At 40.3% G+C, this 56,336-nt stretch carries 54 protein-coding genes and 4 pseudogenes; 40 read left to right on the top strand and 18 right to left on the bottom strand.

What is annotated here, in order from left to right:
- The 12 genes and pseudogenes from SCSH_RS07450 to SCSH_RS07500 all read left to right on the top strand — a co-directional run.
- On the top strand, positions 1 to 618 hold a 618-nt coding region (locus SCSH_RS07450; protein ID WP_152972540.1), incomplete at its 5' end, for a M20/M25/M40 family metallo-hydrolase.
- 117 nt (positions 619 to 735) lie between these two features.
- Positions 736 to 1,548 carry an amino acid ABC transporter substrate-binding protein gene (locus SCSH_RS07455; RefSeq protein WP_057491259.1) on the top strand — a complete coding sequence of 271 codons (813 nt, stop codon included), beginning with the start codon at positions 736 to 738 and terminating at the stop codon, positions 1,546 to 1,548.
- A gap of 184 nt (positions 1,549 to 1,732) precedes the next feature.
- The gene (locus SCSH_RS07460) at positions 1,733 to 2,575 is read left to right on the top strand and encodes a MetQ/NlpA family ABC transporter substrate-binding protein (RefSeq protein ID WP_057491260.1); all 843 of its coding nucleotides are present in this window, start codon (positions 1,733 to 1,735) and stop codon (positions 2,573 to 2,575) included.
- A gap of 250 nt (positions 2,576 to 2,825) precedes the next feature.
- Positions 2,826 to 4,199 (top strand): M20/M25/M40 family metallo-hydrolase, encoded by a 1,374-nt coding sequence (locus SCSH_RS07465; protein ID WP_057491261.1) that lies wholly within the window; start codon positions 2,826 to 2,828, stop codon positions 4,197 to 4,199.
- On the top strand, positions 4,192 to 5,256 hold the full coding sequence (locus SCSH_RS07470) for a methionine ABC transporter ATP-binding protein (protein ID WP_057491262.1): 1,065 nt from the start codon (positions 4,192 to 4,194) through the stop codon (positions 5,254 to 5,256). The genes SCSH_RS07465 and SCSH_RS07470 overlap by 8 nt, the downstream gene beginning before the upstream one ends.
- A gap of 3 nt (positions 5,257 to 5,259) precedes the next feature.
- Positions 5,260 to 5,949, top strand: coding sequence for a methionine ABC transporter permease (locus SCSH_RS07475; protein WP_057491263.1), 690 nt, complete (start codon positions 5,260 to 5,262; stop codon positions 5,947 to 5,949).
- A 55-nt stretch (positions 5,950 to 6,004) separates the two neighbouring features.
- Complete coding sequence (locus tag SCSH_RS07480) at positions 6,005 to 6,781, top strand: carbon-nitrogen family hydrolase (RefSeq protein ID WP_057491264.1); 777 nt, start codon at positions 6,005 to 6,007, stop codon at positions 6,779 to 6,781.
- A gap of 233 nt (positions 6,782 to 7,014) precedes the next feature.
- Positions 7,015 to 7,860 (top strand): SAM hydrolase/SAM-dependent halogenase family protein, encoded by an 846-nt coding sequence (locus SCSH_RS07485; RefSeq protein ID WP_057491265.1) that lies wholly within the window; start codon positions 7,015 to 7,017, stop codon positions 7,858 to 7,860.
- 9 nt (positions 7,861 to 7,869) lie between these two features.
- Entirely contained in the window at positions 7,870 to 8,412 is a 543-nt protein-coding gene (locus tag SCSH_RS07490; RefSeq protein WP_057491266.1) for an ECF-type riboflavin transporter substrate-binding protein, read from the top strand.
- Positions 8,413 to 8,441: 29 nt separating this feature from the next.
- Positions 8,442 to 9,287, top strand: a pseudogene (locus SCSH_RS11465) (ATP-binding cassette domain-containing protein); the annotation flags it as partial.
- A gap of 33 nt (positions 9,288 to 9,320) precedes the next feature.
- Positions 9,321 to 10,118: pseudogene (locus SCSH_RS11470) on the top strand (energy-coupling factor ABC transporter ATP-binding protein); the annotation flags it as partial.
- Complete coding sequence (locus SCSH_RS07500) at positions 10,111 to 10,944, top strand: energy-coupling factor transporter transmembrane component T family protein (RefSeq protein WP_057491268.1); 834 nt, start codon at positions 10,111 to 10,113, stop codon at positions 10,942 to 10,944. The pseudogene SCSH_RS11470 and the gene SCSH_RS07500, both read left to right, overlap by 8 nt.
- Positions 10,945 to 11,005: 61 nt before the next feature.
- Here SCSH_RS07500 and rsmG read toward each other — a convergent pair whose 3' ends face one another.
- On the bottom strand, positions 11,006 to 11,719 hold the full coding sequence (gene rsmG / locus SCSH_RS07505) for a 16S rRNA (guanine(527)-N(7))-methyltransferase RsmG (protein WP_057491269.1): 714 nt from the start codon (positions 11,717 to 11,719) through the stop codon (positions 11,006 to 11,008).
- 88 nt (positions 11,720 to 11,807) lie between these two features.
- Between rsmG and SCSH_RS07510 the strand changes: the two genes are divergently transcribed.
- From SCSH_RS07510 to glpK, 11 genes and pseudogenes are all read left to right on the top strand, one after another.
- Positions 11,808 to 12,368, top strand: coding sequence for a LemA family protein (locus SCSH_RS07510; protein ID WP_057491270.1), 561 nt, complete (start codon positions 11,808 to 11,810; stop codon positions 12,366 to 12,368).
- A 12-nt stretch (positions 12,369 to 12,380) separates the two neighbouring features.
- Positions 12,381 to 13,280 carry a zinc metalloprotease HtpX gene (gene htpX, locus SCSH_RS07515; RefSeq protein ID WP_057491271.1) on the top strand — a complete coding sequence of 300 codons (900 nt, stop codon included), beginning with the start codon at positions 12,381 to 12,383 and terminating at the stop codon, positions 13,278 to 13,280.
- Positions 13,281 to 13,571: 291 nt separating this feature from the next.
- Positions 13,572 to 14,108, top strand: a complete 537-nt coding sequence (locus tag SCSH_RS07520; protein WP_057491272.1) for a DUF177 domain-containing protein — start codon at positions 13,572 to 13,574, stop codon at positions 14,106 to 14,108.
- Between the two features lie 353 nt (positions 14,109 to 14,461).
- A complete protein-coding gene (locus SCSH_RS07525) occupies positions 14,462 to 15,151 on the top strand; it encodes a response regulator transcription factor (RefSeq protein WP_057491273.1) in 690 nt (229 codons plus the stop codon).
- Between the two features lie 174 nt (positions 15,152 to 15,325).
- Complete coding sequence (gene nrdR / locus SCSH_RS07530; RefSeq protein ID WP_057491274.1) at positions 15,326 to 15,817, top strand: transcriptional regulator NrdR; 492 nt, start codon at positions 15,326 to 15,328, stop codon at positions 15,815 to 15,817.
- Positions 15,804 to 16,970 (top strand): DnaD domain protein, encoded by a 1,167-nt coding sequence (locus SCSH_RS07535; protein ID WP_057491275.1) that lies wholly within the window; start codon positions 15,804 to 15,806, stop codon positions 16,968 to 16,970. The genes nrdR and SCSH_RS07535 overlap by 14 nt, the downstream gene beginning before the upstream one ends.
- Positions 16,971 to 17,873: a primosomal protein DnaI gene (gene dnaI / locus SCSH_RS07540; RefSeq protein WP_057491276.1), complete on the top strand. Its 903-nt coding sequence runs from the start codon at positions 16,971 to 16,973 to the stop codon at positions 17,871 to 17,873.
- A 9-nt stretch (positions 17,874 to 17,882) separates the two neighbouring features.
- A complete protein-coding gene (gene der, locus SCSH_RS07545) occupies positions 17,883 to 19,193 on the top strand; it encodes a ribosome biogenesis GTPase Der (RefSeq protein WP_057491277.1) in 1,311 nt (436 codons plus the stop codon).
- Positions 19,194 to 19,363: 170 nt separating this feature from the next.
- The gene (locus SCSH_RS07550; protein WP_057491278.1) at positions 19,364 to 19,987 is read left to right on the top strand and encodes a hypothetical protein; all 624 of its coding nucleotides are present in this window, start codon (positions 19,364 to 19,366) and stop codon (positions 19,985 to 19,987) included.
- Between the two features lie 93 nt (positions 19,988 to 20,080).
- Positions 20,081 to 20,220 (top strand): annotated as a pseudogene (locus tag SCSH_RS10935) (ComC/BlpC family peptide pheromone/bacteriocin).
- Positions 20,221 to 20,517: 297 nt separating this feature from the next.
- Positions 20,518 to 22,035 (top strand): glycerol kinase GlpK, encoded by a 1,518-nt coding sequence (glpK, locus tag SCSH_RS07555; RefSeq protein ID WP_057491279.1) that lies wholly within the window; start codon positions 20,518 to 20,520, stop codon positions 22,033 to 22,035.
- A 166-nt stretch (positions 22,036 to 22,201) separates the two neighbouring features.
- Here the strand turns inward: glpK and SCSH_RS07560 are convergent, their stop codons facing one another.
- The 3 genes from SCSH_RS07560 to serS all read right to left on the bottom strand — a co-directional run bounded on the left by SCSH_RS07560 (position 22,202) and on the right by serS (position 24,452).
- Positions 22,202 to 22,558 carry a hypothetical protein gene (locus tag SCSH_RS07560; protein WP_057491280.1) on the bottom strand — a complete coding sequence of 119 codons (357 nt, stop codon included), beginning with the start codon at positions 22,556 to 22,558 and terminating at the stop codon, positions 22,202 to 22,204.
- Positions 22,559 to 22,601: 43 nt separating this feature from the next.
- A complete protein-coding gene (locus SCSH_RS07565; protein ID WP_057491281.1) occupies positions 22,602 to 22,829 on the bottom strand; it encodes a bacteriocin in 228 nt (75 codons plus the stop codon).
- Positions 22,830 to 23,168: 339 nt separating this feature from the next.
- Positions 23,169 to 24,452 carry a serine--tRNA ligase gene (serS, locus tag SCSH_RS07570; RefSeq protein ID WP_057491282.1) on the bottom strand — a complete coding sequence of 428 codons (1,284 nt, stop codon included), beginning with the start codon at positions 24,450 to 24,452 and terminating at the stop codon, positions 23,169 to 23,171.
- A 799-nt stretch (positions 24,453 to 25,251) separates the two neighbouring features.
- On the opposite strand from serS, the gene SCSH_RS11110 reads away from it, so the two are divergent.
- Positions 25,252 to 25,419, top strand: coding sequence for a class IIb bacteriocin, lactobin A/cerein 7B family (locus tag SCSH_RS11110; protein WP_152972541.1), 168 nt, complete (start codon positions 25,252 to 25,254; stop codon positions 25,417 to 25,419).
- A gap of 325 nt (positions 25,420 to 25,744) precedes the next feature.
- Positions 25,745 to 26,827 (top strand): acyltransferase, encoded by a 1,083-nt coding sequence (locus tag SCSH_RS07575; RefSeq protein ID WP_057491283.1) that lies wholly within the window; start codon positions 25,745 to 25,747, stop codon positions 26,825 to 26,827.
- 73 nt (positions 26,828 to 26,900) lie between these two features.
- Here the strand turns inward: SCSH_RS07575 and SCSH_RS07580 are convergent, their stop codons facing one another.
- The 8 genes and pseudogenes from SCSH_RS07580 to rnhC all read right to left on the bottom strand — a co-directional run bounded on the left by SCSH_RS07580 (position 26,901) and on the right by rnhC (position 35,369).
- The gene (locus tag SCSH_RS07580; protein ID WP_057491284.1) at positions 26,901 to 27,278 is read right to left on the bottom strand and encodes a DUF956 family protein; all 378 of its coding nucleotides are present in this window, start codon (positions 27,276 to 27,278) and stop codon (positions 26,901 to 26,903) included.
- Positions 27,279 to 27,425: 147 nt separating this feature from the next.
- Positions 27,426 to 28,337: a PTS system mannose/fructose/sorbose family transporter subunit IID gene (locus tag SCSH_RS07585; protein WP_057491285.1), complete on the bottom strand. Its 912-nt coding sequence runs from the start codon at positions 28,335 to 28,337 to the stop codon at positions 27,426 to 27,428.
- A 15-nt stretch (positions 28,338 to 28,352) separates the two neighbouring features.
- Positions 28,353 to 29,168, bottom strand: a complete 816-nt coding sequence (locus SCSH_RS07590; protein ID WP_057491286.1) for a PTS mannose/fructose/sorbose transporter subunit IIC — start codon at positions 29,166 to 29,168, stop codon at positions 28,353 to 28,355.
- Positions 29,169 to 29,266: 98 nt separating this feature from the next.
- Positions 29,267 to 30,259, bottom strand: coding sequence for a PTS sugar transporter subunit IIB (locus tag SCSH_RS07595; protein ID WP_057491287.1), 993 nt, complete (start codon positions 30,257 to 30,259; stop codon positions 29,267 to 29,269).
- A 377-nt stretch (positions 30,260 to 30,636) separates the two neighbouring features.
- Positions 30,637 to 31,104: a hypothetical protein gene (locus SCSH_RS07600; RefSeq protein WP_057491288.1), complete on the bottom strand. Its 468-nt coding sequence runs from the start codon at positions 31,102 to 31,104 to the stop codon at positions 30,637 to 30,639.
- A gap of 483 nt (positions 31,105 to 31,587) precedes the next feature.
- Positions 31,588 to 33,787, bottom strand: a pseudogene (recD2, locus tag SCSH_RS07605) (SF1B family DNA helicase RecD2); the annotation flags it as partial.
- 84 nt (positions 33,788 to 33,871) lie between these two features.
- Positions 33,872 to 34,459 carry a signal peptidase I gene (gene lepB, locus SCSH_RS07610; RefSeq protein ID WP_057491290.1) on the bottom strand — a complete coding sequence of 196 codons (588 nt, stop codon included), beginning with the start codon at positions 34,457 to 34,459 and terminating at the stop codon, positions 33,872 to 33,874.
- 13 nt (positions 34,460 to 34,472) lie between these two features.
- Positions 34,473 to 35,369 carry a ribonuclease HIII gene (gene rnhC / locus SCSH_RS07615; RefSeq protein ID WP_057491291.1) on the bottom strand — a complete coding sequence of 299 codons (897 nt, stop codon included), beginning with the start codon at positions 35,367 to 35,369 and terminating at the stop codon, positions 34,473 to 34,475.
- A gap of 424 nt (positions 35,370 to 35,793) precedes the next feature.
- Here rnhC and SCSH_RS07620 point away from each other — a divergent pair, with 424 nt between their 5' ends.
- The 4 genes from SCSH_RS07620 (at position 35,794) to trxA (ending at position 39,429) form a co-directional block, all read left to right on the top strand.
- Positions 35,794 to 36,099 carry a cell division protein ZapA gene (locus SCSH_RS07620; RefSeq protein ID WP_057491292.1) on the top strand — a complete coding sequence of 102 codons (306 nt, stop codon included), beginning with the start codon at positions 35,794 to 35,796 and terminating at the stop codon, positions 36,097 to 36,099.
- On the top strand, positions 36,096 to 36,641 hold the full coding sequence (locus tag SCSH_RS07625; RefSeq protein WP_057491293.1) for a CvpA family protein: 546 nt from the start codon (positions 36,096 to 36,098) through the stop codon (positions 36,639 to 36,641). Before SCSH_RS07620 ends, SCSH_RS07625 begins: the two co-directional genes overlap by 4 nt.
- A gap of 72 nt (positions 36,642 to 36,713) precedes the next feature.
- Complete coding sequence (locus tag SCSH_RS07630; protein WP_057491294.1) at positions 36,714 to 39,044, top strand: endonuclease MutS2; 2,331 nt, start codon at positions 36,714 to 36,716, stop codon at positions 39,042 to 39,044.
- A 55-nt stretch (positions 39,045 to 39,099) separates the two neighbouring features.
- Positions 39,100 to 39,429 carry a thioredoxin gene (gene trxA / locus SCSH_RS07635; RefSeq protein WP_305851980.1) on the top strand — a complete coding sequence of 110 codons (330 nt, stop codon included), beginning with the start codon at positions 39,100 to 39,102 and terminating at the stop codon, positions 39,427 to 39,429.
- 396 nt (positions 39,430 to 39,825) lie between these two features.
- On the opposite strand, the gene mutY is transcribed toward trxA, so the two are convergent.
- Entirely contained in the window at positions 39,826 to 40,977 is a 1,152-nt protein-coding gene (mutY, locus tag SCSH_RS07640) for an A/G-specific adenine glycosylase (protein WP_057491296.1), read from the bottom strand.
- Positions 40,978 to 41,785: 808 nt separating this feature from the next.
- Between mutY and SCSH_RS07645 the strand changes: the two genes are divergently transcribed.
- The 4 genes from SCSH_RS07645 (at position 41,786) to rpsR (ending at position 43,780) form a co-directional block, all read left to right on the top strand.
- Complete coding sequence (locus SCSH_RS07645; RefSeq protein ID WP_057491297.1) at positions 41,786 to 42,436, top strand: nitroreductase family protein; 651 nt, start codon at positions 41,786 to 41,788, stop codon at positions 42,434 to 42,436.
- A 169-nt stretch (positions 42,437 to 42,605) separates the two neighbouring features.
- Positions 42,606 to 42,896, top strand: coding sequence for a 30S ribosomal protein S6 (rpsF, locus tag SCSH_RS07650; protein WP_057491298.1), 291 nt, complete (start codon positions 42,606 to 42,608; stop codon positions 42,894 to 42,896).
- Positions 42,897 to 42,913: 17 nt separating this feature from the next.
- Positions 42,914 to 43,405, top strand: a complete 492-nt coding sequence (locus SCSH_RS07655; RefSeq protein ID WP_057491299.1) for a single-stranded DNA-binding protein — start codon at positions 42,914 to 42,916, stop codon at positions 43,403 to 43,405.
- 135 nt (positions 43,406 to 43,540) lie between these two features.
- On the top strand, positions 43,541 to 43,780 hold the full coding sequence (rpsR, locus tag SCSH_RS07660) for a 30S ribosomal protein S18 (protein ID WP_057491300.1): 240 nt from the start codon (positions 43,541 to 43,543) through the stop codon (positions 43,778 to 43,780).
- A gap of 197 nt (positions 43,781 to 43,977) precedes the next feature.
- Here rpsR and SCSH_RS07665 read toward each other — a convergent pair whose 3' ends face one another.
- The 4 genes from SCSH_RS07665 to SCSH_RS07680 all read right to left on the bottom strand — a co-directional run bounded on the left by SCSH_RS07665 (position 43,978) and on the right by SCSH_RS07680 (position 47,238).
- Positions 43,978 to 44,670 (bottom strand): LiaF domain-containing protein, encoded by a 693-nt coding sequence (locus SCSH_RS07665; RefSeq protein ID WP_057491301.1) that lies wholly within the window; start codon positions 44,668 to 44,670, stop codon positions 43,978 to 43,980.
- On the bottom strand, positions 44,667 to 45,023 hold the full coding sequence (locus SCSH_RS07670) for a LytTR family DNA-binding domain-containing protein (protein WP_057491310.1): 357 nt from the start codon (positions 45,021 to 45,023) through the stop codon (positions 44,667 to 44,669). Before SCSH_RS07670 ends, SCSH_RS07665 begins: the two co-directional genes overlap by 4 nt.
- 139 nt (positions 45,024 to 45,162) lie before the next feature.
- Positions 45,163 to 45,828, bottom strand: a complete 666-nt coding sequence (locus tag SCSH_RS07675) for a DUF1129 domain-containing protein (RefSeq protein ID WP_057491302.1) — start codon at positions 45,826 to 45,828, stop codon at positions 45,163 to 45,165.
- Between the two features lie 465 nt (positions 45,829 to 46,293).
- Positions 46,294 to 47,238 carry a magnesium transporter CorA family protein gene (locus SCSH_RS07680; RefSeq protein WP_057491303.1) on the bottom strand — a complete coding sequence of 315 codons (945 nt, stop codon included), beginning with the start codon at positions 47,236 to 47,238 and terminating at the stop codon, positions 46,294 to 46,296.
- A gap of 131 nt (positions 47,239 to 47,369) precedes the next feature.
- Between SCSH_RS07680 and uvrA the strand changes: the two genes are divergently transcribed.
- Positions 47,370 to 50,195 carry an excinuclease ABC subunit UvrA gene (gene uvrA / locus SCSH_RS07685; protein WP_057491304.1) on the top strand — a complete coding sequence of 942 codons (2,826 nt, stop codon included), beginning with the start codon at positions 47,370 to 47,372 and terminating at the stop codon, positions 50,193 to 50,195.
- Positions 50,196 to 50,374: 179 nt separating this feature from the next.
- On the opposite strand, the gene SCSH_RS07690 is transcribed toward uvrA, so the two are convergent.
- A complete protein-coding gene (locus SCSH_RS07690) occupies positions 50,375 to 50,914 on the bottom strand; it encodes a hypothetical protein (RefSeq protein ID WP_082581961.1) in 540 nt (179 codons plus the stop codon).
- A gap of 36 nt (positions 50,915 to 50,950) precedes the next feature.
- On the opposite strand from SCSH_RS07690, the gene SCSH_RS07695 reads away from it, so the two are divergent.
- The 6 genes from SCSH_RS07695 to SCSH_RS07720 all read left to right on the top strand — a co-directional run bounded on the left by SCSH_RS07695 (position 50,951) and on the right by SCSH_RS07720 (position 56,019).
- Positions 50,951 to 52,015 carry a M24 family metallopeptidase gene (locus SCSH_RS07695; protein WP_057491305.1) on the top strand — a complete coding sequence of 355 codons (1,065 nt, stop codon included), beginning with the start codon at positions 50,951 to 50,953 and terminating at the stop codon, positions 52,013 to 52,015.
- 90 nt (positions 52,016 to 52,105) lie between these two features.
- Positions 52,106 to 52,573, top strand: a complete 468-nt coding sequence (locus SCSH_RS07700; RefSeq protein WP_057491306.1) for a deoxycytidylate deaminase — start codon at positions 52,106 to 52,108, stop codon at positions 52,571 to 52,573.
- Between the two features lie 363 nt (positions 52,574 to 52,936).
- Positions 52,937 to 53,497, top strand: a complete 561-nt coding sequence (efp, locus tag SCSH_RS07705; protein WP_057491307.1) for an elongation factor P — start codon at positions 52,937 to 52,939, stop codon at positions 53,495 to 53,497.
- A 42-nt stretch (positions 53,498 to 53,539) separates the two neighbouring features.
- Positions 53,540 to 53,929, top strand: a complete 390-nt coding sequence (locus tag SCSH_RS07710; RefSeq protein ID WP_057491312.1) for an Asp23/Gls24 family envelope stress response protein — start codon at positions 53,540 to 53,542, stop codon at positions 53,927 to 53,929.
- The gene (gene nusB, locus SCSH_RS07715) at positions 53,922 to 54,356 is read left to right on the top strand and encodes a transcription antitermination factor NusB (RefSeq protein ID WP_057491308.1); all 435 of its coding nucleotides are present in this window, start codon (positions 53,922 to 53,924) and stop codon (positions 54,354 to 54,356) included. The genes SCSH_RS07710 and nusB overlap by 8 nt, the downstream gene beginning before the upstream one ends.
- A gap of 202 nt (positions 54,357 to 54,558) precedes the next feature.
- Positions 54,559 to 56,019 carry a glycoside hydrolase family 32 protein gene (locus SCSH_RS07720; protein WP_057491309.1) on the top strand — a complete coding sequence of 487 codons (1,461 nt, stop codon included), beginning with the start codon at positions 54,559 to 54,561 and terminating at the stop codon, positions 56,017 to 56,019.
- The last annotated feature ends 317 nt before the right edge of the window (positions 56,020 to 56,336 follow it).

Here is a 56,336-nt window from a genome sequence, read left to right on the forward strand (position 1 = left end):
GAGCAATTTGAAGTGAGAGTAAAGGGCAGCAGTGCTCATGCGGCCAGACCAGATTTGGGCATAGATACTGTTTTGACGATTACAACCATGGTGAACAGTCTGCAGTCTATCATTGCTAGGACAGTGTCGCCTTTTGATTCGGCAGTTTTGTCGGTTACCCACATTGATGCAGGCACAACCTGGAATGTACTGCCTGACAGCGGCTTTTTTGAAGGAACCATCCGTACCTTTAATCCTGAAATCAGACAGCAGGTGCTTGAACGCTTTAATACGATTGTGAAAAACACAGCAGATCAGTTCGGTGCGCAGGCCGAAATTAAATGGGGAAATTCACCTAGGGTTACCTACAATGATGAACAGTTAACACCTTTGATTTTTGAAAATTCCAAGAAATTTGCGGAAGTTCTGGAAGTGGAGCCTTCAACAGGCGGTGAGGATTTTGCGGCTTATCAGGAAAAGATCCCTGGTGTCTTTGCTTTTGTGGGTTCAAATGGCGATGAGCATGCGGCTGACTGGCACCATGATGATTTTATTGTGAAAGATGAAGCACTGCCGGTTGCTGTCAATTACTATGTTGAAAATGCTCTCTTTTTGCTGGATTATTATCAGAAAAGCTAAACTTCTTTGGTTTGACTTGTGATAGAAAATTCTTATCACCGTGATAGAAATTATCTAATAGGCAAGGTTCTTAATTAGTGATAAGATAGACGTAATCATTATTCTTGGAGGAAACTTATGAAACTGAAAACAATTTTTAAGGCGGGCGCTCTTGCTGCTGCCTCAGTTTTTTTGCTGGCAGCCTGCAGCTCTGGCTCTAAATCATCAAAAGAAAGCGTAACGCTTGCAACTGTTGGAACTACTAATCCCTTTTCTTATGAGAAAGATGGCAAACTGACGGGTTACGATATCGAAGTCGCAAAGGCTGTCTTCAAGGGAACAGACAAATACAAGGTCAAATACCAAAAGACCGAATGGACCAGTATTTTCTCGGGACTTGACAGTGACAAGTATCAAATTGGGGCTAACAACATCAGCTATACCAAAGAACGGGCCAACAAATACTTGTATTCTAACCCGACAGCGTCCAATCCTTTAGTGCTCGTTGTACCTAAGGACAGCGACATTAAGTCTTATGATGATATTGCTGGACACAGCACCCAAGTTGTTCAGGGAAATACAACGGTAGCTATGCTGCAAAAATTCAACAAAAAACAAGACAAGGCTAACCAAGTAGAACTGAATTTCACCAGTGAAGACATTGCCCATCAAATCCGCAATGTCAGCGATGGTAAATATGATTTCAAGATCTTTGAAAAAATTTCCGCTGAAACAATCATCAAAGATCAAGGGCTCGATAACCTGAAAGTCATTGAACTTCCATCAGAACAAAAACCTTATGTTTACTTTATCTTTGCTCAGGGACAGGAAGATTTGCAAAAATTTGTCAATAAGCGAATCAAAAAACTGTATAATGATGGAACACTGGAGAAAATTTCTCAAAAATATCTGGGCGGAAGCTACCTTCCAAACAAAAAAGATATAAAATAAGCTTACAAGGAGCGGACTGACCAGATGGGTACTTGGAAAAGTCCAGCTCTTTTTTAGCAGCCAGACCGAAATGAAAAACAGAGTTATAGTTTAAAACTATAGGAAAACTATCAAAATAACAATTTGATAGCTATAAGCAATTATGAGAAAATAAATTTACTTTAGTAGAAAAGGTGGATGATTAATGAAAATAAAGAAAATATTAGGTATATTAGGTTTGAGTTTGGCGGCGGTATTTTTCCTTGCAGCCTGCGGTCAAAAAAACGATAAGAATACTTTAACTGTCGGTGTGATGACTATGACCGATTCTGATAAGGCTCGCTGGGATAAAATTGAAGAGCTGCTTAAGAAGGATGATATCAAGCTCAAGTTTAAAGAGTTTACAGATTACTCTCAGCCAAATAAGGCTTTGAAAAACGGAGAAGTCGATATCAATGCTTTCCAGCATTATAATTTCCTCAACAACTGGAATAAAGAAAATAAGGGCGACTTGGTGACTGTTGCTGAAACTTACATCAGCCCGGTTAATCTTTTCTCAGGAACTGAAAAGGGCAAGGCTAAATACACTAGCGTCAAACAGCTGCCAGATAAAGGTCAAATTGCTGTTCCTAACGATGCTACCAATGAAAGCCGCGCCTTGTACGTTCTTCAGGATGCTGGTCTTATTAAATTAGATGTATCAGGCGATACGCTGGCTACTATTAAGAATATCAAATCCAATCCGAAAGATCTTGATATCAAGGAAGTAGATGCCAGTCAGACAGCTCGTAATCTGACATCTGTAGATGCTGCGGTTGTCAATAACAGCTATGCTGTTCCAGCTAAAATTGATTTTAAAACATCTCTTTATAAAGAAAAGGTCAATGCTGGTTCTAAGCAGTGGATTAACATCATTGCAGCGCAAAAAAACTGGAAAAAATCAGATAAGGCAGCTGCTATTAAGAAATTAGTCAAGGTCTACCATACTGATGCTGTTAAGAAAGTTATCGAAAAAACGTCCAAAAATGTTGACCAGCCTGTTTGGTAACAGACAGCAGCTGAAAATGAGCAGACGATAGGGCTCAAAACTGCCTGCAAAAAGGATTTTAGAGTTTTTAGCCTGATGTAAAAGGCTGATAGCTCCAGCAGGTTTTAGAGTGATTGTTTGGCTGCATGATAATTTCTAAAGAATTGACACAGCTGCAGGCAGCCGCTGCTTAACATATTTATAGAGTAGGATGACTAAAAATGAGAGGCTGAGACTGGGTTTCAGCCTCTTATCATATAAGAGGAGAATAATGGTAGTTTCAAGCGAAAAAGAACAAATTGCTAAGTTTTGGCAGGATGAAGTGGCTCAGCATTATTTTGAAGTTTTGCGAACCTTGATTTCTAAAAAGTCTATTTTTGCTCAGCAGGTAGGGCTTCAGGATGTCGCTGCCTATCTGGGAGAAATTTTTGCCAATGTTGGCGCGGAGGTGACTATTGATGAGACCTATACGGCTCCTTTTGTCATTGCTAAATTTAAGAGTTCCAATCCTCAGGCCAAGACAATTATTTTTTACAATCATTATGACACAGTCCCAGCAGATGACGACCAGATTTGGACAGACGATCCTTTTAAACTGACTGTCAGAAAAGGTTATATGTACGGCCGCGGCGTCGATGATGATAAGGGACACATTACAGCTCGCCTGACAGCCGTTCGAAAGTATATACGCGAGGTTGGTGATCTTCCTGTTAACATTACCTTTATTATGGAAGGAGCAGAGGAGTCTGCTTCAACAGAACTTGATAAGTATTTGGCTAAGTATGCAGACAGCTTACTGCCGGCAGATGTTTTAATCTGGGAACAGGGGGTTAAAAACAGTCTGGGACAGTTAGAGCTGACAGGTGGAAATAAAGGAATTATTACCTTTAATCTGTCAGTTTCCAGTGCTGAGGTTGATATTCATTCTAAATACGGTGCCGTTGTTGAATCAGCAACCTGGTATCTTTTGAATGCTATCTCCAGTATGAGGGCTGATGATGGCCGGATTTTGATTGATGGCATTTATGATCATGTCTTAGAGCCCAATGAGCGCGAACTGGATTTGGTAGAGCGCTTTGCCCTTGAAAACAGCGAAGGGCTGCGCAGAGTTTACGGTTTAAAACTTCCGACTTTGAAAAAAGAACGCAAGGATTTTCTTAAAACCTACTTTTTTGAACCGGCTCTGTCTATAGAAGGGCTTTCCTCAGGCTATCAGGGGCAGGGTGTCAAGACCATTCTTCCGGCTTCTGCCAGTGCCAAGATGGAAATGCGCCTGGTGCCGGGGCTCAGTCCCAAATATGTTTTTGAAAAGATTAACAGTCACTTAAGAAAACTCGGATTTGAGCATGTTAAGGTGACTTATACTTTGGGAGAAGAGTCCTACCGCAGTGATATGAGCGCTCCAGCCATTTTGAATATTGTTGAATTGAGCAAGCAGTTCTATGAAGCGGGAGTTTCTGTCTTGCCAACAGCAGCAGGTACAGGTCCCATGCATACGGTCTATGAAGCTTTGGGGGTTCCTATGCTGGCTTTTGGCATCGGCAATCCCAACAGCCGGGATCACGGCGGCGATGAAAATGTAAATTTGGCCGACTATTATACCCATATTGAATTAATAAAGGAGTTAATCAGAAGTTATGAGTAAGGCGATTATACAACTCGATCATATTGATATCACCTTTCATCAAAAGAAACGCCGAATAGAGGCGGTTAAGGATGTCAGTGTCCACATCAATCAAGGCGATATTTATGGCATTGTCGGCTATTCCGGTGCAGGCAAGTCCACCCTTGTGCGTGTTATCAATCTTTTGCAGACACCAACAGCCGGAAAAGTCACAGTTGATGATGATGTTACCTTTGATAAAGGAAAAATTCAGCTGTCCAGTCAGGAACTGCGGCAGAAACGGCATGAAATTGGCATGATTTTTCAGCATTTCAATCTCATGGCTCAAAAGACTGCTAGGCAGAATGTTGCCTTTGCCTTGCGGCACTCGAATTTAAGCCCTGCAGAAAAAGAGCAGAAGGTGACAGAGCTGCTGAAACTAGTAGGCTTATCTGACCGTGCGGATAATTACCCTGCTCAGCTTTCAGGCGGTCAAAAGCAGCGCGTGGCTATTGCACGGGCTCTTGCCAATGATCCTAAAATTTTAATTTCAGATGAAGCGACTTCTGCCTTAGATCCCAAAACGACCAAGCAGATTTTGGCGCTCTTGCAGGATTTGAATAAAAAATTAGGTCTGACCATCGTCATGATTACCCATGAAATGCAGATTGTCAAAGATATCTGTAACCGTGTGGCAGTTATGCAGGCTGGCTCTTTGATCGAAGAAGGTTCGGTCTTGGATATTTTTTCCAATCCTAAGGAAGAATTGACTAAGGACTTTATTGAAACAGCGACTGGTATTGAAGAAGCTCTGATTAAAATCAAGCAGCAGGATATTGTTCAAAACCTGCCGGCTGATGCGGTCTTACTGCAGTTGAAATACGCTGGTACAGCTACAGATGAGCCGATTTTAAATAATCTTTATAAGCATTATCAGGTAACTGCCAACATTCTTTACGGCAATATAGAGATTTTGGAAGCAACGCCTGTTGGTGAAATGATTGTTATTTTAGAAGGTGATGCTGCTAATATTCAGCAGGCACTTGATAATTTAAAATCCTTAGATTTAACAGTGACTATTCTAAAGAGAGGAGCTTAAGGAATGCAGTTAATTCAAACTTATTTACCAAATGTGTATGAGCTTGGTCTGACAGGGGATGCCGGCTGGCTGACAGCACTTTTAAATACGCTGTACATGACTATTGTTCCCTTTATCATCGGCGGCGGAGTCGGATTGATTTTTGGTCTTTTGCTCGTGTTGATGGGACCTGATGGCGTCATTGAAAACAAACCTGTCTGTTGGATTATTGATAAGGTGACATCTGTCTTTCGTGCCATTCCTTTTGTTATTTTGATTGCGGTACTGGCACCTTTGACCCTGCTTTTGATACAGACAAATCTGGGAGCAACAGCAGCCTTGGTTCCTCTGTCCTTTGCGACCTTCCCATTCTTTGCCCGTCAGGTTCAAGTTGTCTTTTCTGAGTTAGATCGTGGTGTTATCGAAGCGGCTCAGGCTTCTGGCGCTACCTTTTGGGATATTGTCAAGGTTTACCTTAGTGAAGGTTTTCCAGACCTGATTCGCGTGTCGACAGTAACTCTGATTTCTTTGGTTGGCGAAACGGCCATGGCCGGCGCAATCGGAGCTGGCGGACTTGGCAATGTTGCCATTTCTTACGGCTATAATCGGTTTAACAATGATGTGACCTGGGTGGCAACTTTAATAATTCTCTTGCTTATTTTTATCATTCAGTTTATTGGTGATACCCTGACCAGAAAGGTTAGCCACCGCTGATAAATATAACAGCTGTTTAAGCTAATGGATATTTTGAATTTGGGAGGTGATTTTTGTGAAGGTAAGTCTGGTACAGTTTGATGTCAAAGACGGCCAGCCTCAAACAAATAAAAATAAGGTTTTAGAGCTCATGCAGCAAGCTCTGTCAGACCAGCCTGATGTTATTGTCCTGCCGGAACTGTGGAATACAGGCTATGCTTTGGAACAATTAGAAGAGATTGCTGACGAAAACGGAGAGGACAGTATCTCTTGGCTCAGCCAGTTTGCCAGTGAACATCAGGTAACCCTGGTTGCAGGTTCTGTCGCTACTAAACGGCTGGGAAAGTTTTATAACACTGGCTACACCTTTGCTGCAGACGGTAAGCTGATTAATGCCTATGATAAGGTGCACTTGTTTGGGCTCATGGCTGAAGATGATTTTTTAACAGCTGGACAAAAGGAAAGCCATTTCCGCATTGGAACTGTTGCTGCTAGTCATATCATCTGTTACGATATTCGTTTTCCCGAATGGACTCGTAAATTGATGAGCCAAGGGGCAGAGTTGCTCTTTGTATCAGCCCAGTGGCCTACTAGCCGTATTGAGCAATGGAAGATCCTTTTACAGGCGCGGGCTGTTGAAAATCAGGCCTTCGTCATTGCAGTTAACCGTGTGGGGCAAGGACTGAAGGATCAGTTTAACGGTCATTCACTTGTGCTTGACCCTCTAGGCCATCGTTTGTTAGAAACCAATGACAGTGAAGGAGTTTTCAGCGCTGAAATTGATGTGCACCAGGTCGCAGTGGTTCGTGGACAGATTCCTGTTTTTACCGATCGGCGCACAGAGCTTTACTAAAGCAGCTTTTGTATTTTTGCTGCAGCTACAGAATCTTTTGGTGCACGCAAAATTTATTTTACAGAACATTGTTGTGATTTTAAAAGGAGCCAACTGCAAGAGAGCAGCACAAAAGAGACAAGACTTTTGTCCCAGCCTCAATCTTGTTGCGCTCCTAATTTTTTATCCTCTACCAATGCCTGCTGTCTTATGTTAAAATAAGAAGAGATAAGAAAGGAAGCGAATCAATTTAAATGAGCAATAATTTATTAGTTTTGCAGTCAGATTTTGGTCTGGTTGACGGTGCGGTGTCAGCCATGATTGGTGTGGCACTGCAGGAGGAGCCGACACTTGGTATTCACAATCTGACCCATGAAATCACTCCCTACAATATCTTTGAAGGATCCTACCGGCTCTTTCAAACAGTGGAATATTGGCCGGAAGGCACGACTTTTGTATCGGTTGTGGATCCAGGCGTAGGTTCTGACAGAAAAAGTGTTGTGGCGCTGACGGAGAAAAATCAGTATATTGTAACGCCTGATAACGGCACCTTATCTTACATCAAAAAGCATATCGGTATTAAGGCGGTCAGGGAAATTTCTGAAATTGAAAACCGCCGGCGCAATACCGAGCTTTCTTATACTTTTCATGGCCGTGATGTTTATGCTTTTACAGGGGCGAAACTAGCCAGCGGTCATATTGCTTTTGAAGATGTGGGTCCTGAGCTGCCTGTTGATGCTATTGTGGAGCTGCCGACAGTAACAACAGTCATTGGAGATGACTTCGTTCGCGGTGCTGTTGACATCTTAGATGTTCGTTTTGGCTCTTTGTGGACTTCAATTACTCGCGAGGAATTTTACACGCTTCGTCCTGAGTTCAATGATCGCTTTGAAGTGACTATTTACAACAATGATATGCTGGTTTATCAGAATCAGGTTACTTATGGCAAATCATTTGCTGCTGTCCGAGTCGGTCAGCCTATTATCTATATCAATTCCCTCTACCGTGTGGGAGTTGCTATCAATCAAGGTTCCTTTGCCAAAGCCTATAATGTCGGAGTTGGTCCGCAATGGCGTATTGAAATTAAGAAAATCAATTAAGGAGAAAAAATGAAAAATAATTCAATTAAAGCAGTTGTCGCAACAGGTATCGGTGCAGCGCTTTTTGTCATTATTGGTATTTTCATCAATATTCCGATTTTTGCAAACACCAGTATTCAATTGCAATATGCCGTTCAGGCCATGCTGGCGGTTATTTTTGGACCGGTTGTAGGCTTCTTCAGCGGCTTTATTGGCCATGTCATTAAAGATATGCTCTCTGGTGGTATTTGGTGGTCCTGGGAGATTGCCACTGGGCTTCTGGGGTTAATTATCGGCCTTTTCGCTGGCAGAATTGCCATTGAAAAAACTGCCTTTAACTCTAAAAAAATGATTTTGTTTAATGCAGTTCAAATTATTGCTAATGTTATCGTTTGGGGAATTCTTGCCCCGCTTGGCGATATTGTGATTTACAATGAGCCTGCTCAAAAAGTATTTACACAGGGTCTGCTTGCCGGCATAGTGAATGCTCTGACAATCGGTATTGGCGGAACTGTTCTGCTAGCAGTCTATGCTAAAACGCGGACACAGTCAGGAAGTCTGTCTAAGGATTAGCCTTCTAGAAAATTAGAGATGAGATTCTTATGGAAGCATTTATTGAATTTAAGGATTTTACCTTTAAATACGATGCACAGACCGAACCTACTTTAAGAGATATTAATTTGTCTGTTCAGAAAGGGGAAAAGGTTTTGATTGTTGGGCCTTCTGGCTGCGGCAAATCGACCTTGGGCCATTGTTTGAATGGCATTATTCCCAATATTTATAAAGGGCAGATGAGTGGGAGCCTAACGATTGGTGGCAAGCCAGCCTTTGATTTGTCTGTGTACGAAAAGTCCCATCTTGTTTCAACAGTCTTGCAGGATCCGGACGGTCAATTTATTGGCCTGACAGTTGCTGAAGACCTTGCTTTTGCCTTGGAAAATGATTGTACCGACCGTAAGACTATGATGGAAAAAGTTCATACTTGGGCTGAGAGACTGGATTTATTAGACTTTCTTGATCATCGGCCGCAGGATCTTTCAGGCGGACAAAAGCAACGGGTCAGTTTGGCTGGTGTCTTAATTGATGAAAGTCCGATTTTACTTTTTGATGAACCCCTTGCCAACTTAGATCCCAAGTCAGGTCAGTCAACAATTGATCTCATTGACAGGATTCACAAGGGAACTGAGGCAACAACTATTATCATTGAGCATCGCTTGGAAGACGTACTTTACCGGCATGTAGATAAAATTATCTTAATCAATGATGGTCGGATTATTTTTAATGGCAAACCAGATTTGTTACTGCAGACCGAATTGCTGCTTGAAAATGGGATTCGTGAACCCTTGTATATATCGGTTTTACGTGATTTAGGTATGGATGTTTCAAAGGCGCAGCATCTTTCAGAACTTGATAAGATAAACTTGGATCAGGTGCATTTTAATCAGATAAGCTCGGATGCTCATCCTTTAACCAAAGAAAAGCTTTTGGAAATCAAACATTTAAATTTTGCTTACATTCCCCAAAAGCCTATTCTAAAAGATATTTCCTTGACTATTCATCAGGGAGAGCGAATTGCAGTTGTAGGGAAAAATGGGGCAGGAAAGTCTACGCTTGCCAAGGCACTCTGCCAGTTTATTGAGACTGATGGAGAGCTTCTCTATAATGGTCAATCAATCGTTGATGACTCGATCAAAGAGCGGGCAGAAAGAATCGGCTATGTTCTGCAGAATCCTAATCAGATGATTAGTCAGACCATGATTTTTGATGAGGTGGCTTTAGGGCTGCGGCTTCGCGGTATGGCTGAAGCTGAGATTGAAAAACGAGTTTACCAAACCTTAAAGGTTTGCGGCCTGTATGAATTTCGTAAATGGCCCGTTTCAGCCTTATCATTTGGTCAGAAAAAGCGCGTGACTATCGCATCTATCCTAGTTCTCAATCCGAGAATTATTTTGCTGGATGAACCAACAGCTGGTCAGGATAAACGGAATTATACAGAAATCATGCAGTTTTTAGATGAACTTAATGCTGCTGGGCATACCATCATCATGATTACCCATGATATGCAGCTGATGATGGAGTATTCAGACAGAAGTATTGTGGTCTATGACGGTCAGATTATTGCAGATAGCAGTCCTATTGAGCTGTTCAGTCAAGAAGAAATATTAGCCAAAGCTAATCTCAAAAAGACCAGTCTCTTTGATTTGGCTGAACGATTGGGTGCAGACCCTGCTGCTTTAACGAATTATTACATTGACCAGCGAGGAGGTTGCCATGGCTAATCGTTTAATTGGTTATCAAGAAGGAAAAGGCTTTCTTTACCGTCTTTCAGGAGCCAGCAAACTGCTCTTCTTTGTTCTTGTTTCTATCGCCTGTATGACAACCTATGATACGCGGCTGCTTATATTTATTGGTATCTTATCTCTTTATTTGTTTAAGAAGGCTGACATCCATTGGCATCAGATTTCCTTTGTGATTAAGTTTATTACTGTTTTTGCTATTATCAATGTTATTGTTGTTTACCTCTTTGCTCCCGACTATGGGGAAGCAATTTATGGTGCAAAGACTGTCTTATGGACAGGCTGGGGCCGGTTTTATGTAAGCGGTCAGGAGCTGTTTTATCTCCTGAACTTATCGCTTAAGTATTTTTGCAGTGTCCCTTTGGCTGTGCTCTTTCTGATGACAACTCATCCCAGTCAGTTTGCCTCCAGCCTCAATCAAATTGGGGTTCCCTATAAAATAGCTTACGCTGTAAGCTTAACCCTGCGTTATATTCCTGACGTTCAGGAAGAATTTTATATGATTCGCATGTCCCAGGAAGCACGCGGTCTAGAATTATCCAAAAAAGCAAAATTGTTGGAACGTATCAAGGGTAATTTGCAAATTGTCATTCCTTTAATTTTTAGTTCACTGGACAGGATTGATACAGTATCAACGGCTATGGAGCTCCGTCGTTTCGGTAAAAATAAAAAAAGGACCTGGTATACTTATCAGTCCTTTAGAAAAAATGATTTTCTTACGATTTTTCTGGCCTGCCTGCTTCTAGCTGTTAGCCTTTGGCTGTTTACAGTCAATAAAGGACGTTTTTACAATCCTTGGACCAAATAGAATCATGGGTGTTAAAGACAAAAAGACGATGTGAAATTTGTTTGCATCGTCTTTTTAAACATTACAAAGGTTTTTTGTTGGGAATTCCGGCCCTACGTGGGTATTTGTTGGGCGTTTCTTTTTTCTTGGTCACTAAGGTAAGGTTACGTTCATCTCCGTTAGGAAGCTGGTAATGATAATTTCCTGAAACCTGACTGAACAGTGTTTTCAGCGCATTCTGAGCAGCCGCAATTTCCTCATCAGCAGCACTGGCTTTCAGCGCCAGAAGCTGTCCACCTACCTTTAAAAAGGGAATAGTTAGTTCGGACAGCACTTGCAGACGGGCAACAGCCCGGGCAGTAACAAGATCGAACTGAGCGCGGAAATTTTTGTCCTGACCAAAATCTTCAGCCCTGCCATGATAAAAATGAACATCAGTCAGCTCCAGCTCATCAGCCAGCACCTGCAGGAACTTAATGCGCTTATTCAGTGAGTCAATAATTGTCACCTCTAGCTGAGGATAGATGATTTTCATGGGTAGACTTGGAAAACCAGCTCCAGCTCCTATATCTAAAAGCTTCAGCGGTTTATTTTTGATGAAGCCCTCTAAGATAGGTGCAACAGAATCATAAAAATGCTTAAGATAGACATCTTTCTCCTCAGTGATGGCTGTCAAGTTAATCTTTTCATTCCATTCGACCAAAAGTTTAAAATAAGAAGCAAACTGCCTTTTTTGCCGATCAGACAGATTGATTTGGTGCTTGGCTAATGCTTGGTAAAATTCTTCAGGGGTCATGTTTTTCTCCTTTTTGTCATCACTTATTCTAACACAATTCTTCTTTTTCTGATATAATGGAAACAAGAATTTTGAAGGAGAATAATACATGTTAATTTGGATTGTTTTAATTGTTGTCATCCTGCTTGTTATTTGGGTGATTGTAGGCTATAACGGCCTTGTAAGAAGCCGTATGCAGACACAGGAGGCTTGGAGTCAGATTGATGTGCAGTTAAAACGCAGAAATGATCTTATTCCTAATTTGCTGGAAACAGTCAAAGCCTATGCCAATTATGAACAAAGCACTCTGGAAAAAGTGACAGAGCTGCGCAGCAAAATTTCTAATGCCAGTACGCCCAATGAAGCTATGCAGGCCAGTGATGCACTTGGAAAGCAAATGGCTAGTATTTTGGCTGTTGCCGAAAATTATCCTGATCTGAAAGCCAATCAGAACTTCATGAAACTGCAAGATGAACTGACCAATACAGAAAACAAAATTTCTTATTCACGTCAGCTCTTTAATTCAACAACCGCTAACTATAATGTTAAACTGGAAACCTTCCCAAGCAATGTCATTGCAGGGCTGTTTCACTTTAAAGCCAGCGAATTTTTGGAAACACCTGAAGAAGAAAAATCAGTGCCAAAAGTTGACTTTAGCGACATGGCCTAGGAGAGTAGTGCTATGTTGTTTGATCAAATAGCCAGCAATAAAAGAAGGACAATTATTTTGTTGTTTGTCTTCTTTCTGCTTTTAGCTGCCATCGGTGCTGCGGTCGGTTACCTTTGGCTGGATAGTTTAATAGGCGGTCTTATCATTGCTTTAATCATTGGCTTTATCTATGCTTTCAGTATGATTTTTCAATCAACCAATGTTGTAATGGCCATGAATAATGCTAGAGAAGTGACAGCAGAGGAAATGCCGGATTACTATCATATTGTAGAAGACATGGCTATGGTAGCGCAGATTCCCATGCCGCGTGTCTATGTGGTTGATGATCCTTCGCTCAATGCCTTTGCGACCGGTTCCAGCCCTAAGAACGCTGCGGTTGCAGCAACAACAGGACTTTTAGCTCTTATGAACCGTGAAGAGTTAGAGGGCGTTATCGGGCATGAAGTCAGCCATATCCGCAATTATGATATCCGAATTTCAACGATTGCCGTGGCTCTTGCCAGTGCTGTGACTCTTATTTCCAGTATCGGAGGGCGCATGATGTGGTTTGGCGGTGGTAGGAATCGCCGGTCAAATGACAGTGAAGGCGGCGGTTATGTGCAGATTATCCTGCTGATTTTTTCCATTTTAGCTATTGTTTTAGCGCCTTTAGCAGCTAGTTTAGTCCAGCTGGCTATCTCTCGCCAGCGTGAATATTTGGCGGATGCCAGTTCGGTTGAATTGACCCGCAATCCGCAAGGGATGATTAAGGCTCTGCGCAAATTGGAGCAGTCTCAGCCCATGGCTCATCCTGTTGATGATGCCAGTGCTGCACTTTACATCAATGATCCTCAGAAAAAGTCCAGTCTTCAGCACTTATTTTATACCCATCCGCCTCTTGCTGACCGCATCAAGCGCTTGGAGCAAATGTAATCATACTGGAAAAGTGTGTATTATATTAGATAATTGCCAGCCAAAACTAGATTAAAAATAATTCTGTACAATAAAAGATTAAATCAAAGGAGCAAGAACAGTCGTTGTCTTTGGGAATGCGATTAGTTTTTGCTCCTTTTATACTCAATAACAATCAAAAACAGACTAGGCGATGAACAGCAGCTAACTGAAAAGAAAGATCAAGAACAGGGACAAGGACAAGTCAAAAGATTATTGATATAATAGTAAAGACTTGATGTTAATCTGCAAAATTATAGGAGGAAGTAGGGAATGTTTAATATTAATGATATCAAAAAGCAGCCAGAAGGTGTGGTGTTTGAGAAAAAACTGTCAATTGAAGAAACCGTAAAAGCAAGAAATCCTGAAGTCTTAGCCCTTGAAGATGTTATAGCTAAAGGGAAAGTCAGCTATGATGGCGGTCTCTACCTTTTAAATTATGACTTGACTTATACAATTAGTCTGCCTTCCAGTCGGTCTTTGGAGACTGTTAAAGAAAAAAAGTCACTTTTTATTAATGAAGTTTTTATAGAAGCTAGTCAGATGGAGGCTAAGAAAGATTTAGTTGATGAAGATTTAGTTTTGATTTTGGAAGATGCTGTCATTGATTTAGAAGAAAGTGTTATTGATAATATTTTACTTAATATTCCTCTTCAAATTCTTACTGAAGAAGAAAAACAAGATCAACAGCTGCCCTCAGGACAGGACTGGAATCTGCTCAGTGAAGAACAGTACAAAAAACTGCAAAAAGAAAAGCAGGAAAAAAACAGCCCCTTTGCCGCTTTAGACGGATTATTTGATGAAGAATAACTTTTTTGATAGTTAGTTTTTAGAATAGCTTCAAAGTTTCAAATTGTTTAATAAATCAAATTTTTTTCTTAGAAAAGGAGCAGAAAAAAACAATCATAGCCATTGAAAAAAGAAAATAGAAATAGTATAATGAAAAAACTAGCAGATTATTTTAAAAAATAAAATTTTGAAAAAGGGCTTGGTGAAGCTTGAATTTCCTTGATAATAAAGAAGTTTAACGTCATCATAATAAAAAAACAATGACCTTATAAGACTGTAATAAGTTTGTTACTTGGTTTTTATATTTCGATTAAAGAAATTTTATTTTATTAGAATAGTATTATAAAATTTAAGGGTGATTAATAGAGGGGTATATGGCTAAGAGTATTTTAATTATTGAAGACGAAAAAAATCTTGCAAAATTTGTTTCTTTAGAACTGCAGCATGAAGGATACGAGGTTGATGTAGAATACGATGGACGTTCTGGATTGAACAGAGCACTTGAAAAAGATTTCGATTTGATTCTTCTTGATTTAATGCTGCCAGAAATGGATGGTTATGAAGTAACACGTCGGTTGCAATTGGAGAAAACAACTTATATCATTATGATTACTGCTCGTGATTCTGTTATGGATATCGTAACCGGGCTGGATCGCGGTGCAGATGGCTATGTAGTGAAACCGTTTGCTATCGAAGAACTGCTGGCTCGCGTTCGTGCTATTTTCCGCCGTCAGGATATTGAAAAGGCTAAAAATTCTTCAAAAAATGACAATACCTACCATGATTTACAGCTGGATGTCCACAATCGCGCTGCGATTAGAAATGGTGAGACCATACCTTTGACCAAGCGTGAGTTTGACTTGCTCAGCGCTCTTATGGAAAATATCAATCAAGTCATGACTAGAGAAGAACTTTTGGATCGGGTCTGGAAATATGATCAAGAAGCTGAAACGAATGTTGTTGATGTTTATATTCGCTATCTTCGTGGCAAAATTGATGTTTCCGGAAAAGAAAGCTACATCCAAACTGTTCGTGGTATGGGATACGTTATTCGTGAAAAATAAGAATTTAAGGGTTGAACAGGGAAGTTTCTGCCCTTATTTTTGTGTCTGTAAAACAAAAAATCAGCATAATAATAACAGGCTGCTAAGAATTTAGCCTTTTGCTGTTTGCTTTTGTTCCAGACTAAAATATGGTAAAATAAAGTACTGACTTGAATCAAGAAACGAGGTGTTTTCATGCGTTGTCCTAGATGCAATTATTTAAAATCCAGCGTTGTTGACAGCCGTCAGGCTGAGGAAGGCAACACGATCAGACGCCGCCGAGAATGTGAAAATTGCCATACACGTTTTACTACCTTTGAAAGAATTGAAGAATTGCCGCTTTTAGTTGTCAAAAAGGATGGAACCAGAGAGCAATTTTCCCGCGATAAAATTTTTAATGGCATTATCCGCAGTGCTCAAAAACGTCCTGTGTCCAGCAGTGCTATTGAAAAAGTTGTCAATGACATTGAGCAAAAGATCCGCAGTGACTATGACAGTGAAGTTTCCAGCGTTGTCATTGGGAACTTAGTTATGGATGAATTGGCAGAACTGGATGAGATTACTTACGTTCGCTTTGCCAGCGTCTACCGCAGTTTTAAGGATGTTGATGAGATTGAAGCGCTCCTGCAGCAGATTACCAACCGCGTCAGAAGTAAGAAAAAGAGTAGCTTAGATGAAACCGATTGATGAATTTCTCTATGTTAGGCAGAACTATCTCCTGCCGGATACTGTCAGCTTAATGCGCTTTTATTTGCCTATTATCGGCAGTGACGCTGCGGCTCTCTATCAGTATTTTATCAGTTTTTTTGATAATGGCGAAAAAAGGCATAAATTTAGCGAGATTCTTAATCATACGCAGTTTGGCATGGCTCGTTTTGAGGAGTCCCTGTCTATTTTGACAGCTATGGATCTGTTGGTTTTTTATGAGAAAGATGGCCTCTACTATGTCAAATTGCTGGCGCCTTTAACTGCTGAGGCCTTTTGTAAAAATGCTGTTTACCGCAATCTTTTAGAGCAAAAGATAGGACAGGTTGCCTTAGAATATCTGGAACTGGATGTTCCCAAGGATGCTAGGGATCTGTCCAAACAGTTTTCAGATGTTTTTGGGCCTGCAGAGCAGTCTCAGCCGCAGGAAGCAGTTAAAAGCAAAACAGACTTTGATTTAGACAGTTTTAAACATCTGATGGCTAGAGATGGCCTACAGTTTAGCAATGAGCAAACAGATGCTGTGGCCTTATATGTTATTTCTGAAAAGTACAAGCTGACCTGGTATGAAACCTATCTTTTGGCCAAAGAAACAGCCAGTCAGCATAAGATTTCAACCAAGCGCATGCAGCTGAAAAAAGAGCAGGCCAAGCATGGTGATACGGTCAGTCAATTTTCTAAGGAAGAGCAAATTATTATTCATGAAGCCAAGTCTGACAGGCCTGAGGTTTTTCTGGCTAAGATAAAAAAGACGCGGCATGCAGCGATTACAGCAGATGAACGAAAACTGCTGGCTGATTTAGCAGAAATGAGTTTTTTGGACGAAGTGATTAATGTTATGGTTTTATATACCGTCTCCAAGACCAATTCGGCCAATCTCAATAAGCGCTATCTGATGAAAATTGCCAATGATTTTGCCTATCAGAAGGTTGTTTCTGCAGAGCAGGCAGTTGAAAAAATGCGTGCTTTTTCTGAACGCAAGACGAGCCTAAATCAAGGGAAAACGAAGTCAAAGAGCAATGTTCCCGACTGGAGCAATCAGGACTATAAAAATGAGACAACAGCAGATGAGCAGGCGCGTTTAGATGAAATTAAACGTCAGACGCTTGCTAGATTGAGAAAGGATGGTGAGTAGATGGAAAAAATTGGGCAAACCCTAGCTAAAAAGAATCATCAAAAGCACTATGATACTGAAAAAATGATGCAGGCTATTTTAGCAGATCAAGACATTGCTGATTTTATCGTTGCTCATCATTTGACTCAGGAACAGATTAAGATTAGTCTGCCTAAATTTAATCAGTATTTGATAGAACGCGACCGCTTTAAAAATCGCGATGTATCTTATGTGGCCAAGGGTTACCAGCCAATTTTGGATATGAATGAAGGCTATGCAGATGTTTCTTATTTGGAAACCAAAGAACTTAAAGATGCTCAGAAAAAACAGGCGGTTTCAGAACGAATCAATGTTGTCAGCCTGCCTAGATCTTATAAGAACATCTCTTTTGATGATATCAGTCTTGATGATGTCAAGCGCTTGGATGTTTTTAAGATGGTTGCTGATTTTGTTGAAAATTATCCCAACCCCGAGCAAAAAGGCCTTTACCTCTATGGAGATATGGGGATCGGCAAATCTTACCTAATGGCAGCTATGGCTCATGAATTGTCAGAACAAAGAGGTGCAGCAACTACCTTACTGCATTTTCCAAGTTTTACCATTGATGTGAAGAATGCTATTAACACAGGTACTGTTAAAGATGAGATTGATGCTGTTAAAAAGGCTGAAGTTCTGATTTTGGATGACATTGGTGCTGAGCAGAGCACTTCCTGGATTCGGGATGAAGTGTTGCAGGTCATTTTACAGTACCGTATGTTAGAAGAACTGCCTACCTTTTTTACCTCTAATTACAGTTTTAAAGATTTAGAAGCTAAATTAGCCAATATCCGTGGAAGTGATGAAACCTGGCAGGCCAAGCGTGTCATGGAACGGATTCGCTATTTAGCTAAAGAAGTTCACCTAGAGGGTGAAAACAGAAGATAAGGAGTAGTAATGGTTTTACCAACCGTAGCGATTGTCGGCCGTCCTAATGTCGGCAAGTCGACACTTTTTAACCGTATAGCTGGTGAACGTATTTCCATCGTTGAAGACGTTGAAGGAGTGACAAGGGACAGGATTTATGCCAGTGCTGAATGGCTCAACCGGAAATTTTCCTTGATTGATACAGGCGGCATTGATGATGTTGATGCGCCGTTTATGGAACAAATCAAGCATCAGGCTGACATTGCCATGACAGAGGCTGATGTTATTGTTTTTGTAGTGTCCGGTAAGGAAGGTGTTACGGATGCTGATGAGTATGTTGCAAGGATTCTCTACCGTACCAACAAGCCTGTTATCCTTGCTGTCAATAAGGTTGACAATCCTGAAATGCGCAATGACATTTATGATTTTTATTCGCTTGGTTTAGGAGATCCTTATCCTGTTTCATCTGTTCATGGACTTGGAACCGGAGACGTGCTGGATGCTATTGTTGAAAATCTTCCGACAAAACTCGAGGAAAATAATCCTGATGTGATAAAGTTCAGTCTGATCGGCCGTCCCAATGTTGGTAAATCCAGTCTTATTAATGCCATTTTAGGAGAAGAGCGCGTGATTGCAAGTCCCGTTGCCGGTACCACGCGCGATGCTGTTGACACGCATTTTACAGACAGCCAAGGTCAGGAATTTGTCATGATTGACACTGCTGGTATGCGAAAATCTGGAAAAGTCTACGAAAATACCGAGAAATATTCTGTCATGCGTGCTATGCGCGCCATTGAGCGTTCGGATGTCATACTTATGGTTATCAATGCTGAAGAAGGAATCCGCGAATATGATAAACGTATTGCGGGCTTTGCTCATGAAGCTGGTAAAGGGATTATCATTGTTGTTAACAAGTGGGATACTCTTAAAAAAGACAACCATACAGTCTCTAACTGGGAAGAAGATATTCGTGATCAATTCCAATTCCTGTCTTACGCCCCAATCATTTTTGTTTCTGCCTTAACTAAGCAGCGTCTTAATAAGCTGCCAGATATGATTAAACAAATCAGCCAAAGTCAAAATACCCGAATCCCATCAGCAGTGCTCAATGATGTCATCATGGATGCGGTTGCTCTTAATCCAACGCCGACTGATAAAGGCAAGCGTCTCAAAATCTTTTATGCAACACAGGTTGCTGTCAAGCCGCCGACTTTTGTTATTTTTGTCAATGAAGAAGAACTGATGCACTTCTCTTATCTGCGTTTCTTAGAAAATCAAATCCGCCAAGCCTTTGTTTTCGAAGGAACTCCTATTCATTTAATTGCCCGAAAACGCAAATAAAAACAACGAGAGTTTGGGACACAATCATAACTGTCTGTCCCAAACTCTTTCTTTGTTTAACCAATAGTTGATTAGATTTACTTCGTTCTCGATTTTAATCAATTGCGTAAGCAAAGCCACAAAATCCATTTGGAAGCTTATTCTCATTTTACAAATATAAGGAGAAAATGATGTATCAAAAACTCAGTACTTATCTTGATTATCGAGGCTTTAAATATATTAAACCTGAAAAGGCAGGCCATTTAGCAGCTGAAATGAAGGACTTAAAAGCTCTGGGACAGGCTGCGCGTGCTGAATTTACCGAGATAGCTAAAACTCTGGAACCTAAAGTTGCGCCATTTCAGATGACTCGTGTTAGCAATTGGGCTAATCAAGCTCAGATAGCTAGACCTCATTTTTGGTGTTATTTTAAAAGACCAGAAGACAGTCAAGATGATGTTGGGATTGCTATTAGACTCTATGGAGATTCAGCTGATTTTGGAATTTCAGTCGAGGTTAGTTTTATCGAACGCAAAAAATCAGAAATGACTCTCCTTAAACAGCATAAGGTTTTGGAAATACCGATTGCTGAGCCGCTTTATTATTTTGCTCAGGAAAATGGAGAGAGTCATCGGGTGTCAGGAACAGAAGTCAACCGTCAGGATTTACGAGAAAAAATTGCAAGTGGTCAGGTTCGAAAAGTTCTGGTTAAGTATGATATTCCTATATTAGAAGGCCTAGATTTAACAACTCTGACTGATCAATTAGCACAGGGATTTGACAGGCTTATGCCTTATTATCAGGTAACCAGATGAAAGATGTTAAGCAGCTTTGACTCATAACTTTTCATGCCTATGTCGTAGAGTACTGTTCATATGAATACATAAGCATTTGAACAATTTGATATCATGGATGATGAAGTGCTTTCAGTTGTTGAAGGTGGGGTATTATTAGATGTGTACTTGGAACAGCAGGCTTAGGTTTTGTAAGTGGCGTGGGAGCTGGTACGGTATCTGGAACAACCGTAGGTGCTGCTATATTTTGTTGATATGAAAAATAATAAAACGACTTTGTTTATTGGAAGTCTGCCTTTGCTATTTTTATCGGAACTTTTTAGTTATTTACTCCCAGATTTCTAGATAGAAGACAAGAATGGCGGTCTTTATATGTTAATAGCTCAGCACAGTTCATTTTAACTGTGTTGAGTAAGTTGACTTATCTTAATATCTGGAGAAGATTAAATTGTTTTTCGCTTTTTTAATCGTTGTCCACTTTTCTCACCTTGAGAAAAGAAAAAGACTAAGGTATAATGTTTGTAAGCGTTATCAAAAAATGGAGGTGAGCCATGACGGATTCTTATATCTTAGCAATTGATGAAGGGACAACTTCAACACGAGCCATTCTTTTTGACAAGGCCGGAAAGAAAGTGCATGAGGCTCAAAAGGAATTTCCCCAATATTTTCCGCAGCCTGGCTGGGTCGAACATGATGCCAATGAGATTTGGAATGCCGTACAGGCGACCTTGGCAAATCTTTTTATCGAATCGGGAATCAAACCTCAGCAGATTGCAGGCATTGGTATTACTAATCAGCGTGAAACTACAGTTATCTGGGATAAGGCAACAGGTTTGCCTATTTATCATGCCATTGTCTGGCAGTCCAGACAGACCAGCAGTATTGCTGATAAGCTGGTGGCTGATGGTTATCAGGAGATGTTTCATGCAAAAACAGGCTTAATTGTCGATGCTTATTTTTCCGCTACTAAAATTCGCTGGATTTTAGATCAGGTACCGGGAGCCCAGCAGCGAGCTGAGAATGGGGAGCTGCTTTTTGGCACGATTGATACTTGGCTGCTCTGGCGTCTGACAGGCGGACAGGCGCATATGACAGATTACTCTAATGCTAGTCGAACCATGCTGTTTAATATACATGAGTTAACTTGGGATCAGGAGATTTTGGATTTACTTCAAATTCCATCCAGTCTCTTGCCAGAAGTGAGGGCTAATTCTGAAGTCTACGGTTATACTGTTCCCTTTCATTTTTTTGGCAGTTCCGTTCCTATTTGTGGTATGGCGGGAGACCAACAGGCGGCTCTCTTTGGACAGCTGGCATTAGAAGAAGGAATGGTGAAAAATACTTATGGGACAGGTGCCTTTATTGTTATGAATACAGGGACACAGCCCATTAAGTCAGCTAATCATCTTTTGACGACTATTGCTTATGCGTTAGATGGAGAGGTGACCTATGCTTTAGAGGGCTCTGTCTTTGTAGCAGGCTCTGCTTTGCAATGGCTGCGTGATAAATTGCATCTCTTGGCATCAGCACCTGATTCTCAAGCGGCGGCTTACCGTTCGAAAAGTCACAACGAAGTTTATATGGTTCCTGCTTTTACGGGCCTTGGAGCCCCTTACTGGGATAGTGAAGCGCGCGGTGCAGTCTTTGGTCTGACCCGCGGAACGAGTGATGATGACCTTATTAAGGCGACCCTGCAGTCATTGGCTTATCAGACGCGCGATGTTATAGATACTATGCGGACTGATACAGCTATTGCTATTCCTCAGTTGCGGGTAGATGGCGGTGCAGCTATGAATACCTATCTCATGCAGTTTCAAGCAGATATTCTCCAGATACCGATTGAACGGGCAGCTAATCTGGAAACAACCGCTCTGGGAGCAGCCTTCTTAGCAGGTTTGGCCATTGGCTATTGGCAGGATACAGAAGAATTAAAGGCGCTTTTTACTGCCGGTCAGCGATTTGAACCGTTAATGCCTGCTAAAGAAGCAGAAGAACTCTACCAAGGTTGGCAAAGAGCTGTTGCTGCGACTCGTTCTTTCGCTGTTAATAAAAACGAGGAAAATTCCTAATAGTGTATTTATCTGGGCTCATTGTCGGCTGTAAAGTTGATATGAGCCGTTTTTTGTCTTTTTTAGTTAGAAAATTTTTGAAAGGAATCAATAAAAAAAGTCCTCAGAAAATACTTTTCAAGGACTTTTATTTGAAGTTTATTTTATAGCTATGATTGTTATTTAATCAACCCTTTTTTCTGTTTATCCACCTGATAACTCCGGCAACTAATAATAATGTTATTAATCCCAAAGCGACAATAACAACCGTAGAATTTACTACAGTAGGTAAAGTATCAATTCTATTGATTAAACGCATAGCAGAAAGGACAGCGAGAAGAATTAATGTAGAAGATTCAATCCTGATAAGTGAAGTCATCTCATTATCAATTGCCCACAAAAAGCCTGGGAAACAAAATAATGAAATCGCTATCACAAACAGGTTCGATATCCTCTCTTCACCATTGTTAATCACTGTCATCATAAGAATATTTGATATGATGATAATTGCTGTACAAATGATAAAAGAACTTTTTCTTCTCACGGTAACCACCTCAAAACGTAGATTAATTTAACAACTGCCTAGGTTAGGATGCTAGACCATAGCCCATGTATGCACCTGATGCTGCACAAATACCTAAGTAAGCTGCTCCTGCTCCCCAACCAATTGGACCAGTAGCCATACAAACAGCCATAGTTGCAGCGCCATAAGCCGCAGCACCACCAAATACACGATCCCAATTGACTCCGCCTTCAATGCTAGCAAGCATGTCATCGTTCATAACTTCAAATTGTTCAAAAGCTAAAGTATTCATCAATACTCTCCTTTAAATTTTTTATTTATACCCAGATATTAAGTAACAGGATCCTAACCTATTGGATATGTTTCCATTTTAGGGTTATTTTAAGAAAAAATCAAGGAAATTTAAGAATCGCTATACACACTTAATTGTCTTGATATATTTAAGATAATTTTCTAGAAATTAATTTAAAATTAGAACAAGGCTAAGTTTCTCTTCTATCATGGATAAACATAGGGCTAAGCAAAAAAGCTCCTATGTTCTTTTTTAATAATTCTAATAAAATTTACTCTAAAAAGAGACTCCCAAAATCAGACTTTTTCTGTCTCGCTTTTGGGAGTATGCTGTATTGATTTATTTATTATTGTGAGTAATCACTTTAGTAGCACCCATATAAGGTTGGAGCACTTTTGGAATGGTTACAGAACCGTCTGCATTTTGATAATTTTCAAGGATGGCAGCAACCGTACGGCCAACGGCCAGTCCTGAACCATTTAGGGTGTGAAGCAGTTTCACCTTGCCATCAGCTTCGTCGCGGTAGCGAATTTGAGCACGGCGTGCTTGGAAATCTTCGGTGTTTGAGCATGAAGAAATCTCGCGGTAAGTGTTTTGTGCAGGAATCCAGACCTCTAAGTCATAAGTCTTAGCAGCTGAGAAGCCCATATCGCCAGTACAGAGGGTAATGACACGGTAAGGCAATTCTAATTTTTGCAGAATATTTTCAGCATTTGCTACCATTTTTTCCAATTCATCATAAGAATTTTCTGGTTTGGCAAATTTTACCATTTCAACCTTATGAAATTGGTGCAGGCGGATAAGTCCACGAGTGTCACGGCCAGCAGAACCAGCTTCTGAACGAAATGATGGACTCATGGCAGTAAAGTAAACCGGCAGTTTTTTGCCATCAATAATTTCGCCACGATAGTAATTGGTTAATGGCACTTCGGCCGTTGGAATGAGAACATAATCAGTATCTGCCAATTCAAAAGTATCTTCTTTGAATTTTGGATATTGGCCTGTTCCAAACATGGACTCATGATTGACCATGTACGGAGGGATAACCTCTGTGTAGCCTTCTTTAGCGTGTTCATCGAGCATGAAGTTATAGATAGCCCGCTCTAAACGAGCTCCCAGTCCCTTGTAAAACAGGAATCGTGACCCTGTGACCTTGGCACCACGCTCCCAATCTAAAATATCGAGACTTTCGCCTAGATCCCAATGAGCCTTGATGTCAAAGTCAAATTCACGAGGAGTTCCCCAGCGGCGAACCTCAACATTTTCATCTTCATCAGCTCCTATAGGAACACTTTCGTGAGGTGTATTAGGCAAGATAGTTATGATCTGATTCAGTTTTTCATCCGTTTCAGCCAGTGCAGCATCAGTTGCTTTAATCTGTGCTGATAATTTCTGCATGGCAGCAATCTGTGCAGAAGCATCCTCTTTATTGCGTTTAGCCTGTGCAATAGCAGCAGAAGCTGTATTACGTTCTGCTTTAGCCTCTTCAGACTTTATAAGAAGAGCACGGCGTTTCTCATCAAGTTTTTTTAACTCCTGCAAAGTGTCCTGACTGACACCGCGATGAACTAATTTTTCAGCGATACTGTCAAAATTATTGCGAATTTGTTTGATATCCAGCATTTTTTCTCCTTAACATAAAAACACAGACAGTGATTTGCTGGAGCGCCCTAAGCGCGGTTCCATCCAGCTTCACATTCTGTGCCCTTAATTGCTATAATAAATAAAATTTTCACGGTAGAATTTCACACGGTTTCCCTGCCTGCTCTCAGCAACCGCAGACTTTCTGAAAAGGATTCTGTGCTACTTATCCGTTGCTTTCATTATACAGGATTTGAAATAAAAAGTAAATAATGTTTCTTTTAATAAAAATTAAGAGGATTGGGAATTTGTTATAAAATGTTATCTTAATAAATTTTAGTTGTTCTAAGTTCAAGATACAAGGGGCGTCTGCGGATAAAGGCAAAATAGGGAGTGCGCCGCGAAATCGTTAAGATTCTAGGCGGACTCATCTTTTTGCCACAATCTGCAGCCCGTGTTCAATTAAGATTTTGAGCCCAAGTCTCAAAATCTCCGAACACCAGAAGTCACTCATTTCTGGTGTTTTGCTACAGCGGAAAGTATCTGGGTCAGACTCGTTTCATTCGCCTATTTTTCTTATAGATTGTGAATTGATATTATCCTAGGATGTGTGTGCTTGTGAAATGCTAACTAGAGAGTTTGTCTACAACCTGAATGTGTTTTATTTATAACTAATTTATTAAAAAGTTAAGACAAAATATATATTTTTTTAATTAATTGACATAAAAATTAATTTTAGTTTTCTTTGGAGCTTTTGGGGTTCACAATCTGTATAAAAAGCTTTACAATAACTCTGTTGACTGACAAAGTTGATAAGTAAATAAAATAAGGAGAATAATCAATGAACACATTAGCATTTGAACAATTTACTACAGTAAACCAAGAAGAACTTACGATGGTTTCAGGAGGCTTTGGGCCTTTCATTCCAGATCCTCCGTATATCCCAGCACCAATATTTGTTGGTGCTGTTACCGGAGCCACTCTTGGTGCTGCAGTAGCAGGTTTATAAAACGTCACATTAGCCTCTGTGTTTTGCGGGGGCTAATTATTTGATTACATAAGCAATTGGCCGTAAAAATGCTTAAGGCAGAGGTAGTTTTAGAGGCCTTTTTGTAAACTATCTCTTACTTAACATTGATAATAATGGGGTGAGGCTTCAGTGTTCTCACAGCTAATCAGTATCAGTATTTTTAAGTAGAAGTATTTTCTTTATGTGTTTGGTGTGACTGAATTCTGTTCAAAAATGATTAATTTTATGAAGCTCAATTAACAAAATGTCTCAAATTAAAAACATTTTTCTATTTGCTTGTTTCCTATGTTAGAATAATAAAACGATGAATGAAACGATTAGAAAAAAACAATATTCGCATTATAATTCTGGAATTGATTTTCTGCGTATTTTTGCTATGTTTATGATCGTTGTTACCCATGTTTTGGGGAAGGGCGGCATCCGATCAACTGTAGAGGAGGATTTTGACCTTTATTATTTTGTAACTTGGACTATTCAAGTACTGGCTTACAGTGCTGTTAACTGTTATGCTTTGATTAGCGGTTATGTAGGAGTTCACTCGTCTTATCGCTATTCCAAATGCCTTTCTTTATGGCTGCAGGTTTTCTTTTATACATTTATTTTTACGACTATTTTTACAATTTTGCAAAAACCGGTGAGCTATCGCGATTGGCTTGAGGCCTTCTTTCCTATTATCACAGGACAGTATTGGTATGTGACCGCTTATTTTGGACTTTTGATTTTTATGCCCATCTTAAACATCGCTTTAAATAGGCTGAAGACAAAGGATTTAAAGCATATCGTCATTCTGGCTATTGTCTTTTTTTCCTTGCTTCCAGTTTTGTTTAATACCAAGGTAGATGAATTTTCTTTTGCCAAGGGTTTTAGTATGAATTGGTTGATTGTTCTTTATATCATTGGTGCTTATCTGCAGCGGCTTGATTTGAAAAAATTATTCAGCCGCAGACTGATCCTTTTGATTGCCCTTACAGCTATGGCTGCAACATTTACTGCTAAACTGCTCATCGGCGATATTTGGTATTGGTACACTTCACCGACTCTTCTTTGTGAAGCCTTGGCTATTTTTATCTTTTTTGCAACTTTAGATATCAAAAAAGGTAGCCGCTTTTTCAAATTAATCAAGGCTTTGGCTCCGACGACACTGGGAGTTTATCTCTTCCATCTGAACCCTTTAATGGTTCGTTTTTTCTTAGAAGATGGCTTTGAATCATTTGTTACAGCGCCTATTTGGCTCTTTCCTTTTCTGATTTTGGGAACGGCCTTTCTTATCTATGTGGTCTCTACCGTGGTTGAGATGCTGAGAATAAAGCTGTTCGCTTGGCTGAATCTAAAGCAAGTAATTATGAAAGTAGACAGCTGGCTGCCTTTTGGGAATTATGAAAACTAAAAAAATGCTGCAGACATTATGTTGTCTCAGCATTTTTTGTGGGCTTGTCTATCAATTGAATAAGCTTAGCTGTTTAAGGCTTAGCTGCTTTATGTTTGCTGCTAAAGCGAGAAGCAATTTTTTGAATAAGGCTGGGGTACCTCAAAACCTTGTCATTGCCGATATGCTCGCGGGCTATTTTTAAAATTTTGCCTGAATCAGATGATGCAAAGAGGAATTTACCCTTGTCTGTAATGATTTCAAAATGTCGGCTGACCTTTTTGCGGCTGACAATGGCTCCCATTTCAATGATGCTTCCCCAAGGAATCTGAATGAAATGTTCAACGTTTGCGTCATTGTAAAATTCAAACCCACGGTCGCCCAAAAGAAATTTTCCGACCTTGCCGCCGATTCCCAGATAAGAAACCCCTTTGCCTGTATACTCAACTTTGGTATTGATTGATTGTGCCATAACCTACTCCTAAATAATATGCTTTATTATATCAAAAAAAGAAAGCTTGCGCAGCGTTTTGTGAATAGAATGCTGAAATTTCAGCTGAAAATAAAAATACTCTAAAGCCTAACGAACTTTAGAGTATCTTGCTATAGTATGTGCTTATTACATCAATCCAATGACGTGAGCTACAATACCAACGATAAAGAGTCCGATGATGATTGTGATTGGAGAAACTTTTTTCTTAAGCAACCACATACATAAGAAGGTAAGAAGCAAGCCCATAAGACCTGGAATCAAGGAATCCAGCTGATCTTGCAGAGTATTTGCTTTGTCCTGTGTTAAGCTGAGACCGTCTGCTACCTGACCGAGGATCTTTTGCAGTTGACCACCAGAAACTGAACCGTTAGGGAATTTGATATAGGCTCCTTCAGATAATTGTGTAGAAGGAAGAGCAACCGTAAACTTAACGGATACCCAGCGCTCTACCAAGGCAGCTAGGATAAACATACCTAAGATAGAAGCTCCTTTGGTAATATCTTTGAGAATACCGCCGGAAAGGTCTTTTGTAATTTCAGAACCTGCTTTATAACCAAATTCTTGTGTGTACCACAAGAAGGCCATACGGATAATATTCCAGCCAAGGAAGAAAATGATTGGACCAAGGATGTTACCTGAAGATGCAATAGAAGCACCAAGGGCACCGAGGATAGGACGTACTGTAAACCAGAAGACTGGGTCACCGATACCAGCCAAAGGTCCCATCATACCGATTTTAACCCCTTGGATAGCTGCATCGTCAATTTTAGCCCCGCTAGCACGCTCTTCTTCCAGAGCGAGGGTAACCCCCATAATAGGAGCAGCTACATAAGGGTGGGTATTAAAGAATTCCAAGTGGCGTTCCAAAGCAGCAGCACGCTCTTCTTCTGATGTATAAAGTTTTTTGATGGCGGGAATAAGTGCGTAAGCCCAACCCAAGTTTTGCATCCGTTCATAGTTCCAAGAACCTTGCAGGAAAGTAGAGCGCCACCAAATTTTCTTACGCTCTGATTTTGAAAGTTGAATTTTTTCTGCCATGTTAATCGCTCCCCTCTAATAGTCTTCTAAGATGTCGCCAATTGGATCACCAGAACCAGCAGACGAACCACCGTTGCTTGAACCGCCTTGTTTTGAAAGGTTGAGGTAAATAAGAGCCATAGCAACACCGATTGCACCAAGAGCGATTAAGGTCAAATCAGTGAGGGCTGCGAAGACGAAACCAAGAACAAAGAACGGCCAAACTTCGCGAGTTGCCATCATGTTGATTACCATAGCGTAACCAACGGCAACAACCATACCACCGCCGATAGTCATACCGTCTGCCAGCCAATCAGGAATTGCATTAAGCATAGCTTGTACAGTTGAAGTTGGAAGAGCTAGCAGAAGAGCTGCAGGAAGGGCGATACGAAGACCTTGCAGGATAAGAGCAAAGTAGTGAGCACGTTCAACAGCTCCAATATTACCATTTTTAGCAGCTGCATCGGCACCATGAACGACAGCGACAGAGAGGGTACGAACAATCATGGTAAGTGCAAGTCCGGCAACAGCCAGTGGGACAGCAACAGCAGTTGCAACACCGATACCACGCTGAGTAAAGTTGCCGCCCTTTATCATGATGATAGCGGCAGCAGTAGCGGCCAAAGCGATATCCGGAGCAACCGCTGCCCCGATATTTGCCCAACCGAGAGCAATCATTTGAAGTGAGCCACCGAGGATAATACCTGCTTCAAGATGGCCTGTCACCAAACCGATCAAAGTACATGAAACCAGCGGTTGGTGGAATTGAAATTGGTCGAGAATACCGTCCAGCCCTGCGAAGAAGGCGACGATAACGACTAAAATCATAGAAATAATAGAAATATCTGACATGTTTCTACATCCTTCCTTTTTGATTAAGTTATAAATAAATTGATAAGAATCACGAGGAGATAATGGGTCTGTTTAAATGAACAGTTCCTCTTTTATCTTTATTGGACATTTGCTTTTTCAATGAGCTCAAACAAATCTTTTTGAGAATCATTTGGCACTTTACGAACATCGAATTTGACTCCTAAGTCACGGAGTTTTTCGAAGGTTGCAACGTCATCTTTGTCCATTGAAAGAACGTTATTAACCATTGTTTTTCCGGTTGAGTGCGCCATAGAACCAATGTTTAATTCTTTGATTGGCACACCACCTTCAATGGCTTCGAGAGCTTCTTGAGGTGTTTCAAAAAGAATCAGCGCATGTGTGTTGCCAAAACGAGGATCTTTGGCTGCTTCAATCAATTTCTTAATTGGAACAACGTTAGCCTTGACACCACCCGGTGCTGCTTGTTTGATTAATCCCTTACGTAATTCATCTTTAGCAACTACGTCAGAGGCTACGATGATACGATCGGCTTTGGAAGCTGGGGTCCAGTTTGTAGCGACCTGTCCATGTAAAAGCCGAGTGTCAACACGGGCAAGGTTAATCTTGAGTTTGCCATCGCCAATAACAGTTCCTTCTGGGATGGCTCCTTGAGGCGCAGCACTTGTATTGGCAGCTGCAGGAGCAGCTTCTTTAGGCTGCAGTTTTTCAGGAAGGGCTTTGACACCATCTTTAGCTTCCTTAATAATATTTGCGGCCACTTTTTCTACCCCTGCAGAAGCATCCATCATACGTTCTGTGTAAGCTTGGATCAGCATTGGCAGATTAAGCCCGGTGATGATTGCAAATTTACGGTCAGGATTTTCTTCCATGACACGGCTGGCCTGATTAAATGGAGAGCCGCTCCACAAGTCAGCCAAGACTAAAATTTCATCATCTGCATCAAATGCAGCGATTGCATCGTTGAATTTGGCATAAAGGTCATCAGGGCCTTCACTTGGCATAAAAGTCACAACTTGAACTTTCTCTTGCTCACCAAAGATCATAGAACCAGACTGATGAATACCAGCGGCGAACTCGCCGTGGCTGGCGATAACGATTCCGATAGCCATTCTTGTTCTTCCTCCTTATAAAAATTTTTTCTCAATTAAAGAGAATAATGCTTCTTGAACAAAGGCACAGCTTCTCTTTTATTAAAGAAATTTAAGAACATTATTATTCTAAAACGTTTTCATGAAAAAAGCAATAGCTTTTAATAAAAAAGTTCAAAAGGCGGCAAAAAGCAGCAAAACTATCCAGTTTACAGCCAAATTTTTTTTCAGAAAAAATCATTGTTCCATTCCTTTTTGGAAGTTTTTGACTGAAAAAATGACAGATAGTGGAAGATTTTAAGAAAGCCCTTTCCTAAAATTGACCTAAAAAAAGCGAGCACATTCCCGCTTTTTTATCTCATATCAAAAAATGTGCTAAACGCATTGACTGAGAGAGGCTATTCCTCTTTTTCTGACAGAGTTTTTGCCTTTTGGATAGCGTAAAAGTAAAGGACAATATAAGCGGCTTGGATCAAGAGCGGAATGAGGGCGATTTGATTGAAGATAATAATATAGGCAATATTAGCAGTTGACAGCGCAATTCCTAAATAATAAGGGATTAGACTGACTGTTTGTTCTTGTTTTAATTTTGATAGATTAATAAAACAAAAGGCAACAATGGTAATGTCAACGATAAGTGCTACAATGGTAATCATAATTGCTGTCGATGTGATTGATTGTTTAATAGCTGTTAACTGGTTTGCTGACAGATGGAATTTATTGATTGTTCCGTCTTGGAATGCTCGACGCAGAGAAAGAGCGCTGAGTATTCCCATAAGTCCTAAAATGATGCTCAGAATGTTAAGAACAGCAATAACAATAGTACTGGTCTTTAATGACTGCCTTACTTTTTCGTATGATACCATGTATACCTCCTAAAAATAAAAAAACTCACAAATTATAATGTACCCTTATTTTACCATAAACTGCTGTTATTGAAAATATAAGAGTTGAACAATTTATCTCAATGTAGAAAGAGCAGCTAAGTAGAACTGTAAAAGTTGATTTAGCAACGAATTAGAGCTCAGTCAGCTGCTGTGTCTTGCGAGAAAAAACGTAAAAGATTAAATACTTTGTTCTAGTCTCAGCTAAATTAGTTTTACTGTTTTTTACAAATCTTATCTTGAAACAACAAGTAGAAACCATATCTGAAAGGCTACTCTTGAATTTTGATATGTCAGGCTAAATTTTAAAGAATGTTTCGATATCAGTCTGTGATAAACCGATCATTGGATCAATAGTCAGCAAGTTTTCTTCTGTCAGAATAAAAGAATCTTTTTCTGCTATTGGCAGGTTTTCTTTGCTTGTTTCTGTATTCTTTATAGCTGTTGGGGTTTGATTGCTTTTTGACTGCTTGAAGCGCTCAACGAGATAGGTTTTACGCATAGTCCCTTGGTTTTTAACAGCATAAGCAAAACTTGCGATTTCTCCCAGCATCACAAGTTTGCTTTTTGAGCGTGTGATGGCAGTATAGATAAGATTGCGCTGCAGGAGCCGTCCGCTCTGATGTGTAACAGGAAGAATGACTACTTGAAACTCGCTGCCCTGAGATTTATGGATGCTCATGGCATAGGCCAGTGTTATTTTAGTCCATTCATTGCGCGGATAGGAAACCTCAGTCCCTTCAAAATTAATCGTTATTTCGTCTTGCTTAGATTCAGTATATTTTGCGGGAAGCAAGTCGGTAATATAGCCAATATCACCGTTAAACACGTTGATTTGGGCATCATTAACCAGATGAAGCACCTTATCACCTTTACGAAAGTGCAGCTCATTGAATTGAAATTCCAATTGATCAGCTAAGGGATTAAGGAGCTCTTGCATCAGTGTATTAAGATTGTTAATACCCGCCTGTCCACGATACATGGGCGCTAAGATTTGAACATCTTGGGCTGCAATGCCGCTTTTAAGAGCGGATTTAACAATTGTGGTTATCATTTGAGGAATATGGTTGCTCTGTGCTTCAAAATAGGAACGGTCAGCCTTTTTTTCTGTAAAATCAGGCGGCAGAATGCCTTGACGAATCTGGCTAGCCAAGGTAACAATAGTTGAGTCCTCAGACTGTCTGAAAATTTTAGTCAGTGACACTTGCGGGAGTGATGTAAGCTTCAACAAATCAGCCAGAACCTGTCCTGGTCCGACAGAAGGCAGTTGATCGCTGTCGCCGACAATAACAACCTGTGTATCTGAAGCAATAGCGCTAAACAGCTGATTGGCAAGCCAGGTATCCACCATGGAGAATTCATCGATAATAATTAGATCACAATCTAGAAAATCTTCAAGAGCTTGATAATCGCTGTCGCTGTTTAACCCTAGATGGCGGTGGATAGTGGCACTGGGAAGACCAGTCAATTCATTCATGCGCCTAGCAGCCCTGCCGGTTGGAGCAGCTAGGATAATTGGAATATCGCTGCTGTTAAGATCAATATGATGAAGGTTAGCATAGGTTTTTATAATACCGTTGATAACGGTTGTTTTTCCTGTTCCTGGTCCGCCAGTCAAGAGAAATACTTTGTTTTGAAGGGCTTTTTGAATAGCTTCTTTTTGAATGCTGTCATAGTGAATATTGAAATCTTTTTGAACGTGACCAATTTCAGCTTTGATATCCTTATCTTCGGGAAACTTTTCGAGTGGCTTGTCAAGAATACGGCTTAACTGTTTTTGAATGCCGACTTCTGCGTAAAAAAGAGTGTTGTCAAAAATTTTAGTCCCAATATTTTGAACCTTATCCTCGCTAATCAGCTGGTTTAATTCATGGGCCACTTGGCTGGGGTCAAGTTCAACCTGCCTTGCTTCTTCAAGGATAAAAATGGCTTTTTCCAGCAATTCTCTAGCCTCAATATAAGTATCGCCTTTACTGATTGAGACTTCTAAAAGAGTGTGGATTAAAGCCGCACGAAAACGCTGAGGAGCATCACTTTTTATTCCTAGCTGCTCAGCCAATTGGTCGGCCATTTTAAAGCCGATTCCTTGAATGTCCTCAACCAGTTGATAGGGATTTTCGTTGATGATATCTAGACTGTCTTCACGATAGTGGTCGAAGATTTGGACAGCGAGTTTAGTGTTGATGCCGTACTCAGCCAGCTTAGCCAAAATTTGTTCGGTACCGTAGTTCAATCGCAGTTTGCTGATGAATTTTTCCCTATTAACCTTAGAAAGGCCAGAAATACTGGTTAATTTACTGGGATCTTCTAAGATTTTATCGATAGGCTCATCACCGTAAAGCTGGATGATTTTTTCAGCAGTTTTTTTCCCAATTCCCTTAAAATGGTCACTGGAAAAATATTTAACTAAACCAGCAGAAGAAGGTTTGGCACGTTCATAGCGTTCGATCATTAACTGTTCGCCATATTTGGGATGCTGCCTTAGTTGTCCCCAAAAAGTGTAATTTTCTCCTTCGATTACATCGGCAATAGTTCCTGTGACAATAATTTCAAAGTCGTCAAAATCACTGTCGGTCTCATCAATTTCCAAAAGAATAATCTTAAAAAAGTTACTGGCATTTTCAAAAATAACACGCTCGATAGTGCCTGAAAAATAGTAGGTCATAGCAATTCCTTATTAAAAATCGGAAGCAGAAATATCCTCAAAAAATAGGAATTATTCCTTGCTTCCGCTTATATTAACATTTTCTTACTTATTTGAAATGAAACGGACAGCGTTTAAAGGCCAGAAGCGAAATTTAACTTCGCCCACCAATTTATCTTTAGAGAAGGTTCCGACCTGACGGCTGTCTTTGGAAACAATTCGGTCATCTCCTAAAAGAAGATAGCGACCTTTTGGTACCTTAATGGTAAAACTGGCGCTTCCTTGGCTATCCGTTGTAAATGCAGTTGATTTTGCAGCTAATTCTTGAAAGTATGGATTATAAGAATAAGTTTTTTGCAGCTTATCCTTAGCAAATTTCTCTTTATACTGCTTCAAATAGGTCTCATCTGCTTTTCGGCCATTGATGGAGAGCATGTCATTTTCATAAGTAATGGTGTCACCAGGCAGGCCGATTACACGTTTGACAATATGTTTATTACCTTCAGCAGCGACTACAATGTCAAAATGTTTAATAGAAGCTGTTTTAACAACGATGAGGTGTTCTCCGTTGGCCAAGGTAGGATCCATGGAGTGACCTTCTACCTGAACAGGGAACCAGACAAAGAGACGCAAGAGTCCGAAAACGATAAGGAAGGACAAAAGGAGTCCCCATTCTTTTAAAAATCTTTTCATGATACCATCCTTATTATTTTAATAATTGATAAGCTTTTTCTGTGTTTTTAAAATGCAGCTTAGCTGTATGCCTGAGGCCATCTTCTCCGTAAGTTTTTAAAATCTGGCTGGCGGTTCTATCAGATTGAGCACCTGCACCACTGGGAAGTTTAAGACCGATTTCCTGACTTAAAGCAGCAAGATTATCTAAGAAGAGCTTGCGGGCAATAATAGAGCTGACTGCGACTGCCAGATACTTTCCTTCTGCCTTTTCTTCAAGACTGATGGGATTAGTGAAGCGATTGGCTTCATCTTTCACATACTTTTGATAATTATTGGCACTAGTAAAGGCATCAATAATTATTTTATCAGGTGATATGCCTTCTTGCAATAGCAGAAAAATAGCCTGATTATGCATAGCAACTTTAACGGAAACAGCATTGTGCATACGCTTAGGTCCCACAACTTGATTGTATTTTTGAGGTGTCAAAAAGAGGGCCTTATGCAGTATTTTGGCTTCCAATAAAGGAGCAATCTGCCGGATTTTAGCATCTGTCAAATTTTTAGAATCATCTACGCCTAGTTTTTTCAAAAAGGCATAGTCTGAAGGTTGGACAAAACTAGCCACCACAGCCAGACCGCCAAAATAAGAACCGTTTCCCACCTCATCAGAACCAATGGAAGCAAGATTTTTGCTGTTTTGTTCATTTGAATCTGGTGTGTCTGTCACAAAGCCCAGCTCTTGAGCCGTTTCTGGAACATTTTTTCCTTGGAAAACAACCTTACCTGAAGTGTAAATCAGGATCACAGTTCCCTTAAACTTGGCAGCAAAGCGTACATAAGTATTGCTGTTTTGAATGCGGTAGTTGCTGAGCTTTTCAATCAGGTTTTGAACAGCTTTTTCATCAAGCTGTAGAACAAAAGTATTCATAAAATATATTTTAGCATAAAAAAGTTAATCTTTGGAATATTCTGATGTGATATTATAATCCAGTTGTCAGAAGGCTAGTGGACCAGGGACACACACTTGTTTCAAGAATCGTGTTGGTCTGTTCTAGCTGCTTATGAAGAAACACAATTTTGCAGGGAGCAACTTATTTTTTAGTCTTATTGAAAAGCTCCTGATAGCTGTTGTGCTGATGGTAGCAGCTTTGTTAGTCAGAAACTTTGCCATCTTGTCTTAGTTTGATTTTGAATTTCTTTGAGTATGAGAAAACCTCAAAAATCCTGTAAAAATTTTTAAGAAAGTTTTTTTGCTGTTTTTTCTGCTTGAGAGGCCTTTTTTTGAAAGAAATTAAAAATTCTATAATTTACGAAAAAAAGATTTTACGCTATAATAAATTTGAGGTGAAATTATGACAAGCAAAAATCGTTACAAATTCACATTCGGTGAAAAAACATTAACTTTAACGACAGATAAAGACAATCTTTTTATGGAAGAGATTGAACGGGTTGCCAAAGAAAAATATGACGCCATCAAAGAAAAATTGCCTCAGGCCGATAATGAAACGATTGCTATTTTGATGGCTATTAACGCTTTATCAACCCAATTAAGTCGGGAAATTGATTTTGATAAAAAAGAAGAGGAACTGGAAAAATTTAGAACCAAGGAATTATCTATTCTTAAAGGCAGAGCACAGCGAAGCGGAGCTAAAAAATGATCTCGCTTTTAATTCTTTTGCTTTTGGCTTGGAATTTTTATATTGGCTATCATCGCGGTATTATTCTGCAGGTCTATTATTTTGTAGCTAATTTAATTTCTTTGGGAATTGCTGCAGTTTACTATAAGCCCTTAGCTGAGGCTCTGACACTGTGGATACCTTATTCTAATGCCAGTGAAGATGCTTCAGTTGCTTTTTTCAAATCAGTAGATTTATTTGAATTGGATAAGGTATTTTATGCTGGCTTATCTTTTTTCAGCATTTATGCTTTATCTTATATGCTTTTTCGTCTATTGGGAATTTTTGTTCATTTTATAAAGATGAACCGTTTTGATAAGCCTGTCTTTGCTTATGTCAGCGGAGGATTGGCAGTTTTAGTAAGTATGCTGTCCTTTAATCTCTTTTTTAGTATTTTAGCGACTATTCCCATTACTGCCATACAGAATTTTCTGGCGGGAAGTGTGATGATTCGTTTGTTGATTAATTTTCCTCTATTATCGTGGATTGTTAATCATTTTTGGATAGCAGCAGTATTGAAGTGAGGTCTGACCTCGCTTTTTTTGTTGGCTGCTTTTAGTGTCTGGCATTTGTCTGTCTTATGGTATAATAATTCCATGAATACAAAGATTTTAAATGCCTTAGAATTTGATAAGGTGAAAAAACAGTTTGCCGGTTTTCTGCAAACCGAGCAGGGTCAAAAAGAGTTGGACAGTCTGCTGCCAATGACTGATAAGGAAAAAATTGAGCGTTCTTTTAAAGAAATAGCGGATATTGAGCAGATTCATCAAGAATATGGTTCTTTTGGATTTGGACACAGTCAGGACATTTCTGAGAGTCTGCGCCGTCTGGAATTAGGAGCTGATCTTAATATTCAGGAACTGCTCGCAGTTAAGCGGGTCTTGCAGCTGTCAGCTGATATCAGTCGTTTTTATGCTAATTTAGAAAATGTTTCTTTGACCGTTTTAGATAGATTGTTTGAAAAGGTTGAGGCTTTTCCTGATTTGCAGGGAAGTCTGCAAGCTGTCAATGATAGTGGATTTATTGAAGACTTTGCCAGCCCAGAATTAAGGCAGATCCGTCAAAAGATTCAGCAAAATGAACAGCAGATTCGTCAGATTCTGCAGGACATGTTAAAAAAACAAGGCGACTTGCTGGCTGAAAATCTTATTGCCAGCCGCAGCGGCCGCAGTGTTTTGCCTGTGAAAAATACCTACCGCCATCGGATTGCAGGTGTCGTTCACGATATTTCTGCTTCTGGAAGTACTGTTTATATCGAACCCAGAGCGGTTGTCAACCTCAATGAAGATCTGACTCAGGCGCGTGCTGACGAACGTTATGAAATAACACGTATTTTGCAAGATTTAGCAAATAGACTGCGTCCTAAAACGGCTGCCATCAGAAATAATGCTTGGCTGTTAGGGCACCTTGACTTTGTTCGTGCTAAGTACCTGTATATGAAAGAATATCAGGCAGCAATTCCCAGCCTGACGTCTGACAAGACTATACAGCTGATTAGGGTTCGCCATCCTCTTTTGACTAATCCAGTAGCCAATGATTTGTATTTTGGTGCTGATACAACTGCTATTTTAATTACTGGTCCCAATACGGGCGGTAAAACGATCATGCTGAAAACTTTGGGTATAACCCAGCTGATGGCCCAGTCAGGTCTTCCCATTTTAGCTGATCCAGGAAGCAAAGCTGCTGTCTTTAAAGACATCTTTGCTGATATTGGTGATGAGCAGTCTATTGAACAAAGTCTGTCGACTTTTTCAAGTCACATGACACATATTGTTGATATCCTGCAGGCAGCTGATAAGGACAGTTTGGTTCTTTTTGATGAGCTGGGTGCCGGGACGGATCCTCAGGAAGGAGCAGCTCTAGCCATGAGTATACTGGAGCATTTGCGTCTATCAGACATTAAGACAATGATAACAACGCATTATCCAGAGCTTAAAGCCTACGGTATTGAATCTGATTATGTGGAAAATGCCAGCATGGAATTTGACATGGTAACACTAAGTCCCACTTATCATTTCATGCAGGGCGTTCCGGGACGTTCTAATGCTTTTGAGATAGCCCGCCGTCTGGGTCTTTCAGAAATTATTGTGTCAGAAGCTGAACAGTTAACAAATACGGATTCTGATGTCAATCAGATTATTGAGCGCTTGGAAAATCAGACAATTGAAAGCCGCAGACGCTTGGAGAATATTCGTGAAGTTGAACAGGAAAATTTAAAGTTCAATCGTGCGGTCAAAAAACTCTACAATGAATTCTCACACGCCAGAGATAAAGAATTAAATAAGGCTAAGGCCAAGGCACAGGAAATTGTCGATAAGGCTTTGACAGAAAGCGACAGCATTCTTAAAAATCTTCAGGACAAATCGCAACTTAAACCGCATGAGGTTATTGAGGCCAAAGGGCGGCTCAAAACCTTGGCTCCTGAAATTGATTTGTCTAAAAATAAAGTATTGAAAAAAGCCAAGAAAAAGCGGTCTTATCAAGTAGGAGATGATATTATCGTTAGCAGCTACGGGCAGAGAGGAACCTTGGTCAAGCAGCTTAAAGACGGTCGCTGGGAAGCTCAGGTTGGTTTAATCAAGATGACCTTGAAAGAAACTGAATTTGACCCAGTGCAAAAAAACAGTGCAAAAAATTCACAGAAAAAACAAGTCCAAGTGGTCAAAAGAAATTCTCAAAAAAATCCTCGTGCTCGGCTTGATTTACGCGGCAAACGTTATGAAGAAGCTATGCAGGAATTAGATGAGTTCATAGACCAAGCTCTTCTCAATAATATGGCTCAGGTCGATATTATTCATGGGATTGGGACTGGTGTTATTCGTGAGGGTGTCACCAAATATCTGCGCCGCAATAAAAATGTCAAAGAATTCGGTTATGCCCCTCAAAACGCAGGCGGTTCAGGAGCAACAATCGTCACTTTTAAATAGCGTAGTAAATATTAGGCAAACTGTATCTTTTAGTGTAGAATAAGCTTATAAAAAAATGGAGGAAAATATTATGACTAAAGCAGTTACAGATACAACCTTTGAAGCAGAAACGAAAGATGGACTTGTCCTTGTTGATTTCTGGGCAACTTGGTGCGGTCCTTGCCTTATGCAGGCACCAATTCTTGAGCAGCTTTCAGAAGAACTGAGTGAAGATGAACTCAAAATTGTCAAAGTTGATGTGGATGAAAATCCTAATACAGCACAGCAATTTGGTATCATGAGCATTCCAACACTTCTCTTTAAAAAAGATGGTGAAGTTGTTAAGCAGGTAGCTGGTGTTCACACAAAAGATCAGCTTAAAGCTATTGTAGCTGATCTTAGTTAATCCTTGTATTATTATCAGATGACCGAAGCTGAAAATACTTGGCTTCGGTTTATTTTTTTGGGTTCTTAAGCGATTGCTGCAGCAGATGATTTCTACTCGAATCGATAACTGATAAATGTACAAAAAAGGACCCTGATTTCTCAGGGCCTTTTCTAGGAGATTTATGAAAAAGAAAAGTTTTTAGGAATCCTATTGCTAGGATGACTATAGTATACGAACGATTCCTTAAGATAGACTTAAAGAATTCTTTCAGAAAACTTAAAGATCAAAATTAATTTTGCTGAGGCAGAAATAGCTGAGCTGCCTTCTCAAATAGGAATTTTAAGGCTTTCTACTCGATTTCTGCTGAGATGATTCCATAAAAAGGAAAGAGAAAATTTTAAAGATTTCTGGATTTTAGAGGCCTGTTTTCAAATAGGCTTCTATCATTTTTTTCTGAGGTGCAGCCATGGGAAATTGTTCAAAATCTTGAGCAGAAACCCAGCAGAGTTCATGTTCATCAGAAAGACTGTCAGCAGTTGTAAAGCCTTCTGTCAGAACGATTTGCCACTTTTGATGGCTAAAGGTATGTTTGACAGGCTGAAAAACTTTATCAGACCAATCAACTGTTAGTTGATAATCTTCTGAAAAAATGTGCTTTTGTGACTGGGTTTCTAAAATAGATGTCTCATCATTTTCAAAGAGATTCAGCTGCTGGCTGATAAAGTCCGTCTCCATAAGCGGAAAAGTCCAAAAGCCTGCCAGTAAACGGCCCTTATTATTTTTTTCAAGCAGAAAATCACCTTTTTGATTGCGAATAATAAAGGCTTGTATTTGCACAGGCCGCGGTTTTTTCTTAGGCAGTTTAATTGGATATTTATCCATTGTTCCATGGAGATAGGCAGCACTGAAAGAGCGAACAGGGTTTTCTTCTGGTCTTGGATTTTTAGCTGCTTCAATATCTGTCCCCAAGTCCATTAAGGCCTGATTAAAATCACCGGGCCGCTTGGGATCAATAAGGATTTTTGTAATAGCCTGAAAAATTTTCCGATTTTTAGGATCGCCAATATCATAGTCAACTTCAAAAAGTCTGGCCATAACCCGCATGACATTGCCGTCAACCGCCGGTTCAGGTAAATCAAAAGCGATACTGGCAATAGCTCCGGCTGTGTAGGGACCGATTCCTTTTAGGACAGCAATATCTTCGTAAGTATTGGGGAACTGTCCGCCGTGTTTTTCCATAACCTGCTGGGCAGCCGTTTGCATATTGCGCACACGAGAGTAATAGCCTAAACCTTCCCAGGCCTTAAGCAATTGTTCCTCGGGTGCCTGTGCCAAATCCTGAATGCTCGGAAACCAGTTCAAAAAACGTTCATAGTAGGGAATAACAGTTGCTACCTGAGTTTGCTGCAGCATGATTTCAGAAACCCAGATACAGTAGGGATTTTTTGTCCGACGCCAAGGCAAATCACGCTTTTCCTGATCGTACCAAGCCAATAAGGTTTTTCGGAAGGAAGCAATTTTGTCGGCATCCCACATTTTTATACCGTAGTCATTTAAATCTAGCATAAGTCTATTGTAGCAGATGCTGATTTATTTTCCAAAAAAGTTATATTTTTAACAGTTTTATCTTGACAAATGTAAGCGGTTACGATAAAATAAATTTAGAAATAAGATAAGAAATCGGAAACGATAAGGAGGAATTCTTATGGTAAGATTGAATATCGCACGGTATAAAAACGGAGATTAAAAATCTTTATAAGTAATTAGTTTTTTGTTCAATAGGAGGTGGCGCTTATGTTAATGCTTGATGTAGGTCGCTATAAGAACGGTGACAAAGAATAGACGGTAGGCAATAACTTTACAGATAATGTTTTATTGTAAATGTGGTAAAAAAAGCAAAAGGGCAATTAAAGATTATAATCAGGATATGAAGAATAAGTGACCAGAAACGATTGTATAGTAAGGAAGTTTTGGGTGGTTCTTATTTAAAATCTCTATAAGTAAAAAGACTCGCGAGTAATGCCCTTGCTTTGATGATAAAAATAGAGTTAAGGTCGACAATCTAGGTAGATAGTTAGGTTGGAGAGCTCAAAGACCTAGTAATTCTTAAATAGAATATAAAAGGAGGTCTACCATTTTAGAGATAAATCAGAAAGACTATGAAAATAGTGAATAACTCCTTAAAAATCAAAAAAGTGTACAGGAGAAGTCCGATGACACTTTAATTTTAGAATAGGAAAAACCCCAGCGATGAGCGTGTAAATCGTTGGGGTTTGTGCATTGTAAAAGGGCTTTTGGTTTTCATAATATAAATTGGGGAACAGGGTTATCATTAGGTGTAGCAAATACTTTTAATATAAAGGAGAGCAGTAAGATGACAGACTTTGTAAATAATAATTTCGCTGATATTCTTTTAAATCGACATTCTGTACGTCATTTTGATCCTGCTGTCAAAATCAGCCGCGATGAAATGTCTCAGATGATTGAGGAGGCCCATGTGGCTCCGTCTGCTTGTAACTTACAGCCCTGGCGGTTTATTGTCATTGACAGTGAAGAGGGCAAGGACAAGCTGCGTACTTTCTTTATGCGATTTAATATGCCGCAACTTGAAACTTCCTCAGCTGTTGTCATGATTTTTGGCGATACTGAAGCTTATAAATCTTATCGTGATTTGTGGAATAAGGCCTGCAATGACGGACAGATAAGCCCTGAAAAAAGAGACGAAGTTTTAAAAACTTTTCTGCCTTTATATGAAAATGCAAGTCGAGAATCACTCTTATTTGATGCTAAGACTAATAGTGCCCTTGTAGCTATGCAGTTTATGTTAGTGGCACGGGCTCATGGCTATGAAACAAATGCTATTCAAGGCTACGCTTCCAGTGCCGCTGCTGAAGCTTTAGGTTTAGATTCCGAGCGTTATGTGCCCTGCATGGCAATTGCCATAGGTAAGCCTGATCCTGCTAAACAGCAAGCAGAAGTCCATTCACAGCGCTATCCAGTTGAAAAAATCAGCGAATTTCTTTAAGAGACAGAAGAGGGCTGATCTAGCCTACAATAGAGCTGACTTTTGTTTGATTTTTTGAGAAAATTCCTTGCATTTGTCTTATAATTTTTGTATAATAGTATTTCGTGAGTATCCCTCACTTACCCCTTGTTTAGGCTTGGGGTCATTAGTCCAAAAGGAGGAAAAATCAATGGCAAAATACGAAATTCTTTATATTATTCGTCCGAACATTGAAGAAGAAGCTAAAAATGCTTTGGTAGAACGTTTTGACTCTATCTTAACTGACAATGGTGCAACTATTGTTGAGTCAAAAGATTGGGAAAAACGCCGTCTTGCATACGAAATTCAAGATTTTCGTGAAGGACTTTACCACATCATCAATGTTGAGACTGAAGATGCCGTAGCTCTTGACGAGTTTGACCGTCTGTCAAAAATCAACGGTGATATTCTTCGTCACATGATCGTTAAACTTGACGCTTAAGAAAGTAGTGGTAGTTTATGATTAATAATGTAGTACTAGTTGGTCGCATGACTCGTGATGCTGAGCTTCGTTACACTCCAAGCAATCAGGCTGTTGCAACTTTCACGCTTGCGGTTAACCGTAATTTTAAAAATCAAAATGGTGAACGTGAAGCTGATTTCATCAACATCGTGATTTGGCGTCAGCAGGCTGAAAATTTAGCCAATTGGGCTAAAAAAGGTACCCTGCTTGGAATTACTGGCCGTATTCAGACCCGTAACTATGAAAATCAGCAGGGACAGCGTGTTTATGTTACAGAAGTTGTTGCGGACAATTTCCAAATTTTGGAAAGCCGTGCTACACGTGAAGCTCAATCCCACAATTATAATGCTGGCGGCAATTTTGGCGGAAATAATTTTTCATCCCAGCAGGATGCTTCACAATCGCAAACACCAAACTTTGGCAGAGATGAGAGCCCATTTGGAAATTCAAATCCAATGGACATCTCAGATGACGATCTTCCTTTCTAAAAGGTTGAACGAATTGAAACTCATTGGAGTTCGGGTTGGAAAGCTCAGAAAAAAGATAAGTCATTTTGAAAATAAGAATTGTCTATTTTCGCTTGCTTTAAAGCCCCTAACATCATGATATAAAGGAGAAAAAACATGGCTCAACAACGTCGTGGCGGATTCAAACGCCGTAAAAAGGTTGACTATATCGCAGCTAATAAAATTGAATATGTTGATTACAAAGACACTGAATTGCTCAGCCGTTTTGTATCTGAACGCGGTAAAATTTTACCACGTCGCGTAACAGGCACTTCAGCTAAAAACCAACGCAAAGTGACAAATGCAATCAAACGTGCTCGCGTTATGGCGCTTATGCCTTTCGTAAATGAAGATTAAAATGTAAAGAAGTTGAGGTAAATCTCAGCTTCTTTTTTAGACTCATTATCAGCTGCAGCAGTTGGTTTATATTAACAGCAATCATTGCTGTCTGTTCCACTCCTTTTTAGTGCCTTACTAACTTGCACTTGCTAAGGGAGTAAAGTGACTAAGCAGCACAAAAAACACCAGCACACAGTTGTGCCAGTGTTTTTTTATTAGTACTGAATGACAGCTTCTCCCATAGATACTGAACCCGTAAGCACGACCGTTACAAGCTCGCTATCCGTATTAGGAATGCCTGCGAATGAAATGGAAGCAAAGGGGCTGCTTGCTTTATTAATGATTTTCCAGTTTTTAGGAATGCGAATATTGGTCTGACCAAAAGCGACGTCAAGTCTAATTTCGGGGGAGTCTGTCATAAACTGAGCTTGAGTGAAATCAATTGACTGTTCACCAAATTTAGTATTAATGTACACATTGGTCAATTGTTTAGATGTCACGTAAGTCATATTTTCTGAAAAAAATGTTCTCAGGTAAATATCGGTTTCATTGTCAATATAATTGGCATTTTTTTCACCTTCAAAATGATGATAAGAGGTGCTTTTATAAGTGTAAGAGCTACGGGAATTGATTAAATTATGCAAAACGACACCTATAAGGACAAGGCCAGCAAAAAGTGGTCCGACAGAGTAGGTGAAATGGAAAAGATTTTTAAGATAAATGCTTAAGAATCCCAGACCGATAAAGATTAAAATGAAGTTTCGGTTGCTGAGACCAAATAAAGAAAATAATAAAGCCAAGATTAGCATGCTATCTAAAATGAGATGCAAGGCTGGAAAGAAGGCTGTGATAATGAAATAGACAGCCAATGCCAATAACAGCAAATACCAAAAATATCCTTTTTTCATAAGAGACTCCTTTTTTTCATGATTAATGCTTTGTAGTATTTTCGAGAAACCCAGGTTGTTTTGGCTGAATTCCTGAAACTGATTTTTGGGGTGGAAGAAAAAGATTTATTGATGGCAGAAATTTCAAGACTGTTGGCAATTTGACTCTTGCCAATTTGCTGGAAATAATCGGGCAGCAATTCTATGAATTCACGCAAATGCAGTCGGCTTTGGTAGACCCGATCTTTTGTATGGACATAGGTTTTACGATTGTTGATTTCAATAAAAATGATATCTGAGATATTTAAAAAGAAGATTTCTTTATCTAAAAAGACCTCAATGGACTGGTGCTTGGGATTCAAATGGATTTCCATAACGCCAGGTGCTACGCTGTCATCAAAAATATATCTTGTCTCCATATATTAACTATAGCATAAAAGTTTATAAAAAAGGCCACTTTCTTTTTAAGTGGTCGTTTTTTATGTCTAAGCTGTTTTTAATGAACCTTGAAAGTTATTTTGCACTTTGCTGTGGTGCTAGAGTACTTTCAACATTGTATTTCTTTTTAAGCAGGTAGCGAATAGCGAAAGCAGCGGCACCGATAACAAGAAGTACTATTCCTGAGAGTTTAGGGTTAACAGCTGCAGGCAGTAAGCTAGACGCAGTGTAAAGCAACATCCAAAAGAACATAAAGAGAATCAACATTCCCATTGATTTCCACAAGCTTGGACGCTGATCTTTAGGTTTTCCTGAATGCCGATAGACAAAATAATAGCTAGCAAACATGACTGCTCCGCCACCAAAACCTATAAAAAGAATGGATATGATTCCATAGCTTGGGGTCTGCTTACTGAGGAAATTTAAAAGTCCTGTAACTAAAGCAACGATGGCAAGGAAAAACAGTGACGTATCCAACCACATCAGCCAAGGATTGGTATTTTTTGGTGCTAGTTTGTTAGCCTTAATTTCATCAGTTTCAATAAAACGTGCTGCCCAGACGGTTGGGGCACCAAGGAAGGAGCGAGCAGGAATTCCTTGCTTTTGTTTTTCCAAAATGTCTGGCAGGTTTTCTTCAAGAATAGTCTTGATGTCCTCGTCAGATTTACCAGCTTGAATGAGTTGATGAGTGACAATATTGATAAATTCTTGATTCTTTTTAGTGAGGTTTTGTAAATCCATGTGTTAGAATTCTCCTGTTTATAAAAATCTAAGTAAGAACATAGTAAGAAAAGACAGCCCGATATTTGGATATCTGAAGTTAGGTCGCATAAGAGGGAAATCGATCCTGTATTATCGCCTGTCCCAGTAAATGGTAAAAGGCATGTCGCCGGATAGCGGATGTCGGTAGAATGACGAGACACTTTTAGTGTCCGACATTCCAGGAAGGGTTACGCCGGACAGGAGGTCAAATCGATAATATTTGACCGCCTGTCCCAGTAAATGGGTAAGGCATGCCGCCGGATAGCGGATGCCGGTAGAATGACGAGACACTTTTAGTGTCCGACATTAAAAGCGTTACGCCGGACAGGAGGTCCAATCGATAATATTTGATCTCCTGTCCCAGTAAATGGGTAAGACATGCCGCCGGATAGCGGATGCCGGTAGAATGACGAGACACTTTTAGTGTCCGACATTCTTACCCATTTAGAACCATTTCTTTCTGATAAAGTAGATGACCACAATCGAGCTCATGGCAACTGCAATTAAAACAATGTACCAAAAAGCATGCTCCATACCGTTTAAGGGCAACCAGTTGTTCTGGAAGTTCATGCCATAGGCAGAAAAGACAACGGTTGGAATATCCAAAGCCATGGTCATCAGGGCTAAGGTTTTCATGATGGTATTTTGGTTATTGGAAATGATTGAAGCGGATGTTTCTGTCATGACATTAAGGACATTTTCGTAAATGCCAGCCATTTCAATGGCCTGCTGGGTCTCAATCAAGGTATCTTCCAGCAAATCCTCATCTTCAACATACTTTTTGAGACTGGAAGTGTTGCTGGAGAGTTTTTTGACAATCCGTTCATTGAGCTTAAGAGAAGCTCGCAGGTAGACAATTGATTTTTCCAGCTCCATCATGTCAATTAGCTGTTCGTTACGCGTTGCTTTTTCCAGCTGAGCTTCAATTTTGTCGCTTTGGCGATCGATGGAACGAAGGGCGGTCAGATAGAGCCCTGCATTTCGGTAAAGAAGCTGGAAGACAAAACGGGTCTTCATAAAGGTGTAAAAATTGCGTATCCGATGGTTTAAAAAATTGTCAAAAAGCGTCAGAGGTTCCAAACAAGTTGTAATAACAGCTGTTTCGGTCACGATAATTCCCAAGGGAATAGTAATATAGTAACTGCGGCTGTTACGCTCTTCTGGCGTAGGAACGTCAACGATAATAAGTGTGTAGTTATCTTCTACAGAAATCCGTGAAGTTTCTTCGACATCGAGTGGTGCCCGCAAGTCTGTAATGTCAATATTGAAATTTTCAGCAACCTGCAGTGACTCTTCCTGGGAGGGGTTGACCAAATTAATCCAAGCACCTGGCTCGAATGTTTCGATTTCTTTGAATTCTGTTGCTGTTGAAAGAAACATTTGCTTCATGACAAGCCCTCCTTTTCGTTTATTTAATACATACTGTTTTATTATACTACATTTGAAACATTTTTGGGCAACTGATTCTTAAATATTTGTTATAATAAGAGGATAAGACTAGAGAGAAGGCTCAATTCATTATGCAGGATAAGTTAGTTATTCATGGAGCGCGTGCTCATAATTTAAAAAATATTGATGTGGAGATTCCGCGTGATAAACTGATTGTCATGACAGGTTTGTCAGGGTCTGGGAAATCAAGCCTTGCATTTGATACGATTTATGCTGAAGGCCAGCGCCGCTATGTCGAGAGTCTGTCGGCCTATGCCAGACAGTTTTTGGGAAATATGGACAAGCCTGATGTGGATTCAATTGACGGTCTCAGCCCCGCCATTTCCATAGACCAAAAAACGACCAGCAAAAATCCGCGTTCAACAGTTGGGACGGTCACAGAAATCAATGATTATCTGAGGCTTTTGTATGCGCGTGTTGGTGTGCCTTACTGTAAAAACGGTCATGGTGCGATTACTGCTTCGTCTGTTGAGCAGATTGTTAATCAGGTGCTGACCTTGCCTGAGCGGACGCGCATGCAGATTTTGGCGCCTGTTGTCCGCCGGAAAAAAGGGCAGCATAAGTCTGTTTTTGAGCGTATCCAAAAGGATGGTTATGTCCGTGTGCGGGTTGATGGTGAGATTGTTGATATAGCAGAAGTTCCAGAGCTGTCTAAAAGTAAGATGCACAGTATTGAAGTGGTTGTTGATCGCCTGGTACAAAAAGAGGGCATTCGTGGCCGGCTGTTCGATTCTATTGAAGCAGCCCTGCGCTTAGGTGATGGCTATGTTATGATCGATACCATGGATGGCAATGAATTGATTTTTTCAGAGCATTATTCCTGTCCTGTCTGTGGCTTTACAGTGCCTGAGCTGGAACCGCGCCTCTTTTCGTTTAACGCTCCCTTTGGTTCCTGTCCGACCTGTGATGGTCTGGGCATCAAATTGGAAGTTGACTTAGATTTGGTCATTCCCGATGAGACCAAAACCTTAAGAGAAGGGGCGCTTGCTCCTTGGAATCCGATTTCTTCAAATTACTATCCCCAAATGCTGGAGCAGGCCATGGATGCTTTTGCTGTGGATATGGATAAACCTTGGAAGGATTTGTCGGATGAGGCTAAAAATCTGATTTTGTATGGCTCTGATGGTCAAGAATTTCATTTTCATTATGAGAATGAGTTTGGCGGTGTCAGAGATATCGATATTCCTTTTGAAGGTGTTGTCAGCAATATCAGCCGACGCTATCACGAAACCAACAGCGACTTCACCCGCAATGTGATGCGCGGTTATATGAATGAGCTGCCCTGTGCTACTTGTCAGGGTTACCGTCTCAATGATCAGGCGCTCAGTGTTCGAGTTGGCGGTGAAAAAGGGATGAATATCGGACAGGTATCTGATTTATCCATTGCGGATCATCTGGATTTACTGACGCATTTGGAATTGTCAGAAAATGAAAAAACAATTGCGACACCGATTGTTAAGGAAATCAAGGATCGTTTGACTTTCCTTAATAATGTTGGTCTTAATTACCTGACCTTATCGCGTTCGGCAGGAACCTTATCAGGCGGTGAGAGCCAGCGTATTCGTCTGGCGACTCAGATTGGCTCCAACCTGAGCGGCGTACTTTACATTTTGGATGAACCCTCAATCGGTCTGCACCAAAGGGACAATGACCGTTTGATTTCTAGCCTTAAGAAGATGCGCGATCTGGGCAATACGTTAATTGTGGTTGAGCATGATGAGGATACCATGATGGCAGCTGACTGGCTGGTTGACGTTGGACCGGGAGCCGGCGCTTCAGGTGGAGAAATTGTTGCTTCGGGCACTCCTAAGCAGGTCGCGAAAAATAAAAAATCCATTACCGGACAATATTTATCCGGCAAGAAACAAATCCCTGTGCCTCTGGAGCGCCGTAAAGGAACTGGTCGTTTCATTGAAATCAAGGGAGCAGCAGAGAACAATCTGCAAAAGATTAATGTCAAGTTTCCTCTTGGTAAATTTATCGCTGTAACAGGGGTTTCGGGTTCTGGCAAGTCAACCCTTGTCAATAGTATTTTAAAGAAGGCCATTGCGCAAAAGCTTAACCGTAATTCTGAAAAGCCAGGAAAATACAAGTCGATTTCAGGGATTGAGCATATCGATCGTTTGATTGATATTGACCAAAGTCCTATCGGCCGGACGCCGAGGTCAAATCCAGCAACCTATACAGGGGTGTTTGACGATATTCGGGATTTATTTGCTCAAACCAATGAAGCTAAAATTCGCGGTTATAAGAAGGGGCGCTTCTCTTTCAATGTCAAGGGCGGCCGCTGTGAGGCTTGCTCGGGTGATGGTATCATCAAGATTGAAATGCACTTTTTGCCGGATGTTTATGTGCCTTGTGAAGTTTGCCACGGCACCCGTTACAACAGTGAGACCTTGGAAGTTCATTACAAGGAGAAAAATATTGCGGAAATTCTTGATATGACAGTCAATGATGCGGCAGAATTTTTCGCACCGATTCCTAAGATTGCCCGCAAGATTCAAACCATCAAGGATGTTGGTCTTGGTTATGTGACACTTGGCCAGCCAGCGACTACTCTGTCGGGCGGAGAAGCTCAGCGGATGAAACTGGCCAGTGAACTCCATAAACGCTCGACGGGTAAGAGTTTTTATATTTTAGATGAACCGACAACTGGTCTTCATACCGATGATATTGCTCGGCTTCTTAAGGTTTTAGAGCGTTTTGTGGATGATGGCAATACGGTGCTTGTTATTGAGCATAATTTGGATGTTATTAAGACTGCAGACCATATTATTGATTTAGGTCCCGAAGGCGGAGTTGGCGGCGGTCAGGTTATTGCGACCGGAACGCCAGAAGAAGTGGCTCAAGTGCCGGAGAGCTTTACAGGCCAGTATTTAAAAAATAAGTTAAAATAGCAGCAAAGGGCAGGATCTTTATGATTATTATCATGAAAGTCCTACCCTGTTTTTTGTTGTACTGTTATCTTATTACTCTTCAGATATAGGTTGTTGCCTTCACTTTGCTCTACTGAGTGAGAATCCCATTTATTGAATAAATTGATCAAAGACAGCTGAACTGTCCTGCATCATGTCTGTTACTGTTGGGATAAATATTTTCTAACTTCTTCAGCCGTAAGTTTTCTGATTTCTGTATTAGGAAATTCTCTATAATCAGATGTTGAAAAGAGCGGGTTGCCGCTTATACAGCTCTTATCCTTGTTCTTTTTGAGATAAGCCAGCATGGTATTTTTATCTGTAAAGATTTTATAAGAAAACCTTCCGTTGCTGTTTTGAATTTCATAAATACCGCAGCACTGCTTCATGGTAAAATCTGCTGTTCTCAAATAAAGCTTAGCGATTTCTAGGGATTTAAACGGGAATTGCCATCTCTGTAACCCTTTTTCGGTCTGTTCAATACAAATACATTTCCCGCAGCTTCCACAAATGTATTGCGTGTGATTTTCTAAGCACTCTTTCGGATGAAGTAAAGGTGTTGCCCTGTTTTCCGCGACATAACATTCGTTGCAAATCATATGATTACCTCCATTGTTTCTATCAATATTATCCCACTTTTCATTTCTAAGAGCCAGTTGTTGACAGATTCTTCTCGGCTCTTTTAAATCTATTGAATTCATGATAAACTTATAAGCAAGAATACAGGAGATCTTTTCATGAAAGACAGAGTTCAAAAAGTAGAAGCTGCGCTGGCTGATGCCGGCTGTGATGCAGTTCTGGTGATCAATCTTAAAAATATTTATTATCTTACCGGCTTTTGGGGAACACAGGCAACAGTTTTTATTAGTAAGAACCGTCGCTTGTTTTTGACAGATGCTCGCTATACCTTGATTGCTAAGAATGTGGTTAAGGGTTTTGACATTATTGAAACACGTGATTCTCTGACTGAAATTGCCAAAACGATAGCTGGCGATAAATTAACAACAATTGGCTTTGATGATCAAGTGCCTTACCGCTGTTTCAGGTCTTTGGAAAATGTCTTTGCTGGCTATCATTTGCGACCAATGGCGGACTTTATTGAAGGTATCCGTATGATTAAGGATGCGGATGAAATTAAGGCTATCCGTCAGGCTTGTCAGATCTCTGATAAAGCTTTCTTGGATATGCTTGATTTTATTAAGCCCAATCAAACAACTGAACGTGATGTGGCTGACTTTTTAGATTTTCGCATGAGAAAATACGGTGCAAGCGGTGTATCCTTTGAAACGATTGCGGCATCAGGCTATCGTTCTGCCATGCCTCATGGAGTAGCAAGTGACAAGGTCATTCAGACGGGAGAAACACTGACAGTAGATTTTGGCTGTTACTATAATCACTATGTCAGTGATATGACCCGAACCATTCATATTGGCCAGGTGACCGATGAAGAGCGTGGCATTTACAATCTTGTGTTAAAGGCTAACAAGGCTTTGATTGAGACGGCCAAAGCTGGAATGACTTATATCGACTACGACCGTGTCCCGCGCCGTGTTATCAATGATGCGGGCTATGGTCCGTATTTTACTCATGGCATTGGCCACGGTATCGGACTTGATATTCATGAAATACCTTATTTTGGAAAATCTAGTGAAACGATTGCTGCTGGAATGGTTTTGACAGATGAACCAGGAATCTATCTAGAGGATAAATATGGTGTTAGGATCGAAGACGATCTCCTTATTACTGAGGACGGCTGTGAGGTTTTGACATTAGCCCCTAAGGAATTGATTGTTCTGACGTAGAAATACTGACAGTCAGCAATTATTTTAACTGCCTGCTGAGGCTAGGTTTTATCGTTGTTACTTTGATTTTATGCAGCAAAAGGAGTTCTTATGGCAGAAACAAAAAGACTTTCATGGCAAGATTATTTTATGGCAAATGCGGAGCTGATTTCCAAACGTTCAACCTGCAACCGAGCCTATGTGGGAGCTGTCCTGGTTAAGGATAATCGTATTATTGCTACAGGTTATAATGGCGGGGTAGCTGCGACGGACAACTGTAATGAAGCAGGGCACTATATGGAGGACGGCCATTGTATTCGAACCGTCCATGCGGAAATGAATGCCCTTATTCAATGTGCTAAAGAAGGTATTTCAACCAATAATACAGAAATCTATGTGACGCATTTTCCGTGCTTGAATTGTACCAAGGCCCTTTTGCAGGCGGGGATTACGAAAATTACTTATAAGACTGCCTATCGCATGCATCCTTTTGCTATTGAGCTGATGGAGAAAAAGGGTGTTGGCTATTATCAGCATGATGTCCCTGAATTGACACTTGGCGGTAAGATAGATGACTAAAAGTAGTGGACAGCTACTTCAAAGCTTGGCTGACTAAGGATACTAGCCATTGGCCGATATGATTACTGAGGATGTTTGCTATAGGGAGAATTATGTTCAGAGAACCGCAGCCTTAGGCAGTTAAAACACTGGTTTTCAAACTGGAATCAGCTAAGGAACTGTATTTGATTGGTAAAGGAAATGTGTGCTCGAAACTCATTGGCAGAATTTTAATCCAAAGCAAGACACATTTTTCCTTATTGAGATGAATTTATGGTGTTAGTGTGTCTCTGGCATTTCTCAAATCATTGCAAAATGATTTGAGGATAATAGCTTTTTATGATAAAATGAGATGATAATATTTTGTAAAGAGGTATAGAAAAAATGATAGAAGCAAGTAAGCTTAGAGCTGGCATGACTTTTGAAACAAATGATGGTAAATTGATTAAAGTTCTTGAAGCTAGCCACCATAAGCCAGGTAAAGGCAATACAGTAATGCGTATGAAATTGCGTGATGTCCGTACGGGTTCGACTTTTGATACGACTTACCGTCCGGAAGAAAAATTTGAACAGGCAATCATAGAAACACGTCCTGCTCAGTACCTTTATCAAATGGATGACACAGCTTATTTCATGGATACAGAAAACTATGAGCAGTATGAAATTCCAGTTGTAAATGTGGCAGAAGAATTGAAATTCATTTTGGAAAATTCAGAAGTAAAAATTCAATTCTATAATACAGAAGTTATTGGAGTTACCATCCCAACAACTGTTGAGCTGACAGTTACTGATACTCAGCCATCTATCAAGGGAGCAACCGTAACTGGTTCAGGGAAACCTGCAACGCTTGAAACAGGACTTGTTGTCAATGTGCCAGATTTCATTGAAGTTGGTCAGAAATTAATCATTAACACAGCTGAAGGGACCTACGTTTCTCGCGCTTAAGTCAAGCTAGATTTATAATTTTCATTGAGAAAGGATAACATGATGGCAAATGAAATAATTGGAGATATTGTTATTTCTCCGCGTGTGCTTGAAGTGATTACAGGCATTGCGACCACCAAGGTTGACGGTGTCCATTCACTGCACAATAAAACAGTAGCGGACAGCCTCAGCAAAGTCGCTCATGGACGGGGAGTTTATCTTCAAACAGAAGAAGACGGTACTGTAAATGCAGATATCTACGTTTACCTGCAATATGGCGTAAATGTTCCTGCAGTCTCTATAGCTATTCAGCAAGCTGTTAAAACAGCAGTTTATGATATGGCAGAAGTCAGCCTTTCGGCAGTTAATATCCATGTTGTTGGCATTGTTCCTGAAAAAACACCAAAACCTGATATGAAAACCCTGTTTGATGAGGATTTTCTGGATGGCTAGTGCATTTATTGATTCAAGACGTGACCTTCGTGAACGTGCCTTTCAGGCACTCTTTTCTTTGGAATTTGGCGGCGACAATCTCAAGGCTGCTAATTTTGCTTATACTTATGACAAGGCTGAAGAAGAGGTTAGCCTGCCTCTTTTCTTACTGGCCTTGGTCAATGGTGTAACTGAGCATAGAGAAGAACTGGATAACACTATCTCTCAGCATCTTAAAACAGGTTGGACACTCTCCCGCTTGACGCTAATTGATAAAAATCTGCTGCGTTTGGGCTTATATGAAATCAAGTACTATGATGAAACGCCTGAACGTGTTGCTTTGAATGAAATCATTGAAATTTCAAAAAAATACTCTGACAAAAAGTCCAGTAAATTTATCAATGGGGTTCTGAGTCAGTTCATTGTTGAGAAAAAATCAGAAGCTTAGACCGATTTATTTTGCTGCTTACCAAAGCGCAAGGAGCAACCGGCTTTTTCTGCTATTGCTAAATATATAACATTTAGGTAAAAATAGTTTCTATGACAGCGGTCAGCAGTGGCTGCTGTTTTTGTGTGAAAAAAAGAATGATTGAAAAATGAAAGCGCATACGCTATAATAAAAGCAATTGTTCTAACTAAAGGAGAAAGAAATGAGAGAGTGGACACAGGAAGAACGTTACCGTGTCTTGCAGGATCCTAGTGAGATCTGCGGACTTTATGATAGCATTAGGAAGTCTGATTACAGGCAGACTTATCACATCCAGCCGATTACAGGTCTATCCAGTGATCCAAATGGCTTTGTTTACCATAAGGGTGTTTGGCATCTTTTTTACCAGTGGTGTCCTTGGGGTGCTGTGCATGGTCTAAAATACTGGTATCATACAGTTTCGACAGACTTGGTTCATTGGGAAAACCACGGTGTGGGTATTTATCCGGATTCTTTCTATGATAACAAAGGGGTGCATTCTGGCTCAGGTTTTTCGACAGGAGACAATCTCTACCTTTTTTATACAGGCAACCACCGTGATGAAAATTGGGTACGGACACCTTATACCTGTGTTGCTGAGTTGAAAGAGTCAGGGGAGTTAATCAAAGCTTCTGAACCTCTTTTTGGTCCTCATGAGAATTATACGGAACACCAGCGTGACCCTAAGGTTGTTTATGATGAAGACACTCAAAAATATTACATTCTTTTGGGAGCGCAGTCTAAAGATCTTAAGGGCAAGGTTTTAATCTATAGCTCAGATTCTTTACTGGAGAACTGGACGTTTGCTGGGGAATTGCAGGTTCCAGGTTTTGAAGATCTTGGTGGTATGTGGGAATGCCCATCTATTGAGCGCATTTCCGGCAAGGATGTTCTGGTCTTTTCACCCCAGTATACAACCTTGCCGCATCGTGGTAAAAATACCAATCATAATGTCTATTTGCTTGGAAAAATGGATTATAAGAACTTAACATTCACAGCAGAAGGAACCTATCATTATTTGGATTATGGCTTTGATTTTTATGCTGCCCAGTTTGCTGCTAATGTTAAAGATTCTGATAAGGCTGTTTTAACAGCTTGGATAGGACTGCCGGACAATCATTATCCAAGTGAAGCGGAAGACTGGGAAGGAAGCCTTACCCTGCCGCGTGAACTGCGCCTTGTTAATAATCGTTTGCTGCAGCGGCCTGTGCCAGCTCTTGCTTCGCTGCGAAAGAAAGCTGTAGTTTTAGATAAGGAATTGCCTAGGGTCTGTGAAATAGAAGTATCAAATCATCAAGGTCAGGATTTTGAGCTGAAGCTTTTCACTAAAAAAGATGGCAGTGGCGGTTTTTGTATTTCCTATGACAGTGATACAAAGGTTTGCACGGTTGACCGCAGTCAAATGGATCAGCGGTTTAACACCGAACTTGGTGAAAGTTTGCCAGTTTCTTTGGAGGATGAACTGACCAAACTAACTCTTTATATAGACAAGAATTCCATTGAAATTTTTATGAATGATGGACAAGCGACTTTCACCTCCCATCTTTACCCTACTAAACAAGAAGCTTATTACACTGCGGATTCTTGTCTTAATTTGCAGGCTTGGCTGCTAAAAACAGCAGTGACAGATGATTTTGTTGTTTAAAAAACTCACAAAGCTTTAGCTTGTGAGTTTCAACTTGAAGACAAAGTCTTTTATGAGACTTTCCTTAGGTGATGCGGACGGCAGCGACTTCCTTCGGAATTCCATGCCTAAGATTTGAGCCTAAGGTCTCAAATCTTCCGAGTGGCAGAAACAATGGGGTTTCTGCCACTTTTATCACGGCGGAAAGTCTCGGATTAAGGCTCGCTTCGCTCGCAAACCAAAGCCATTGAATTGATATTTGAAGAGCTTCAAAGCATGTTTGCATTGAAAAATGTGTTTGTCTATACTCTGAAACTCACAAAGCTTTAGCTTTTGAG

Origin of the sequence: Streptococcus orisasini (assembly GCF_001431045.1) — a bacterium.
Taxonomy (GTDB): domain Bacteria; phylum Bacillota; class Bacilli; order Lactobacillales; family Streptococcaceae; genus Streptococcus; species Streptococcus orisasini.

Bases quoted from the DNA above. Each gene is read 5' to 3' on its own strand.
- SCSH_RS07680 (WP_057491303.1), bottom strand. From the start codon at position 47,238: ATGAAGCAAATGTTTCTTTCAACAGCAACAGAATTCAAAGAAATCGAA.
- SCSH_RS07700 (WP_057491306.1), top strand. From the start codon at position 52,106: ATGGCAGAAACAAAAAGACTTTCATGGCAAGATTATTTTATGGCAAAT.
- SCSH_RS07470 (WP_057491262.1), top strand. From the start codon at position 4,192: ATGAGTAAGGCGATTATACAACTCGATCATATTGATATCACCTTTCAT.
- efp (WP_057491307.1), top strand. From the start codon at position 52,937: ATGATAGAAGCAAGTAAGCTTAGAGCTGGCATGACTTTTGAAACAAAT.
- SCSH_RS07575 (WP_057491283.1), top strand. From the start codon at position 25,745: ATGAATGAAACGATTAGAAAAAAACAATATTCGCATTATAATTCTGGA.
- SCSH_RS07590 (WP_057491286.1), bottom strand. From the start codon at position 29,168: ATGTCAGATATTTCTATTATTTCTATGATTTTAGTCGTTATCGTCGCC.
- rsmG (WP_057491269.1), bottom strand. From the start codon at position 11,719: ATGACCCCTGAAGAATTTTACCAAGCATTAGCCAAGCACCAAATCAAT.
- SCSH_RS07625 (WP_057491293.1), top strand. From the start codon at position 36,096: ATGATCTCGCTTTTAATTCTTTTGCTTTTGGCTTGGAATTTTTATATT.
- rpsF (WP_057491298.1), top strand. From the start codon at position 42,606: ATGGCAAAATACGAAATTCTTTATATTATTCGTCCGAACATTGAAGAA.
- SCSH_RS07500 (WP_057491268.1), top strand. From the start codon at position 10,111: ATGGCTAATCGTTTAATTGGTTATCAAGAAGGAAAAGGCTTTCTTTAC.
- htpX (WP_057491271.1), top strand. From the start codon at position 12,381: ATGTTGTTTGATCAAATAGCCAGCAATAAAAGAAGGACAATTATTTTG.
- SCSH_RS07645 (WP_057491297.1), top strand. From the start codon at position 41,786: ATGACAGACTTTGTAAATAATAATTTCGCTGATATTCTTTTAAATCGA.
- SCSH_RS07535 (WP_057491275.1), top strand. From the start codon at position 15,804: ATGAAACCGATTGATGAATTTCTCTATGTTAGGCAGAACTATCTCCTG.
- SCSH_RS07580 (WP_057491284.1), bottom strand. From the start codon at position 27,278: ATGGCACAATCAATCAATACCAAAGTTGAGTATACAGGCAAAGGGGTT.
- serS (WP_057491282.1), bottom strand. From the start codon at position 24,452: ATGCTGGATATCAAACAAATTCGCAATAATTTTGACAGTATCGCTGAA.
- SCSH_RS07690 (WP_082581961.1), bottom strand. From the start codon at position 50,914: ATGAATTCAATAGATTTAAAAGAGCCGAGAAGAATCTGTCAACAACTG.
- SCSH_RS07655 (WP_057491299.1), top strand. From the start codon at position 42,914: ATGATTAATAATGTAGTACTAGTTGGTCGCATGACTCGTGATGCTGAG.
- nrdR (WP_057491274.1), top strand. From the start codon at position 15,326: ATGCGTTGTCCTAGATGCAATTATTTAAAATCCAGCGTTGTTGACAGC.
- SCSH_RS07490 (WP_057491266.1), top strand. From the start codon at position 7,870: ATGAAAAATAATTCAATTAAAGCAGTTGTCGCAACAGGTATCGGTGCA.
- SCSH_RS07475 (WP_057491263.1), top strand. From the start codon at position 5,260: ATGCAGTTAATTCAAACTTATTTACCAAATGTGTATGAGCTTGGTCTG.
- rnhC (WP_057491291.1), bottom strand. From the start codon at position 35,369: ATGAATACTTTTGTTCTACAGCTTGATGAAAAAGCTGTTCAAAACCTG.
- SCSH_RS07465 (WP_057491261.1), top strand. From the start codon at position 2,826: ATGGTAGTTTCAAGCGAAAAAGAACAAATTGCTAAGTTTTGGCAGGAT.
- SCSH_RS11110 (WP_152972541.1), top strand. From the start codon at position 25,252: ATGAACACATTAGCATTTGAACAATTTACTACAGTAAACCAAGAAGAA.
- SCSH_RS07670 (WP_057491310.1), bottom strand. From the start codon at position 45,023: ATGGAAATCCATTTGAATCCCAAGCACCAGTCCATTGAGGTCTTTTTA.
- rpsR (WP_057491300.1), top strand. From the start codon at position 43,541: ATGGCTCAACAACGTCGTGGCGGATTCAAACGCCGTAAAAAGGTTGAC.
- SCSH_RS07620 (WP_057491292.1), top strand. From the start codon at position 35,794: ATGACAAGCAAAAATCGTTACAAATTCACATTCGGTGAAAAAACATTA.
- SCSH_RS07695 (WP_057491305.1), top strand. From the start codon at position 50,951: ATGAAAGACAGAGTTCAAAAAGTAGAAGCTGCGCTGGCTGATGCCGGC.
- SCSH_RS07630 (WP_057491294.1), top strand. From the start codon at position 36,714: ATGAATACAAAGATTTTAAATGCCTTAGAATTTGATAAGGTGAAAAAA.
- uvrA (WP_057491304.1), top strand. From the start codon at position 47,370: ATGCAGGATAAGTTAGTTATTCATGGAGCGCGTGCTCATAATTTAAAA.
- SCSH_RS07565 (WP_057491281.1), bottom strand. From the start codon at position 22,829: ATGAATACTTTAGCTTTTGAACAATTTGAAGTTATGAACGATGACATG.
- SCSH_RS07675 (WP_057491302.1), bottom strand. From the start codon at position 45,828: ATGGATTTACAAAACCTCACTAAAAAGAATCAAGAATTTATCAATATT.
- der (WP_057491277.1), top strand. From the start codon at position 17,883: ATGGTTTTACCAACCGTAGCGATTGTCGGCCGTCCTAATGTCGGCAAG.
- SCSH_RS07665 (WP_057491301.1), bottom strand. From the start codon at position 44,670: ATGAAAAAAGGATATTTTTGGTATTTGCTGTTATTGGCATTGGCTGTC.
- nusB (WP_057491308.1), top strand. From the start codon at position 53,922: ATGGCTAGTGCATTTATTGATTCAAGACGTGACCTTCGTGAACGTGCC.
- lepB (WP_057491290.1), bottom strand. From the start codon at position 34,459: ATGAAAAGATTTTTAAAAGAATGGGGACTCCTTTTGTCCTTCCTTATC.
- SCSH_RS07585 (WP_057491285.1), bottom strand. From the start codon at position 28,337: ATGGCAGAAAAAATTCAACTTTCAAAATCAGAGCGTAAGAAAATTTGG.
- SCSH_RS07510 (WP_057491270.1), top strand. From the start codon at position 11,808: ATGTTAATTTGGATTGTTTTAATTGTTGTCATCCTGCTTGTTATTTGG.
- SCSH_RS07595 (WP_057491287.1), bottom strand. From the start codon at position 30,259: ATGGCTATCGGAATCGTTATCGCCAGCCACGGCGAGTTCGCCGCTGGT.
- SCSH_RS07460 (WP_057491260.1), top strand. From the start codon at position 1,733: ATGAAAATAAAGAAAATATTAGGTATATTAGGTTTGAGTTTGGCGGCG.
- SCSH_RS07520 (WP_057491272.1), top strand. From the start codon at position 13,572: ATGTTTAATATTAATGATATCAAAAAGCAGCCAGAAGGTGTGGTGTTT.
- dnaI (WP_057491276.1), top strand. From the start codon at position 16,971: ATGGAAAAAATTGGGCAAACCCTAGCTAAAAAGAATCATCAAAAGCAC.
- SCSH_RS07455 (WP_057491259.1), top strand. From the start codon at position 736: ATGAAACTGAAAACAATTTTTAAGGCGGGCGCTCTTGCTGCTGCCTCA.
- glpK (WP_057491279.1), top strand. From the start codon at position 20,518: ATGACGGATTCTTATATCTTAGCAATTGATGAAGGGACAACTTCAACA.
- mutY (WP_057491296.1), bottom strand. From the start codon at position 40,977: ATGCTAGATTTAAATGACTACGGTATAAAAATGTGGGATGCCGACAAA.
- SCSH_RS07600 (WP_057491288.1), bottom strand. From the start codon at position 31,104: ATGGTATCATACGAAAAAGTAAGGCAGTCATTAAAGACCAGTACTATT.
- SCSH_RS07550 (WP_057491278.1), top strand. From the start codon at position 19,364: ATGTATCAAAAACTCAGTACTTATCTTGATTATCGAGGCTTTAAATAT.
- SCSH_RS07485 (WP_057491265.1), top strand. From the start codon at position 7,015: ATGAGCAATAATTTATTAGTTTTGCAGTCAGATTTTGGTCTGGTTGAC.
- SCSH_RS07710 (WP_057491312.1), top strand. From the start codon at position 53,540: ATGGCAAATGAAATAATTGGAGATATTGTTATTTCTCCGCGTGTGCTT.
- SCSH_RS07720 (WP_057491309.1), top strand. From the start codon at position 54,559: ATGAGAGAGTGGACACAGGAAGAACGTTACCGTGTCTTGCAGGATCCT.
- SCSH_RS07525 (WP_057491273.1), top strand. From the start codon at position 14,462: ATGGCTAAGAGTATTTTAATTATTGAAGACGAAAAAAATCTTGCAAAA.
- trxA (WP_305851980.1), top strand. From the start codon at position 39,100: ATGGAGGAAAATATTATGACTAAAGCAGTTACAGATACAACCTTTGAA.